This window comes from Pseudomonas sp. AE27, assembly GCF_037113495.1.
Classification (GTDB): domain Bacteria; phylum Pseudomonadota; class Gammaproteobacteria; order Pseudomonadales; family Pseudomonadaceae; genus Aquipseudomonas; species Aquipseudomonas palmensis.
This window is the reverse complement of sequence record NZ_CP146966.1, coordinates 3728161-3782804: the sequence shown is the minus strand read 5'-3', so window position 1 is coordinate 3782804 and position 54644 is coordinate 3728161. Positions and strand designations below refer to the sequence as shown.

The following is a 54644-nucleotide window of genomic DNA, read 5'->3' as shown; positions in this document are numbered from 1 at the left end:
GTCCGACGATGTAGATGCTGTGGTGCCACAGGATCAGGTCGATGGCCAGGAACACGCCGGCCAGGGCGGTGTAGCGTCGAGCCCTGGGGTGGGCCAGGCGAGCAGGTTGCCTTCTCACCCGCAGCAGCAGGTAGAACAGCACCGAGGCGATCAGCATCCGGTAGAAACCCGCGCCCCCGGCGCCGATATGGGCGAAGGCCACCGCCAGCGCCGACAGGCTGAGCATCAGCCCGCCCAGTGTCAGCTCGACGATGGCCCGGTTGCTGGAGAGGGTGACCCCGTTGGATGACTGCATGGTTTTCTCTGGTCTGTTGCGAAGAAGTCGGGCAAATTTATCCACCCGCCCTGCGCGCGTATTGCACAAAACTGGACAGGCCATGGAGCAACAGGACTTCTCGCGCTTCTGGCGCGTCCCCGAAGGGGGCTGTGAATTGCTGGCGGCGCGCTACAGCGCACGGGCCTTCGGCCGCCATTCCCATGAGCGCTACGCGGTGGGGGTGATCGGTGCGGGCGTGGAGAAGCTCTTCTACCGTGGCACCCAGCACCTGGGCACCGCCGGCAGCATCGTCACCCTGACCCCGGGCGAGATGCACGACGGCGTGCCGGGCAGCGCCGAGGGTTGGAGCTACCGCATGCTCTACCTCGACCCGCAGTGGCTCAACCGTGCGGTATTCGAGGGGCGTTTCGGCGACGGGCATATCCACCTGTTCCAGCAGGCGCTGACCCACGACATGGGCTTTGCCCAGGCCTTCCTGCACCAGCATCAGGTGATCGAGCAGTCGTGTTCGAGCCTTGAGCGCGAGAGCGTGCTGCTGCACCTGGTCAGCCAGCTGTTCGAGCGGTGCGGCGGGCCGCAGCCCCGGGCGGTGGCCGACGAACGCGAAGTGGTGCGACGGGTGCGGCAGATGCTCGACGAGCAGTACGCGCAGAACATCGCGCTGAACGACCTGGCGCAGTGGGTGGGGCTCGATCCGCTGTACCTGATACGGGTGTTCAAGAAGAGCGTGGGCGTATCGCCGCACAGCTATCAGATCCAGACGCGGGTGGCGCGGGTGCAGCAGTTGCTGCGCAGTGGCGTGGGCATCGCCGAGGCGTCGCTGCGTTGCGGGTTCTTCGACCAGAGCCACATGACCCGGGCCTTCAAGAAAGTGGTCGGCATCACCCCGGGCTGCTTCCAGCGCGGCTGACTCGTGCAGGAGCCGGCGTGCAGGAGCCGGCCTTGCCGGCGAGGCGCCTGGCCCCGACAATGTGTTCCCGATGGATGCTCCACCAAGGAAGGACTTCACCGTGCACCGTATCGCCACGCTGTTGTGCTTGCTGCTCACCCTGGGCGGCTGTACCGAATACAAATGGGGCCATGACTGGAAGCCCGACCGCCTGGGCGGCTGGCAGGACCACACCGACCCCAAGCTGCGCTACGGCGCGTCGCTGGGCGCCACCTGCAACGCCAGCCCGTTGTGGCTCAAGGTGGTGAATCACGGTCAGTCGACCTACCAGTCGCTGTTGTTCATTCCGTTGTTCCCTGACCGCACAGGCGGCGAGTACCCCCTGTGGATAACCGTCAACCATCCGGCCCTCAAGGCGTGCAGTTCATCGGCACCGAGCCCGCTGCGGGTGAAGATGGGCGATCAGGTGGTACAGGGCCTGCGCTTTCCCGAGCGGGCGCAGGAGGACGGCACCTGCGTGATCGAATTCGATGACGATCGCTACGCGGCCGATGAGATGTCGATCGAGATCGACCCGGCGGTGCTGCCTTGCACGATCGCCCCCGTGACCCTGAAAAAGGACCGCTACTTCTGCATTCGCAACATGCGCTGGGGCGGCTCGCCCAGTTGCCGCGAGTAGGGCACGGCTTGCAAATCCCAGGGCGAGGGATAAGAATGCGAACAATTACCATTAGTGTGTCTCTCGCATGTCCAACCCGCGCCCGTCCGCCCAGCACCCGTTGCACCTGCTGTACGCTGAACACCATCACTGGTTGCGCGGCTGGCTGGCCCGTCGGCTCAATTCCCACGCCGATGCCGCGGACCTCACCCACGACACCTTCCTGCGTACCCTGACTTCGCCGCACCTGGGCCAGCTGGACGAGCCGCGGGCGTTCCTGTGCATGGTCGCCAAGCGGGTGCTGTACACCTTCTGGCGTCGCGGCGAGCTGGAGCGCGCCTACCTTGAAGCGCTGGCCAACCTGCCCGAGCCGGTGGCGCCGTGCGAGGAAACCCTGGCGGTGCTGCGCGAGGCGCTGGAGGCGGTGGATGCCTTGCTGGCCGGGTTGCCGGCCAAGGTGCGCCATGCCTTTCTGCTCAACCGCCTGGAGGGCCTGACCCACCAGCAGATCGCCGACCAGATGCAGGTGTCGCTGAGCAGCGTCGAGCGCTGGGTGCGGCGCGCCGTGACCCATTGCTACCTGGCGCAACTGGGCGCGGGCACGTGAGCGGCCGCAGCCTGGCAGCGCTGACCCCGGCGGTGCGCGAAGCCATCGAATGGAGCGTGCGCCTGGGCTCGGGGGCGGCGACGGCAGCCGACCGCGACGCCTTCGAGCAGTGGCAGGCGCTGGACGCAAGCCATCGCCAGGCCTGGCAGGCGGTTACCCAGGCCACCCATACACCCTTGAACCCCTTGCTGGAAGTGCCCGGCAGCGCCAGTGCGGCCACGCGCGCCCTGCGCAGCAGCGGGTTGTCGCTGCAGCGGCGCCGGTTGCTGCGCGGCGGCAGCGTCTTGCTGCTGATGCTGGGCCTGCCGGCGTTGTTGACGGTACAACGGCGCATGCCGCTGGACGCCGTGTTCAGCGACCACTACAGCGGCACCGGTGAGCGCAGGCGCATTCAACTGGCCGACGGCAGCGTGCTGCTGCTCAATGCGCGCACCACCGTGGAGGTGGCGTTCAGTGCCGAAGCCCGGGTGATCCATCTGCGCCACGGCGAGCTGAACATCCAGGTGGCCCGCGACCCGCACCGCCCTCTCGAGGTGGTCACTGCGCAAGGCCGGGTGCGGGCCCTGGGCACGCGCTTCAGTGTCGCCACGCTGGATCAGCGCAGTGCCGTCAGCGTGCAGCAGCACAGCGTGCAGGTGCGCAATCGCGCCGGGCAGAGCATCGTGGTGGACAGCGGGCAGACCCTGCGCTTTGCCGACGATGCACTCTCGCCCCTGGGCAATGAGCAAGGCCGCCTGGATGCCTGGATGGAAGGTCGCCTGGAGGTGGACGACGCGTCGCTGGGCAGCGTGATCGATGCCTTGCGCCCTTACCGCTACGGCGTGCTGCGGGTTTCCCCGGCGGCGGCGCAACTGCGCGTGTTCGGGGTGTTCCCGCTGGACGACAGCGACCGCGCCCTGCAATCGCTGGCGCAGGTGCTGCCGATCAGTGTCGAGGCGTTCGGGCCGATCACGCTGATCGACCTGCGCTGAAAAAAACGTTCCGCCAGGGTGAAGGCTTTTTTCGGCTCGCTGGACATAGCAGGAAACGCCCATTCACTTCCTGCGAGGAAAGCCCTTCACATGCGTCCCCAACTCCTGAGCCCCGCGCGCCTGGCACTGGCTGTCGCGGTTGCCGTTTCTGCCTGCTCCCTCGACCTGAACCGCGCCTGGGCGGACCCAGCCATGCAGCGCTATGCGTTACCGGCGCAACCGCTGGACCAGGCCCTGCGCCAGATCGCCCGGCAAAGCGCCAGCACCCTGGTGGTGGACCCGGCGCTGCTGCGCGGGCGCCAGAGCGCGGCGGTGAACGGGCAACTGAGCGCCGAGGCAGCGGTGCGCCAGGCAGTGGCGGGCAGCGGCCTGCAACTGCGCGTGACCGACAACGGCACCCTGACCCTGGAGAAGGCCGACAGCAGTGATGCGCTGCAACTGGGTGCCACCAGCATCACCGGCAGTACGCTGGGCGAGGTCACGGAAAACACTGGCTCCTACACCACCGCCAGCATGGCCACGGCCACCAAGTTCAAGGCCTCGGCCCGGGAAACCCCGCAGTCGGTGACCGTGGTCACCCGCCAGCGCATGGACGACCAGAACATGCAGACCCTGGACGACATCGCCAGCTATACGCCGGGGCTGACCCTGCGCAAGACCGGCGGTGAGCGCCCGCAGTTCTACTCGCGCGGTGCGGCCATCGACAACATCATGGTCGACGGCCTGCCCATCGCCTACGACAGCGACACCCTGGGCACCGCGACCCTGGCGATGTTCGACCGGGTGGAGGTGGTACGCGGGGCTTCCGGCCTGATGGTGGGCTCGGGCAACCCGTCGGGTACCCTCAACCTGGTGCGCAAGCGCCCCACGCTGGCGCCGCAGATCACCCTCACGGCGGCAGCCGGCAGCTGGGACAACTACCGTACCGAAATCGACGCCAGCAGCAGCCTCAATGATGCCGGTACCGTACGCGGGCGAGTGGTGGGCATCTACCAGGACAAGAACAGCTTTACCGATGCCTACAGCAACCAGCGTCAGTTGCTGTACGGGATCACCGAATTCGACCTGTCGGACGCCACCACGCTGACCTTGGGCGGCTACTACAACCGCGAGGACAACCCCGGCGCGGACTGGAACGGCAGCCCGACCCACGCCGATGGCAGCTTCCTCGACATTTCCCGCTCGTCGCGCTTCAGCCCCGACTGGACCTACTGGGACAAGACCAACAAGAGCGTGTTCGCCGAGGTGGAACATCGCCTGGACAACGACTGGCGCCTGCGCCTGAGCGCCAGCTGGCTGAAGGCCAACCTGGAGATGCTGGGCAGCAGCTACTACCGGCTGGACCCGACCGCCGACGAGCTGCAACTGAATGTGGGGCGCTACTCCTACGAACATACGCAGAAGAGTATCGATGGTTATGCCAGCGGGCCGTTCAGCCTGTTCGGGCGTACCCATGAACTGGTGGTGGGGGCGAGCTACCGCCGCGACGATACCGACGACGGCCCTGGCGGCGGCCCGGATGCGAGCTTCAACTATGTCGTGGACCCCAACAACTTCCACTACAAGGACGTGCCCCGGCCGGCCATCGACTACAACTGGTCACGCAAGGGCAAGGTGGATCAGTCCAGTGCCTACACCGCCGTGCGTTTCAACCTGCGCGATGACCTGAAGCTGATCCTCGGCTCGCGCCTGGACTGGTATGAGTACCAGCAGCACACCGAGGTCGGGGCCTACGCCTTCGGCGCCGACTACAAGGCCACCCGCGAGGTCACCCCGTATGCGGGGCTGATCTATGACCTGAACGACACCTACTCGGTCTACACCAGCTGGACGCGCATCTTCAAGCCGCAGGAGTACCAGAACAGCAGCGGTGGCCTGCTGGCGCCGGTAACCGGCACCAACTACGAGGCCGGGCTCAAGGCCGAGTACTTCGGTGGTGCGTTGAACGCCAGTTTCGCGCTGTTCCAGCTCGACCAGGAGAACCTGGCCAAGTCGTTGCCGGCAGGTGATTGCCCGACCATGGATGCCTGCTACGAGGCGGCCGGCGAAATTCGTACCCGCGGCCTGGAACTGGAGCTGGGCGGCGAACTGGCGCCGGGTTGGCAGGCGTCGGCCGGCTATACCTATGCGGCGGCCGAGTATGTGAAGGCCACCGGCTCGGCGCAGAAGGGTGACCGCTTCGACAGTGATTCGCCGTACAACCTGTTCAAGCTGGCGACCAGCTACCAGTTGCCGGGCGACCTCGATCAATGGAGCGTGGGCGGGGCCTTTCGCACCCAGAGCCGCACCTATACCAGCTACAGCGTGAAGCAGGGCGGGTACAGCGTGGTCGATCTGATGGCCCAGTACCGCGTGACGCCGGCGGTGACGTTGCAGACCAACCTCAACAACGTGGCGGACAAGCGTTACTACCAGAGCATCAGCAACCCGGCCGGGGCCAACATCTTCGGCGAGCCGCGCAATGTGATGTTCACCGTGAAGTGGTCGTTGTGAAGTCGCTGAAGGCGCGGAACAGGCGGGTGCCCACGTAGCTGCGCAGGTGCGGGTGGCGGCTGCGGTGGTAGCAATCCCAGTAGCTGACCATGCGTGCGCGGGTCAGGCTGAAGTAGGCGGGGTTGTCGTTGAAGAAGCGGCCGTAGGCGCTGGCGTCCAGGGTCGACAGGTTGGCCTCGCACAGCGCCAGCAGCTCGATCACGTATTCGCCGGTGAGCTGGAACACGAACGGGATGACCCACGCTTCTGGTGCCCGAATGATCTGCTGCAGGTAACGCTCGCGCACGTGGCCGTCGGGGTGGCGGGTGAGCAGGCAGGCGTGGATCAGTGACCGGGCTGTATCGGCAGCCGGCAGGTGAAGGCGGTAGGGCAGGGTCAGGGGTTCGCCGTCGAGGGTGACGGCGATGCCCTGGTCACCGTTGGGCAGGTCGAGTTGCCGGGCCAGGTCCTGGACTTCGCGGGCCAGGTGGTGGGGGAAGGCGGCGGTGAGGGTGGTGGGCATGCACTGCTCCGGATTGTTGGGGTATGTGCTGGCGTCATCGCGGGTCAAGCCCGCTCCCACAAGGAACTGCGCCGAACCTGTGGGAGCGGGCTCCACCCGCGATGGGCGGCGCCGCCGCCCGCTTCAGCGCTGCGTCGCCCAATACCCCTGCAACGCCCGCGCCGCGGGCTCGATGGCGGCCACGCGCTGGCGATGCAGCACCACATCCAGGTCGGCCGGCAGTTCGAAGTTGTCCTGTGCGGCACAGGTCTCGATCACATCCAGTGCCACCTGCTGCGCCGCCGGCAAGGCCGGCCAGTTGGCCAGGCCTGCACCGCGCAGGTAGCCAAAGCACCACTCTTCGGCCAGCGTCAGCGGCTGGCCGTTGTGCTCGGTCTCCTCGAAGCGCGGCGAGAAACGCTGGGCCAGGTTGTTCGCGTGCAGGGTCACCAGCTCGACGAAGCGCTGGCAGTCTGCAGCGCTTTCCCATTCCGGCTGGCGACCACCGAAGATCCCCGGGAACCATTCGTCGATAGCCACAGGCGCCGGGCCGGACACCAGCGCGGTGAGGTAGCCGTCCAGTTCCGAGGCGTTGAGCACCGAATGGTCATCGCCATACTGCAGCAGGATGTCTTCGATGAACTCGAAGTCGGTGTCGTTGAGCGTCTGCATGAAAAAGGTCCTTCACATAACGGTGGGCGCAGCCAGGCTGCGCGTCAAAGGCGGGAAGGATGGCGCTTTCGCCGGTTTTTATCCAGCGTGCTGATCAGCGCTCAGAAGCGCTCGTCGAGCAGGGCCGGCAAGGTCAGCTCCTTGACGTAGCTGGCCGACGACAGGCTCAGCGCCATGCGCACCACCTGCACCACGTCGTGCACGGGGATCAGCTGGCCTTCGCCGCGTTGCTCGGCCACGTCGCGGGGCGTGCTGAGCGGGTCTTCGGTGTTGAGGTAACCCAGGTTCAGGCAGGTCACGGCCAGGCGCTGCTCACGGTAGCCTTCGCGCAGCGCATCGGCGATGCCACGCAGGGCGAACTTGGAGGCGCCGAAGGCCACCTCGGGGCGCCCGCTCTGGGGCAGGCCGGAGGTGGAACCGGTGAGGATGATGCGCGGGGTGGCGCTGCGCAGCAGGGTGGGCAGCAGGCGCTTGATCAGCAGCAGGGTGGCGGTGATGTTGCAACTGACGATGGCCTGTACCTGCGCGTCGCTGTCGCCGAGAAAGTCGTAGGCCGGGTCGAAGGCCAGCTCTTCCCAGATGCCGAGGTTGTAGATCAGCGTGTCGAGGCCGTACTCTGCCACAGCCTGGGCGATGGCGTGCGCGGCGCTGGCCGGCTCGGCCAGGTTGGCTTCGACCCAGTTCAACTGCACGCCGGCCTTGGCGGCGATGCCGTCGGGGCGTGTGCGCGACACGCCGACCAGCGTATCGCCCGCCTCGCCGAGGCCTTCGATCAGGGCCTTGCCCAGCCCTTTGCTGGCACCGACTACCAGGGTTTTCATGGGGTGATTTCCTTGTCTGCACGGGGAGAGAGCGCGGATGCAAACAGAGGGCGAGGGGAATGGCAAATGGCCGGATGTATCCAGATGTGAATCTACTTGATCGCTTAGCCTTTAGCAGCCGGCTGCCGGGGATGGGCTGCGCAGCAGCCGCGAAACTCGCCATAATGCGCCCCCCGCCAAGGAGAACGCTGTGAACAACCCCGTACAAGGAAGTCCCGTGACCACCCCTTACATCGCCAGCACCACCGGCAAGCGCATCGGCCTCGCGCTGCTGGGCCTGCTGCTGTACTTCACCGCGCAGTTCGCCGGCGCCTTTCTGTTCGGCAGTGGCCTGGACTTCACCCTGGCTTTGTTCGGCGCCCACCTGGTGGCGTGTGCAGCCATCGGCGGGCTGTACCTGTTGCTGCGGCGCAACCCGCTGGCCGGGCATGCCTTCAGGGGGGCCAACTTCAGCTACAAGGCCCTCTGGCTCGGCCTGACCAGCGTGGTGGTGGTCTACCTGCTGGCCTACAACTACGCCGCCCTGGTCGATCAGCCCGCCGAACCCTTCATGCTGCAGTTCATGACCCTGCTCGGTGCCGGTTCGCTGGCCGATCGCGTGCTGCTGACCAGCATGGTCATCGTGCTCGCCCCCCTGGGCGAAGAGCTGGCGTTCCGGCATTTTCTGCTCAACCTGTTCCCGTTCCGCAAGCCGCTGTGGGCGGTGGTGGCGATCGTGGTCAGCGCCCTGGCGTTTGCCGCCATCCACCTGCAGTACACCTTCAGGTCGACCGTGGTGCTGTTGTTCATCCTCGCCCTGATGCTGGCCTATGCGCGGATCCGAACCGGCGGCCTGCTGGTGCCCATGGCGATGCATGCCTGCGCCTCGACCCTGGCACTGGCGATGTACCCGCTGTTCTATCCGTGAGCCCGCACGGCAGCTGGTGACGGTATACTCGCGGCCTGTTCCGTCTATATCCGAGTATCGTCATGGGTCTTTCTCTCTCCGCGGCGCCTGAGCGCCGTCTCGGCGCGCCACTGGTTGCGCTGTCATTGCTGGTGGTCGGCGCCGTCTTTCTGAATGCCAGCGTGGGCATCAAACAGGTGCTGCTGCTGATCGTCGGCGCCGCCCTGGGCCTCACGCTGTACCACGCCGCGTTCGGCTTCACGTCCGCCTGGCGGGTGTTCATCAACGAGCGCCGTGGCGCCGGCCTGCGCGCGCAGATGGTGATGCTGGCCATCGCCGTGCTGCTGTTCTTTCCGGCCCTGGGCGCCGGCACGCTGTTCGGCCAGCCGGTGACCGGGCTGGTGGCGCCGGCCGGGGTGTCGGTGGTGTTCGGTGCGTTCATCTTCGGCATCGGCATGCAGATGGGCGGCGGCTGTGCGTCGGGCACCCTGTTCACCGTGGGCGGTGGCAACGCGCGCATGCTGGTGACGCTGCTGTTCTTCATCATCGGTTCGGTAACCGCAACCCACCACGCCGACTGGTGGTTCGCGCTGCCGTCGTTCCCGGCCACCTCCGTGGTGCAGACCTTTGGCGTGGCCCCTGCGCTGGTGCTTAACCTGGTGGTATTCGGCCTGATCGCCTGGGGCACGGTGGTGCTGGAGAAGCGTCGCCACGGCGCCCTCGAGGCCTCGGCAGGCAGCCAGCATGAGGGCCTGCGTCGCTTCCTGCGTGGCCCGTGGCCGCTGGTGTGGGGCGCGATCGGCCTGGCGCTGCTGAACTACGCGACCCTGGCACTGGCGGGCCGGCCGTGGGGCATCACCTCGGCGTTCGCCCTGTGGGGCGCCAAGACCCTGAGCGGGCTGGGCGTGGACGTGGGCAGCTGGGCGTTCTGGCAGATGCCGGGCAACGCCAAGGCGCTGGCTGCACCGCTGTGGGAGGACGTGACCACGGTGATGGACATCGGCATCGTGCTGGGTGCGTTGCTGGCAGCAGGCCTGGCCGGGCGCTTCGCGCCGAGCCTGAGGATTCCGATGCGCTCGCTGCTGGCCGCGGTGATCGGCGGCCTGCTGCTGGGCTACGGCTCGCGGCTGGCGTATGGCTGCAACATCGGCGCGTACTTCAGCGGCATCGCCTCGGGCAGCGTGCATGGCTGGCTGTGGCTGGTGGCGGCGTATGCCGGCAACGTGGTGGGGGTGCGGATTCGCCCGCTGTTCTTCGTGGCTGAACGCAAGAGCGTGGCAGCCAGCGGCGGCTGAGGCTGGCGGTACTGCATGGGAACCGGCTCGCAGTAGCCGGTTTTTTCATGCCCGCCCGTTACTGCGAATAGGCGCGCGGTGTACGGGGAGCAACTGACCGCTGTCGTACTGTTGCACTGCGAACAGTTGGCCAACACTTTGTTGCCGTGCATCCAGCCATGTCACTTTCTGTTGTGCGTAACTCATTGATTTATAGGTGAAATTCAAGTGGCATGGGTTGTGCTATCTCACGGGTGACTCTGTGTACTCATCGAGATAGACCATGACTGCCACCCCTGTTTCTGCCCACTACGACATCCGCCAGCCGGATGCCCACGTCATCCGTGACGATGCCGAAGCCATCGCCATTGCCCATCGGGTTGCCGCGCTGCTGCGCGAAGGCGCGTCCGAGCGCGACCGCAGCCGCCAGGTCCCGGCCGACGTGGTGGATGCGTTCTCCAACAGCGGCCTGTGGGGCATCACCGTACCGAAACAGTACGGCGGGGCGCAGGTGTCCTTCGCCACCCTGGCCGAAGTGATCGCGATCATCTCCGCCGCCGACCCTTCGCTGGGGCAGATACCGCAGAACCACTACTGCCTGCTCGAAGACATCCGCCTGCAGGGCAGCGAAGAGCAGAAGCGCTTCTTCTTCGACCTGGTGCTGGCCGGCCACCGCTTTGCCAATGCGCTGTCGGAAACCGGCGGCAAGAACGTCAAGGAGATCCAGACCCGCATCGTGCCCCATGCCGATGGCTACCGCATCGACGGGCGCAAGGGCTATTGCACCGGCTCGTTGTACGCGCACTGGCTGGGGGTGCTGGCGCTGGACGCGCAGGACCGCTCGCAACTGGCCTTCGTGCGCCGCGATACCCCGGGCCTGGTGATCGTCGATGACTGGGACAACATCGGCCAGCGCACCACCTCCAGCGGCACGGTGCTGGCGCAGGAACTGATCGTACCGGCCTTCAACCTGTTTCCCACCTACCGCTCGTACGAAACCCCGACCCTGGCCGGCCCCTTCGCGCAGCTGACCACCGCCGCCATCGACGCCGGCATCGGCCGTGCGGCGCTGGACGACGCCATCACCTTCATCCGCGAGCAGGCCCGCCCGTGGATCGATGCGGGCGTGGAGCAGGCCAGCCAGGACCCGCTGACCATCGTGCAGATCGGCGCGCTGGAGATTCGCCAGGAAGCCGCCGAGGCCCTGCTGGAGCGCGCCGGCAAGGTGCTCGACCGGGCCAGCCTGGCCCCCGACGAGGACTCGGTGGCCCAGGCCTCGGTGGCCGTGGCCAAGGCCAAGGTGCTGACCACCGAAGCGGCGATCGAGGCCAGCAACCGCCTGTTCGAGCTGGGCGGCACGCGCTCCACCCAGGTGCGCCACAACCTCGACCGGCACTGGCGCAACGCCCGCGTGCACACCCTGCACGACCCGGTGCGCTGGAAGTACCACCTGGTGGGCAACTGGGCCTTGAACGGGGCCAAGCCACAGCGTCACGACTGGAACTAGGCCGCCACCATGCCCAAGCAGATACGCCTCAATGCCTTTGCCATGAACACCGTCGGCCACCTGTCGCCGGGCTTGTGGCGCCATCCGCGTGACCAGGCCACGCGCTACACCGACATCCACTACTGGACCGAGCTGGCCAGGACCCTGGAGCGCGGCAAGATCGACGGGTTGTTCATCGCCGATGTGCTGGGCGCCTACGACGTGTACGGCGGCAACGCCGACGAGGCGCTGCGTACGGCTGCGCAGGTGCCGGTCAACGACCCGCTGCAGCTGGTGCCGGCCATGGCCGCCGTCACCGAGCACCTGGGGTTTGGCGTGACCGCCTCGGTGTCGTTCGAGCACCCGTACCCGTTTGCCCGGCGCATGTCCACGCTCGACCACCTGACTCGTGGCCGCGCCGGCTGGAATATCGTCACCTCGTACCTGTCCAGCGGGGCGCGCAACCTTGGCCGGCGCGAACAGCTGTCGCATGACCAGCGCTACGCCCTGGCCGAGGAGTACCTGCAGGTCTGCTACAAGCTGTGGGAGGCCAGCTGGGAAGACGACGCCGTGCGCGCCGACCGCGCCAGCGGGGTGTATGCCGACCCGGCCAAGGTGCACGGCATCGGCCACCAGGGCGAGTTCTTCCAGGTGCCGGGCTTTCACCTGTGCGAGCCCTCGCCCCAGCGCACCCCGGTGCTGTACCAGGCCGGTGCCTCGACGCGCGGCAGGGCGTTTGCGGCGGCCAACGCCGAGTGCGTGTTCGTTGCTGCGCCGAGCAAGACGGTGCTCAAGAACCAGGTGGCGCAGGTGCGCGCTGCGGCGGTGGCGGCCGGCCGCGCACCGGGCGATATCCTGGTGCTGGAGCAGCTTACGGTGATTGTCGCCCCCACCGATGAACAGGCCCTGGCGCGCCTGCGCGAGTACCGCGAGTACGCCAGCGCCAGCGGTGCGCTGACGCTGATGTCGGGCTGGACCGGCATCGACTTCGCCCAGTACCAGAGCGACCAGGTGCTGCGCGAAGTGCAGAGCGATGCGATCCAGTCGGCGGTGGAAGCCTTCACCCGTGCCGACCCCAGCCGCACCTGGACCACCGCCGAAATTGCCGACTATTGCGCCATCGGTGGCGACGGCCCGGTGCTGGTGGGCTCGGCGCAGACGGTGGCCGACCAGTTACAGGAATGGGTGCAAGAGACCGACGTGGACGGCTTCAACCTGGCCAGCGTGGTGGCCCCGGAAACCTTCGAGGCGGTGGTCGACCTGCTGGTGCCCGAGTTGCAGGCCCGTGGCCTGTTCAAGCGCGATTACGCCCAGGGCACGCTGCGCAACAAGCTGTTCGGCGCAGGTGACCGGGTGGGCGCGCCGCACCCGGCCGCCGCGCTGCGCAGGGGCGCTGGGCAATGAGCGAGCTGCTGGCCCATGTCAACTGGCCCGAGGTGGGCCAGGCCTGCCTCGACACCCTGAGCATGCTCGGCGTAGCGCTGGGTTTCACGGTGCTGATGGGGCTGCCGCTGGGGGTGCTGCTGTACCTCACCGGCCAGCGCCAGTTGCTGGCCTCGCCGCTGGTGTACCGCGTGCTGTCGGTGGTGGTGAACGTGCTGCGTTCGATGCCGTTCATCATCCTGCTGATTGTGCTGATCCCGCTCACCCAGGTGGTGGCCGGTACTTCGCTGGGCGTGCCCGGCGCCATACCGCCGCTGGTGATCGGCTGTACGCCGTTCTTTGCGCGGCTGGTGGAAATCGCCCTGCGCGAGGTCGACCGCGGCCTGGTGGAGGCCACCCAGTCGATGGGTGGCAGCACCTGGCAGATCGTGTGGCACACCGTGCTGCCCGAGGCGCGCACCGGCCTGATCGCGGCGGTGACGGTGACCGCCATCGTGCTGGTGGACTACACGGCGATGGCCGGCGTGGTCGGTGGCGGCGGCCTGGGCGACCTGGCGATCCGCTTCGGCTACCAGCGCTTTCAGACCGACGTGATGGTGGTGACCGTGCTGCTGCTGATCGTACTGGTGCAGGTGCTGCAGGTGAGTGGCGACCGCCTGGTGCGGCGCTTCACCCGGCGTTGAATTGTGTTTCCCGTCAGCGGCAGCCGGGTTTCGCTGCCGCCGGCCCACGTATCCCACGGCGGCCAATGTTCTACCTGTTCAGGAGCAAGCCCATGAAGAAGACCCTGGCCGTACTGGCCGCCGTGCTGTCGCTGTCGGCGCACGCCAACGAGAAACTGGTGGTGGGCGCCACCCCGGTGCCGCATGCCGAGATCCTCGAGTTCGTCAAACCGGCGCTGGCGGCCGAAGGCGTGGACCTGGACATCAAGGTGTTCAGCGATTTCATCCAGCCCAACCTGCAACTGGCCGAGAAGAACCTGGACGCCAACTACTACCAGTACCGGCCGTTCCTCGACGAATTCAACGCCACCCGCAAGACCGACCTGGTGCCGGTGGTGGGCGTGCACATCGAGCCTTTCGGTGCTTACTCCACCCGCATCAGGAGCATCGCCGAGCTCAAGGACGGCGCCAGCGTCGCCATCCCCAACGACCCGGTCAACGCCGGGCGTGCCCTGGTGCTGCTGCACGAAGCCGGGCTGCTCACCCTCAAGGACCCGAGCAACACCCTGGCGACCCAGCGCGACATCGCGGCCAACCCAAGGCACCTGAAGATTCGCGAACTCGAAGGCGCGCTGCTGGCCCGTGCGGTGAACCAGGTGGACCTGGCGTTCGTCTTCGCCAACTACGCGCTGGAGGCGGGCATCGATACCAGCAGCGCACTGATCGTGGAGAAGGGCAAGGACCTGTACGTGGAGTACCTGGTCGCACGCCCCGACAACATCGATGACCCGCGCATCCAGAAGCTGGCCAAGGCGCTGAACTCGCCACAGGTGCGCGACTTCATCCTGACCCGCTACAAGGGCCAGATAGTGCCCGGCTTCTGAGCCCCGGTGGCCCGCGCTGGCGACAGCGCGGGCCTTGGTCGAATCGCATCCTTCGCAGGGCAGGCCTTGATCCATGGTCAGTTTCAATCAACAGCCGCTGGCAGGCGCCGTGCATATCCGCCTGGTGGGGCTCGGCAAGCAGTACCCGGGGCGCGAGCGCACTGTGCATGCGCTGCGCGACATCAACCTGGAGATACGCCGGGGCGAGGTGTTCGGCATCATCGGGCGCAGCGGCGCGGGCAAGTCGTCGCTGCTGCGTTCGCTCAACCGCCTGGAGCAACCCAGCAACGGCCAGGTGCTGATCGACGGCGAGGACATCGCCGGCTACGACAGCGCGCAACTGGCCCGCCAGCGCCAGCGTACCGGCATGATCTTCCAGCACTTCAACCTGATGTCGGTGAAAACCGTCGGCGAGAACATCGGCCTGCCGCTCAAGCTGGCCGGCATTGGCCGCGCCGAGCGCGAGCGGCGGGTGAGCGAGATGCTGCAACTGGTGGGCCTGGAGGACAAGCGCGATGCCTTCCCCGCACAGCTGTCCGGTGGCCAGAAGCAGCGCGTCGGCATCGCCCGGGCGCTGGTGCTGCAGCCCGACCTGCTGCTGTGCGACGAGGCGACCTCGGCGCTGGACCCGCAAAGCACCCAGTCGACTCTGGCGCTGCTACGCGATATCAACCGGCGCCTGAACCTGACCATCGTGCTGATTACCCACGAGATGGAAGTGATCCGCGAGCTGTGCGACCGCGTGGTGGTGCTGGAGGCGGGCGAGGTGGTGGAGCAGGGCGAGGTGTGGCGGGTGTTCGGCTGCCCGTGCCACGAGGTGACCCGCACCCTGCTGCGCACCCTGCACCCTGGCGGCGCCCATGACCTGGCCCCAGCCAGCGCCGGCGACTGGCTGCTCGACCTGCATTACACCGGGGCCCGTGGCCAGGCGCCGGAGCTGAGCGCGATCAGCGCGGCACTGGGTTACCCGACCCACCTGGTGCAGGCCAATATCGAGCGTATCCAGGGGCGTATCCTTGGCCGTCTGCGCGTGCGCGTGGAGGCCCCTGAACAGGTGTGTGCGCAGGTGCTGCAGCAGGCCCGTACAGTGGCCGACAGCGTCGAGCGGGTGGCCGCACGGGCCTGAGCCGGCCGGCCTGCACCGGGTAGCCCGGGCCCTGCCCGTTACTGGCTGGCGGCGGGCCTGGCCTGGCCGGCACGCACGTCGAAGGCGCCCCCGGTGAAGGCGCCATCCACCGTCACCTTGCTTTTGCCGGGCAGCAGCGGGAACACCAGTTCGGCGAAGCGGTAGGCTTCCTCCAGGTGCGGGTAGCCCGACAGCACGAAGCGGTCCACGCCCAGGGCGACGTACTCCTGCAGCCGTGCCGCCACCGTGGCCGGGTCGCCGACCAGTGCGGTGCCGGCGCCGCCACGCACCAGGCCGACCCCGGCCCACAGGTTGGGCGAGACTTCCAGTCGGTCGCGGCGCCCGCCGTGCAGCGCGGCCATGCGCCGCTGGCCTTCGGAATCCATGCTGGCGTAGTTGGCCTGTGCGGCGGCGATGGTGGCCTCGTCCAGGTGGCTGATCAGTTCCTCGGCCGCCGCCCAGGCCAGTTCACTGGTTTCACGCACGATCACATGCAGGCGCACGCCAAACTGCACCGTGCGCCCGTGGCGGGCGGCACGGGCGCGCACGTCGGCGATCTTTTCGGCCACCGCGGCGGGTGGCTCGCCCCAGGTCAGGTAGGCGTCCACATGCCTGGCCGCCAGCTCGTGCGCGGCGGCTGACGAGCCACCGAAGTACAGCGGTGGGTAGGGCGTCTGCACCGGCGCGAAGAAGTTCTGCGCGCCCTCCACCCGCAGGTGCTCGCCGTGAAAGTCGACCCGTTCGCCACTGAGCAGTTGACGCCACACGGTGAGGAATTCGTCGGCGGCGTCGTAGCGCTGGTCGTGCGCGAGAAACACGCCATCGGCGGCCAGCTCGGTGGCATCGCCGCCGGGCACCACGTTGAGCAGCAGGCGTCCGCCGCTGGCCTGGTCGAGGGTGGCGGCCTGGCGCGCCGACGCGGTGGGGTTGCCCAGCGAGGTGCGCAGGGCCACCAGCAGCTTGAGGCGGTGGGTCACCGGCACCAGGCTGGCGGCGGTGACCCAGGGGTCGAGGCAGCTACTGCCGGTGGGGATGAGAATGCCGTCATAGCCGAGGTTCTCGGCGGCCACGGCAATCTGGCGCATGTAGGCGTTGGTGGCCGGGCGCCCGCTGGCGGAGTGGCCGAGGTAGCGGGTGTCGCCGGAGGTGGGCAGAAACCAGAAGATATCGAGGCTCATGGTGGGGTGCTCGTTGCAGGAAGAATGGGCCACCGCCCCGGCCGGGACGGCGTGCAACGCAAGGTGGGTGAAGTCGCTGCTTGCTTGGGCAAGTCTGGGTCAGATCGACAGGTTGATGACGCGTGTGGCGTTCGGCTCCGGTGGCGGCTGGCGCTTGTTCACCACCAGTTCGCCGATGCGGATCAGCAGGGCACGGGTGACGTTGCGGCTCAGGCCGAGCAGGCGCGCGGTGTGCACCTGGTTGTAGTGGCAGAAGCGGTAGGCACTGCGCAGCAGCGCCTCCTCGACCTTTTCATGCAGCGCGCCGTGCTCTTCTTCGAACAGCTTCTGAAACGCGCGCTGCAACAGGGCGTTGGCGGATGTGTCCGGGGCGGGTGTGCCCTCGGGCCGCTCGATGCGCAGGTTGGACAGGCGCAGGTCGTCCTGCTGGATCACGCCGTCATGGCAGATCAGCAGGGTGTGGTGGATGACGTTTTCCAGCTCGCGGATGTTGCCCGGCCAGTCGTAGCTGGCCAGCTTGTGCTCGGCCTCGCTGCTCAACTGCACATCGCCATAGCCCAGGCGGGCGCTGTAGCTGGCCATGAAGTGGCGGGTCAGCGGCAGGATATCGCCGGGGCGCTCGCGCAGCGGGTACAGCTGCAGGCTGACCACGTTGAGGCGGTAGAACAGGTCTTCGCGAAAGTGCCCGGCGTTGATCGCCTTTTCCAGCTGCACGTTGGTGGCGGCCAGCACGCGCACGTTGATCGGGATGCTCTTGCGCGACCCCAGGCGCACCACTTCGCGCTCCTGCAGCACGCGCAGCAGCTTGACCTGGATGGCCATCGGCAGGTCGCCGATCTCGTCGAGAAAAAGCGTGCCGCCGTCGGCTTCCTCGAACCAGCCGGCCTTGGACGCCAGGGCGCCGGTGAAGGCGCCCTTTTCGTGGCCGAACAGTTCGGCCTCGACCAGCGACTCGGAGAACGCCCCGCAGTTGACCGCCACGAACGGCCCGTGGTGGCGCCGGCTGAGGTTGTGGATATGTCGCGCCACCAGCTCCTTGCCCGTACCGGTTTCGCCAATGATCAGCACGCTGGCCTCACTCGGCGCGACCTGCTGCAGGTGGGCGAGCAGCGCCTGCGACCTCGGGTCTTCGAACACCTGTGCGGTGGCCCTGATCGAGGTGGCCAGGGTTGGCGATGGCGGGAGCGTCAACAGGTGCATGGGCAGCCCTCAGGAGTAGAAGGACGGGGCGGGCACCGTCCGGTTCAGGGCCCAGTCACCCAGCTCGTGGACCTTGTAGTCCACCGGGTCGTGCAGGGTCTGGGTGCGCAGGTTGCGCCAGTAGCGATCGAAGCGCAGCGAGGCATGCGTGGCGCGCGCGCCGGTCACTTCGAACAGGCGGTTGCACAGGTCCAGGCCGGTGCGGGTGGCCGCCACCTTGGCCGCGGCGATGGACAGCGCCAGCTGCCCGCGCTCGTCGCTGCTCAGCGTGGGGCCCTTGTGCCAGGCTTCGTCGAGCTGGTTGCAGGCGCGTTCGGCCAGCAGCCGAACGCCTTCCAGGCCCACCCAGAAGTCGCCGTAGTGGCGCAGGATGTACGGGTCTTCGCTGACGTGCCGGGCGTTGGACTTGAACCACGGTCGCCCTTCCTTGAGCGTGTACTGGCGCGCCTCTTCCAGCGCCCCTTCGGCGATGCCGAGGAAGATGTGCGCAAAGTGCAGTTGCGCGATCAGCGGGCGCAGGCAGGCGAACGGGGTGCTCAGCGGGCCGGGGTCGAGCAGCAGTTCGGATTCCTCGACGCGCACGCGCTCGAAGGTGGCGCTGCCGCTGTCGGTCTGGCGCTGGCCCATGTTGTTCCAGTCGCCATGCAGGGTGATGCCGGTACGTGCCGTGGGGATGGCGGCGATCAGCAACTTGCCGCCGGCGCTTTCATCCACCGCCGAGGCGATCAGCATTTCCGAGTCGCTGGCGCCGGAGCAGAAGCTCTTCTTGCCCGAGAATTCGCGCCAGCCGTCGTACTTCTTGACCACGGTGCGGGTGTCGAGCGGGTTCAGGGCGTTGCCCCAGAACCAGTTCTTGCGGGCGGTCTGCTCGAACCAGGGCTGCCACTGGTCGGGGCTGGAGAACAGGCGCACGGTGGCCAGCATCAGGTGCTGGAAGCCGAACACGTGGGCGATGGAGCTGTCGACCCGGGCGAACTCGCGCACGATGTTCAGGGTTTCGCCCCAGCTGGCGCCCATGCCGCCGAACTGCGTGGGAATGCTCAGGGCCAAGAGGCCGCTGTGGCGAATGGCGTCACGCTCGGCCTTGGGTGTGCCGCCGCGCTCGTCGCGTTCGGCGGCGGTCAGTGCGAACTCGGCGGCCAGCGCGCGCGCGGTCTGCAGCGGGCGGAGCAGGGTGGGTTCCGGTTGCTTGGCACTCATGCGGTCTGCGCCTTGGGCAGCACATCGTTGGCGATCATTTCGCCGAACGGCCCGGTCAGGTTGGTGACGCCGCGCCCGGCCAGGCTGGCGTAGGGTTCTGGCAGCAGCGGGAACACCAGCTCGGCGAAGCGGTAGGCTTCCTCAAGGTGCGGGTAGCCGGAGAAGATGAAGCTTTCGATGCCCAGGTCGGCGTATTCCTTGATGCGCGCGGCCACCTGTTGCGGGTCGCCCACCAGCGCGGTGCCGGCGCCGCCCCGTACCAGGCCCACACCGGCCCACAGGTTGGGGGCGATCTCCAGCTGGTCGCGGCGACCGCCGTGCAGCGCAGCCATGCGCCGTTGGCCTTCGGAGTCGAAGCGCGCGAAGGACTGTTGCGCCGCGGCGATGGTGTCGTCGCTTATGTGCGCGATCAGGCGGTCGGCGGCCTGCCAGGCCTCTTCGGCGGTTTCGCGCACGATCACGTGCAGGCGGATGCCGAACTTCACCGTGCGCCCGTGCCTTGCGGCGCGGGCGCGCACATCGGCGATCTTCTCGGCGACGGCGGCGGGCGGTTCGCCCCAGGTGAGGTACACGTCCAGCTGTTCGGCGGCCAGGTCATGGGCGGCGTCGGACGAGCCACCGAAGTACAGCGGCGGGTAGGGCTTTTGTACCGGTGGGTAGAGCGCCTTGGCGTTCTCGACCTTGAAGTGCTTGCCCTCGAAATCCACCGACTCGCCTTGCAGTACGCGGCGCCAGATACGCAGGAACTCGTCGGTGACCTCGTAGCGTTCGCTGTGGCTGAGGTGGATGCCGTCGCCGCGGTTCTCGTCGGGGTCGCCGCCGGTGACCACGTTGATCAGCAGGCGCCCGCCGGAGAGGCGGTCCAGGGTGGCGGTCATGCGCGCCGACACGGTGGGCGAGATGATGCCGGGGCGTATCGCCACCAGGTAGCGCAGGCGTTCGGTCAGCGGCGCCAGGGCCGAGGCGACCACCCAGGAGTCCTCGCACGAGCGGCCGGTGGGGATCAGCACGCCGTGGTAGCCCAGGCCATCGGCGGCCTGGGCGATCTGCTTGAGGTAGTTGAGGGTGACCGGGCGCGCGCCGTCGCTGGTGCCGAGGAAATGACCGTCGCCGTGGGTGGGCAGGAACCAGAACACGTTCACCGTTCGGCCCCGCTGGCGAGCTTGCGCTGGCTGTGGGCGTGGGCGGCGAAGAACGGTGCGGCACGCTCGGCGGCCAGGCTGACACGGGCTTGCAGCACCGGGCTGCTGACCTGGTAGTTCTGCAGGTCGCCTTCGCTGCCATACACGCCGATGGGCAGGGTCAGCGCCTGGAAGAAGCTGAACAGCGGGCGCAGCTGGTGGTCGATCACCAGCGCATGCAGCGGGCTGCCACCGGTGGCGGCCAGCAGCACCGGGGTGTCGATCAGGCTGTCCTGGCCCACCAGGTCGAACAGGTGCTTGAGCAGGCCGGGGTAGGAGCCCCGGTAAACCGGCGAGGCAACGATCAGCAGGTCGGCATGCTCGATGGCCTGCAGCTGCTGTTCGACCGTGGCCGGCAGTTCGGCGCGCGACAGGGCGCCGCCTACCGGGCGGGCGATCTCGCTCAGCTCGATGAGCTGGGCGTCGATGTGCAGGTGCTTGCCCAGCTCGGCGACGATCGCCTCGGTCAGTGCCAGGGTGCGTGAGGGGCGATAGGCGCCGCCGGAAACGGCGACGACCTTGAGTGCTGCGGTCATGTGTGCGTCCTGTGGTGTGGCCCTGCGCTCAGAGCGTTACCCAGGCTTGAGCAAGAGCCGTACCACAGTCGCAGGCCCCGTTTTTGCTGGGCCTGGCGCGGTAGTGAGGTGGCAATGGTGTTGGTGCGGGAGGTTTTTGTTGGCTGGCTGTTGCTGGGGCAACAGTTGCTGGGCAGACAGTTGGCTGTGGGTGTAGGCCTGGCGCGCTACTGCTTGGGTTGCAGCGAATCGTGTTGCATCAACTTGCCGCGTTGGCGAAGTACTGGCTGGGCGCCGCGCCCAGCACGCGCCGGAACACACTGGTGAACGCACTGGGGCTGCTGTAGCCAAGGTCCGTCGCCACCCGCGTGATCGCCTCGCCATTGCCCAGGCGCACCACCGCCGCCATCAGGCATGCCTGCTGTCGCCATGCCACGAAGCTGATGCCGGTGTGCTGGCGAAACAGCCGGGTGAAGGTGCGCCGGCTCATGCCCACCTGGCGGGCCATGTCATCGATCCCTGTATCCAGCGAGGGCTGTGCCAGCAAGTGCTGGCAGGCCCGGGCGAGCCTGGGTTCGCTGGGCAGCGGTGCATTCAGCGACAGCGCCGGCATGTCGGCAATCTCGTGCAGCAGCAGGTTCATCAGGTAGCCCTCGCGGCTGCCTTCGGCATACAGCGCCGGCACATCCCGGGCGCCCAGCAGCAGTTGGCGCAGCAGCGTCGACACACCGAACACCTGGCAGTGTTCGGGCAGGCCGAGGCGGGTGGCGGCAGGCTGGCGCACATAGGTGTTCAGCATCGTCACCGGGCCGTTCATGCTCATCTCGTGGGGCACGCCTGCGGGCACCCAGATGGCCCGCTGCGGCGGCACCACCCAGTTGCCCTGGCGGGTGAACACCGTGATCACCCCGCAGGCCGCATAGGCGAACTGCCCACGCTGATGGGTATGCAAGGCAAAGTGCTGCCCGTCGCCATAGTCGTTGGCCGTGACCACGGCGTCGCGGGGGGTGTGTTCATAGGGGTCGATGTCGATTTCGCGCATGGCCCGAATTTAATGATCTATGACCTGATAGTGCAAGCGAGCCAGTGTGCTCATTGCGCATAGTGGCGCCCTGACTTTCGGGATAGGTACGCCATGCAAAAGAAACATCTGGCCTTGGCCGTGCTGGTGACGGCGGTGTGGGGGTTCAACTTTCCCATCACCAAGCTCGGCCTGGCCGCGATTGACCCGCTGCTGTTGACGGCGTTGCGATTCACCCTGGCGGCGTTGCCGTGGGTGTTCTTCATCCGGCGCCCGGCGGTCGGCCTGGGCTGGGTGGCGGCATACGGGTTGATCTTTGGCGTGGCGATGTGGGCGTTGATCAACCTGGGTATCGAGCTGGGCGTGCCGCCGGGCACGGCGGCGTTGCTGGTGCAGTTCAGTGCGTTTTTCACCCTGGGTTGGGGCGTGTTGCTGTTTCGCGAACGCCTTGGCGTGGGGCAGGGCGTCGGGGTGGGGCTGGCAGTGCTGGGGCTGGTGTCCATCATCGATGGCAGGCCCGGCGATGGCTCGGTGGTGGGTTATGGCTTGTTGCTGGTGAGTGCGTTCAGCTGGAGTGTGGGCAATGTCATCATCAAGCGCTCGAAGGTGCGCGAGATGTTTGCCTTTGTGGTGTGGGCGAGCCTGTTCGCACCGCTGCCGCTGGTGCTGCTCACCTGGCTGATGCATGGCAACGCGCCGTTCACCGGGGTGGCTGCGCAGGTGGGGTGGGTGGCGGTGTTTTCGCTGGTGTTCCAGGTGTATGCGGCGACGCACTTCTGTTACTGGGGGTGGAACCTGCTGCTGCGTGAGTATCCGGTGTCAAAGGTGGCGCCGTTGTCGTTGCTGATCCCGGTATTCGGGGTGGCAGGGTCGATGGTGCTGCTGGGTCACCGGGTGGATGCGCACGAGGCGGTTTCGATCGGGTTGATTCTGGCGGCGCTGGGGGCGGGGTTCGTGAAGTGGCCTGGGCGGGCGTATTCGCCAGCAAGGCTGGCGCTTACAGGGGAGCGCGAGACGGTGTAGGCGCCAGCGTTGCTGGCGAAGTGAGGTGACATGCTCTTGCAGCTGCAATAGCTGGAGGTTTTTTAACCTTGGGAAATGTACCGCTTCAAATAAGGAATTGTCTTGTTCCAGAGGCATGCGCAAGCGCCCATCGTATTCCAGTTGCTCGCTCGAAAGGCGAGCGATTCACCGGCAGTCTGGTAAGCATCCAAACGTGATCTTGCTTGCCAGCCTGTATCCGTAGGGATACATTCAGGGCCTGATGTGATCTATTCCATAGAACAGACTTTGGCATTCAGCGGCTGGCTTCTGGCGCTACGCGATGTACGAGCGAGGATCGCCATTGGTCGACGCATCGAACGTGCGCTTGCGGGCAACTTGGGGGATACGAAGGCGGTTGGTGATGGTGTTTCAGAGATGCGCATCGATTCCGGCCCAGGCTATCGGGTGTACTTCACCGTGCGTAGCGGCGTAGCAATCCTGTTGCTGACAGGCGGGGACAAGTCTTCTCAAGCAGCAGATATCCGGATGGCCAAGCGGTTGGCCAAAGAGGTTTGACCATGAGCGTTACATTGATTCCATTCGACATGGCGGCACTGCTTGATAGTGATGAAGCCATCAGCGAGTACTTGTCTCAGGTGCTGGCAGAGGGCGACAGCGACGAGCTTTTACGTGCAATAGGGTACGTGGCCAAAGCGCGCGGAATGTCGCTGGTTGCCAAAGAGACTGGATTGGGAAGAGAGAGCCTTTACAAGGCCTTCGCGCCAGGCGCCAAGCCTCGTTTCGATACGGTGCTGAAGGTGATGCATGCGCTGGGAATCGAACTCTGTGCGCGCTCGCATCGAGGGGCTTCGGTGTAGGTTGATTCTGGAATGCTTCAGCGACTTTTTTGTCTGGAAACAACTTCTGAGCTGCCTGTATGGCAGCCCAGAAAAATCACCGTGTCCTCAGTGAATCGCCTCAGAGTGAACGCTGAAGAATTCAGCGGAACACTGCTGCTCGACCTACCGTTTGGGGGATAGCAATCCCCAAGCCCTGGTGGCGGGTAGCCCGCGCCAACCGGTGAGGGCACTGATCGCTACTGCACCGGATCACTCACCGGCTTGGCAATGATCGCCTTGAGTTCACTGGTCATCGGGAACTCGAGGTTCAAGCCTTTTGGCGGGATCGGCTGCTCAAACCAGCGCTGGTAGATCCCGTTGATCTCCCCCGAGCTGTACAGCTCGCCCAGTGTCGAATTCACCAGTGCGAGGAATTGCGGATCGTCCTTGCGCACCATGCAGCTGTAGATTTCCCGCGACTGCTCCTCCCCAACCACTACCCACTTGTGCGGATCGCGAGCCTTGGCGCGCTCGCCGTAGAGCAACGCATCGTCCATGTAGAACGCCGCTGCCCGACCGGACTGCAACAGCTGGAAGGCTTCGCCGTGGTCCTTGGCGCTGATCACGAACATGTCGATCTTGTTATCGATGTTGTAGCTCTTCAGATAGCGCTCGTTGGTGGTGCCGGCGGTGGTCACCACGTTCTTGCCGCGCAGGTCGGCGAAGCTCTTGATCCCACTGTCGTTGGCGGTCAGCAACTGGCCTTTGACGTAGATGAAGCCGTAGGAAAACGCCACCTGTTTTTGCCGCTCAGCGGTCACGCCGGTCGAGCCACATTCCAGGTCGACCGTGCCGTTCTGCACCAGCGGAATGCGGGTTTGCGAAGTCACCAGGTTGTACTTGACCTTGAGCTGGGGCGCCGCGAGCTTTTGCTGCACGCGCTCGACGATCTTGTTCGCCAGGTCCACCGAGTAACCCATCGGTTGACCCGAGTGATCGCCCACGTAGGAGAAGGGTACCGACGCATCGCGATAACCCAGGGTAATGCTGTTGGTACTGGCAATCTTGCTCAGGGTCGGCCCCAGCGAGGTTTCTTCAGCCTGCACTTGAGTGCCGAGCAATACGCCCAGGGTGCAGCCGAGCAACGTGATTTTTTGCATTGTTATTCTCCGTTGTGGGTGATGGATTGCTTAGCGGCGGGCCGCGATAACGCTGATTTCGACTCGCACCTGCGGGCGGGCCAGCTCGGCCTGCAAGGTCGTGCGACTCGGTGCCTGGCCAGGCGACAACCAGTCCGACCATACGTAGTTCATCGCCGCGAAATCCTCACCAATGTCCTTCAGGTAAATGGTCGCGCTGAGCAGGTGATCCTTGTCGCTGCCCGCCTCGGCCAACAGTGCGTCGATTTTTGCCAGCACCTGGCGAGTCTGGCCAGCGGCGTCGGTGGCATCACCCGGTACTTGGCCGGAGAGAAACACCAGGTCGCCAAAGGTCACGGCAGCGGACAAGCGTGGATTGGTCTGGATGCGGCTGATGGTCATCGGATAGTCCTTCTCTTGGGTAATTTCAGGCCACACGGGGCGCAAAGCCCTGCAGATCAATGGAGGGGCGGCGCTGGCCGATCAGCTCGCCGAGCAACTGCGCACTGCCGCAGGCCAGGGTGAAGCCCAGGGCACCATGGCCGAGGTTGAGCCACAGGTTGCGATACGCCGTTGCGCCCAGCAGCGGCACGCCGCTAGGGGTCGCCGGGCGCATACCGGCCCACTCGATGGCCTGCTCGTAGTCGCCGGCATTGGCGAAGGTGTCACGCGCCTGACGCTTGATCAGGGCCAGCCGCTTGGGGTCCAGCGCCGGTTCAAAGCCGACGATGTCGACCATGGCCGCTACCCGCAGTTGCTCGCCGATGCGGGCGTAGACGATCTTGCGGTCATAGTCAGTGATGCTCAGGTCCGGGGCCCGGTGGTGGGCGCCGATCGGCACGGTGAGGCTATAGCCCTTGAGCGGGTACAGGGGCAGGTGCACCCCTGGCAACGTCAGCAGTGGGCTGCGATGGCCGGCGGCAATCACCAGATGCTCCACTGGCAGCACTTCATCCCCCAGTTCGATTGCGCTCACCATGCCATTGGCCTGGCGAATACCGGTCACGGCCTGGCCCAGGCGGAACTCGCAACGGCCCGAGGCCCGCAAACGCGCCGCCAGTTGCTGGCAGAAGCCGTGGCAGTCACCGACCTCTTCATCGGGGGTGTAGATCGCGCCAACAAAGGGGGCATCGGCCAGCGCCGGGTCCAGGCGGGCGCAGTCGGCAGACGACAGCACCTGCTGTTGCTGGGGGGCGGCCAGCCTGTGGCGGGCGTGCTCGAAGCTCGCGGTGTTGCGAAAGGTCACCAGCTTGCCATTGCGCCGCCAGTGGAAACCGTCCAGGGCATCGTCCTCGCGCCAGGCCTGCAGGGTGGCCTGGCTGAACAACGCCAGGCGCAGCAGGTGGGCTGCATTGGTGCGGTTGACGGAGGAGCGGCAGGCCCCCAGAAAGGACGCCATCCAGCGCCACTGCGCCGGGTCCAGGCGGGGGCGCAGCTTCAACGGTGAGTCACCGCGCAGCATCCAGCCGATGGCCTGCAATGGCACGCCGGCATCGGCCAGGGGCGCCACGTAGCGATAGGACAACTGGCCGCCATTGGCAAAACTGGTTTCACTGCCCAGCGAATCCCGCGCCTCGACCAGGGTCACCTCAATGCCATCGCGCACCAGTGCGTAAGCCGTTGCCAGGCCAATGACGCCGCCGCCGATGATGCATACACGCTGAGCCATGTCAGTCCTTAGCCGTGGTTGAGACGAGACCGAGGTTAGAGCCAGGTGACAGGCGCCGAACAATGAATAAAGATGGTCATCCCATAAACAAAGGTTATGGACTCGCCATGCGCCTTCGCCACATCGAGATCTTCCAGGCCATCCGCCAGACCGGGTCGGTCAGCGCTGCCGCGCAGTTACTGCACGTCTCCCAACCCGCCGTGACCAAAGTGCTGCAACACGCTGAGCAGCATCTGGGTTTCCCGTTGTTTCTACGGGTGCGCGGCAAACTCCAGGCCACCCCGGAAGCGCTGGAGCTGGAGCGTGAGGTCGACAAGGTCACCGAAAGCCTGCAAGGGGTGCGACGCCTGGCCCAGAGCCTGCGCCGCGAGCCGGGCCACAGCCTGCGGATCGGCGCGACCCCGGCACTGGCCCTGTCGTTGTTGCCGCCGGCCATTCATGAATGGACGCAACGTTATCCGGAGATCGCCTGCGAGCTGTCCAGTGCCCATAGCCGCGAGCTGGTGCAGAACCTGCTGATGCGCGAAATCGATGTCGCCCTGACCCTGCAACTACCCGATCACCCGGGGCTCAAGGCCCAGGCGCTGGCCTGTGGGGTGTTGGTGGCGTTGGCGCCGGCCGGTTACTGGCCCCAGGAGGAAGAAGGCCAGCCGCTGCCGCTGCAGGCCCTGGCCGACGCGCCGCTGATCGGGCTGTCCAGTGCCGACCCGCTGTCGGCCCGCCTCGACAGCTATCTCGAGGCGGTAGAGCCGCCGCCACGGGTGAGCATCGCGGTGCAAACCTATTCATTGGCCAGGGCGATGGTCGAATCCGGTGCAGGGCTGGCGGTGATCGATCCCTTCACCGCCCTCAGCGCGTCGCCTGGGGCCACCGCCATTCGCCCCCTGGCTCCAGCGTTGCCGATCACCCTGTACGCGGTGACCCGCGCTGCCGAACCGCCGCCGCATACACTGGGCGAGCTGCTGCCGAACCGCCGCCGCATACACTGGGCGAGCTGCTGACGATCTTCAGCACTCGTGCGCAGGGGCAATTGGATTGTTGGCGCTGAAGCGTTGACTTGCCAGGGAAGGGGATGAAACCCCAGAGACTAAAAAGCCCGCAGTCAGCGGGCTTTATGGGTGTTGCGTAGTCGTCGTTGGACGGCTATGTACATCGAAATAATAATGGGTTTGGAAGCCATTCGGTAAGCACATCCAAAACAGAGTTGGGCCGTGATAAGCGATGTGTTTTCCACCGCATACGAAAAACCGTAATTGCTACATTAGAGCGTGCAGATGTAAAAAACCTTGTCATCATTTCATGGGTAGGTCATAAAGCAGAGGGTTTGTTGCGGATGACTGTTGACAGGTATTCCGAAGGAAAGCACTTGAAGAACTCGCATACAAGTTCCAGTCTTAAATATATTGCATCCCCGCGATGTTGGAATGCTGGCGTTTAACTATTGCTCAAATGGTGATAGCATTTTGCCTTACCAGCAAGACTTGGCTCTCGCGATTCAACTGAATGGATAAGGAAAAAATGGAAAAAATTAAAAGCTTTGTGCTGGCATCGTTGGTTGCCGCTTTTGCGTGCACAGCATCAGCAGAAACCTTTGAACACGTCGAGCTTGATAAAGACAGAAGAAGCGTTGAGTATTCTGGACCTATCAATAAGACAATCAGTGCGATTAAAGAACGTAAATGGCTAGGACAAACCAAGGCTATGGATGGTGGGGTCGTGTTCACCCCTTATGTGAATCCCCAATTCGGTAAGAACAATACTGAATCCGGGGGTGCCATTATGGTGACTGCTACATTCTATCTCTATGACAAGCCAGTCAAAGAAGCGTTGATGGTTGCACGTCAAAGTCAAATTCCCGGTTTTGTTGAGTTTTATGGCTATGATTCAAGGGAGCTTCAAATGCATATAAGAATGGTTGACGATGACACCTTTCAATCGTTCGCAAGTGATACGCAATATCGCTCTCCTGAAAAGCTGAATACTTACAAGAAAGTCGACAGTTTTAATAAGAGTAATTACAAGAGCGAGTTGAAGTCTGCCTTGGATGATGGCACTGTTTTTTGAAATGTGTAAACGACAATAAAGCACATCAGTGTTTTTGTTGATTTGAGGTCGATGAAGAGAAGATAGACCGCGTTCGTATAATGGTCGATAACTATCAGGCTGCCTTTCAAGGTGGCCTTTTCAATGCCTGCTATACAGTTGCCAAGCATTGTTGAATGCTTGATTTGTTCGGTCTTTTAATTTCGATGACAGTCAAATAATGGCTTAATGCAACGAAATATTGTGTCAATGGTAGATTGAAAATATATGTAGGGTTGGATGGTAGTTGTCAAAAATTAAAAGTTAGGGGTAGACCTTAATCGGCGCTGCTATATAAGATTTTATGTGTGCTCAATTTTCATGCTTGAACACGTTCAACCACAAAAAACGACCTTGCCGGAGACGCGAAGGTTTTTGAATACCCATAAAATCTATTGATTTTTGTGGGTTTGTATGATCTTGACTTCGCGTGATATGACGCTTTGGGGCCGCATTTTCCGAGGGAAATGGGTTTGAGAAGAACAGATTTTCTGGATAGAAAAAGGGGTAGAAATTTCTTTCTACCCCTTCTCTAAGTCCTTGATTTACAAGGATTTGTATGGTGCCCCGAGGGAGACTCGAACTCCCACTCCTTTCGAAAACGGATTTTGAATCCGCCGCGTCTACCAATTCCGCCATCAGGGCTTGTGGCGGCGAAGTATAGTGAGGCGCCTACCGTTGGTCAATCAGCTTTCATGGTCAATTTTGCCGCTTTCCGCTAAACTTTGCGGCCCTGTCAAACCGATCACCATCATGCGCGTCGCCGATTTCTCCTTTGAGCTTCCAGATTCCCTGATCGCCCGCCATCCATTGGCTGAACGGCGCAGCAGCCGGCTGTTGACCCTCGACGGGCCCACCGGCGCGCTCGCGCATCGCCAGTTCACCGACCTGCTCGAGCATCTGCGCCCGGGCGATCTGATGGTGTTCAACAACACCCGGGTGATCCCGGCCCGACTGTTCGGCCAGAAGGCCTCCGGCGGCAAGCTGGAGATCCTCATCGAGCGCGTGCTCGACAGCCATCGCGTGCTCGCCCACGTGCGCTCGAGCAAGTCGCCCAAGCCAGGCACCCAGCTGCTGATCGACGGCGGCGGCGAAGCCGAGATGGTCGCGCGCCACGACGCGCTGTTCGAGCTGCGCTTCACCGAAGAGGTGCTGCCACTGCTCGACCGCGTCGGCCACATGCCGTTGCCTCCTTATATAGACCGCCCCGACGAAGGCGCCGACCGCGAGCGCTATCAGACGGTCTATGCGCAGCGCTCCGGCGCCGTGGCCGCGCCCACCGCCGGCCTGCACTTCGATGAAGAGCTGATGGGCAAGATCGCCGAAAAGGGCGTGAGCACCGCCTTCGTCACCCTGCACGTGGGCGCCGGCACCTTCCAGCCGGTGCGCGTGGAGCGCATCGAAGATCACCACATGCATAAAGAGTGGCTCGAAGTGGGCCAGGACGTGGTGGACGCCGTGGCCGAATGCCGGGCGCGCGGCGGGCGGGTGATCGCGGTCGGCACCACCAGCGTGCGCTCGCTGGAAAGCGCGGCGCGCGACGGTACGCTCAAGCCGTTCAGCGGCGATACCGACATCTTTATTTTCCCGGGCCGCCCGTTCCACGTGGTCGACGCCCTGGTGACCAACTTCCATTTGCCCGAATCCACGCTGCTGATGCTGGTTTCGGCCTTCGCCGGTTACCCCGAGACCATGGCTGCCTACGCCGCAGCGGTGGAAAACGGCTACCGCTTCTTCAGTTACGGTGATGCCATGTTCATCACCCGCAATCCGGCGCCACGCGGGCCCGAGGATCAAGCATGAGTCGCACCTGTCGTATGTCCTTCGAGTTGCTGGCCACCGACGGCAAGGCCCGTCGCGGCCGCCTGACATTCCCCCGGGGCGTGGTCGAAACCCCGGCCTTCATGCCGGTGGGCACCTATGGCACGGTCAAGGGCATGCTGCCGCGCGACATCGAGGCCATCGGCGCGCAGATGATCCTGGGCAACACCTTCCACCTGTGGCTGCGCCCGGGCACCGAGGTGATCAAGGCCCACGGCGACCTGCACGACTTCATGAAGTGGCAGGGCCCGATCCTCACCGACTCCGGCGGCTTCCAGGTGTTCAGCCTGGGCGCGATGCGCAAGATCAAGGAGGAGGGCGTGACCTTCGCCTCCCCGGTGGACGGCTCCAAGGTGTTCATGGGCCCGGAAGAGTCGATGCAGGTGCAGCGCGACCTGGGCTCGGACGTGGTGATGATTTTCGACGAGTGCACCCCGTACCCGGCCGATGAAGATGTGGCGCGCATCTCCATGGAGCTGTCGCTGCGCTGGGCCCAGCGCTCGAAGAACGCCCACGGCGACAGCACCGCGGCGCTGTTCGGCATCGTGCAGGGCGGCATGCACCGCAACCTGCGCGAGCGTTCGCTCGAGGGCCTGGACAAGATCGGCTTCGACGGCCTGGCCATTGGCGGGCTGTCGGTGGGCGAGCCCAAGCACGAGATGATCAAGGTGCTGGACTACCTGCCGGGCATGATGCCGGCTGACAAACCTCGTTACCTTATGGGGGTAGGCAAGCCGGAAGATCTCGTTGAGGGTGTGCGCCGCGGCGTCGACATGTTCGATTGCGTGATGCCCACGCGCAATGCGCGCAACGGTCATCTGTTTGTCGATACCGGCGTGCTTAAAATCCGTAACGCGTTCCATCGCCATGATGATTCGCCACTGGATCCGACCTGTGACTGCTACACCTGCCAGAACTTCTCCCGCGCTTATCTGCATCACCTGGACAAATGCGGCGAAATGTTGGGCAGCATGTTGAATACCATCCACAACTTGCGTCATTACCAGCGCCTGATGGCTGGTTTGCGCGAGGCTATTCAACAGGGTACATTGGCCGCCTTTGTCGATGCCTTTTACGCCAAGCGCGGGCTGCCTGTGCCGCCCTTGGATTGATGTTCTGTCGAACCTGACACACGTACAACAACTTGCAACTTGGAGTGCTAAATGAGCTTTCTGATTCCTGCCGCTTACGCGGACGCAGCAGCCCCGGCAGCTGCCGCCGGCCCAGCCGGTACCGGCTTCGAGTGGATTTTCCTGGTCGGCTTCCTGGTCATCTTCTACCTGATGATCTGGCGTCCACAGGCCAAGCGCGCCAAAGAGCAGAAGAACCTGCTGAGCAACCTGCAGAAAGGTGACGAAGTTGTCACCAACGGCGGTATTGCCGGCAAGATCGTCAAAGTGGCCGATGACTTCGTGGTGCTGGAAGTGTCCGACACCGTGGAACTGAAGTTCCAGAAGGGTGCTATTGCCGCGACCCTGCCCAAGGGCACGCTCAAAGCGATCTAAGTTTCAGATTTTCTACAATCGACGGGGCGCGCAAGGCGCCCCGCGTCTTGAACGGGCGGCGTGATGCTGAACAAATATCCTCTATGGAAATACGCACTGATCCTGGCGGTACTGGCGATCGGTTTTATTTATTCCGCTCCCAACCTCTACCCTGACGACGCGGCTATTCAGGTCAGTGGTGCCAGCACGGCGCTGCAGGTCAGTCAGGCCGACCTGGACCGTGCCACCAAGGCACTGGCCGACGCCGGTATCGCGGTCAAGGGTGCAAGCCTGGGCGAGAAGGGCAAGGGCGCACTGGTGCGTCTGGCCAAACAGGACGACCAACTGCCGGCCAAGGACGTTGTGCGCAAGGCGCTGGGTGACGACTACGTCGTTGCACTGAACCTGGCCCCGACCACTCCGCAATGGCTGCGCAACCTGGGTGCAAGCCCGATGAAGCTGGGCCTGGACCTGTCCGGTGGTGTGCACTTCCTGCTTGAAGTGGACATGGACAAGGCCATGGCGGCACGTCTGAAGGTGTACGAAGGCGAAGTCAAAAGCCTGCTGCGCAAGGAGCGTGTGCGCTACCGCAGCCTGCCGCAGCAAGATGGCGGCATTCAACTGGGCTTCTCCGATGACCAGTCCCGCGAACAGGCTCGCAGCCTGATCCGCAAGAATTTCAACGATTTCGAGCTGACCACCACCGAGCGTAACGGCCTGTCGGTGCTGCGTCTGGCGATTACCCCGGCCAAGGTCGCGGAAATCCGTGAATACTCGATCAAGCAGAACCTGACCACGGTACGTAACCGCGTCAACGAACTGGGTGTGGCCGAGCCACTGGTTCAGCGCCAGGGTGCCAACCGCATCGTGGTCGAGCTGCCAGGCGTGCAGGACACCGCCGAAGCCAAGCGTATCCTGGGCAAGACCGCGAACCTGGAGTTCCGTCTGGGTGCAGAACCGGGTGCGTCCAAGGCCACCACCGAGACCTTCGAGTTCCGTGAGGGCGGTCGCCCACCGGCAGCGGTCGAGCGTGGCCTGATCATCACCGGTGACCAGGTCACCGACGCCCAGGCCAGCTTCGACGAGCAGGGTCGCCCGCAGGTGAACATCCGCCTGGATGGCCACGGCGGCGAACTGATGAGCCGCGCCACGCGCAGCAACGTCGGGCGCAGCATGGCGGTGATCTTCATCGAACAGCGTCCGGTTACCCGCTACGTCAAGCAGATGGTCGACGGTGTCGAGAAAGACGTGCCGGTGCAGTCGTTCGTGGAAGAGAAGCGCATCATCAGCCTGGCGACCATCCAGTCGCCGCTGGGCAGCCAGTTCCGCATCACCGGCCTGAACGGCCAGGGTGAGTCGTCCGAACTGGCCCTGCTGCTGCGTGCCGGTGGTCTGGCGGCGCCGATGTACTTCGCCGAAGAACGTACCATTGGCCCGAGCCTGGGTGCCGACAACATCACCAAGGGTATCGATGCATCGCTGTGGGGCATGCTGTTCGTGTCGCTGTTCATCATGGCCATCTACCGTGCCTTCGGCCTGATCGCCACCATCGCCCTGGCGGGCAACATGGTGCTGCTGCTGGCGCTGATGTCGCTGCTGGGGGCTACGCTGACCCTGCCGGGCATTGCCGGTATCGTGCTGACCATGGGTATGGCGGTCGACGCCAACGTGCTGATCTTCTCGCGCATACGTGAAGAGCTGGCCAATGGCATGTCGGTGCAGCGCGCCATCCACGAAGGCTTCAACCGTGCCTACACCGCGATCGTCGATGCCAACCTGACCACCCTGCTGGTGGGCGGCATCCTGTTCGCCATGGGTACCGGTCCGGTCAAGGGCTTCGCGGTTACCATGTCCCTCGGGATTTTCACCTCGATGTTCACGGCCGTCATGGTCACCCGCGCAATGGTCAACCTGACCTGCGGTGGGCGGGATATCAAGAAGTTGTGGGTATAAGGGGCTGCCATGTTACGTACCATTAACTTCATGGGTGTGCGGAACGTCGCGTTCGGCGTCACCCTGCTGCTGACTGTGCTGGCACTGTTCAGCTGGTTCTACAAAGGGCTCAACTTCGGCCTGGACTTCACCGGCGGTACGCTCATCGAGCTGACCTACGAGCGCCCGGCCAACCTTGGCGAGGTTCGTGAAGAGCTGGTCAGGTCCGGCTTCCACGATGCCGTGGTGCAGAGCTTCGGTGCTACCACCGACCTGCTGGTGCGCATGCCGGGCGACGACCCGATGCTGGGCAACAAGGTGGCCGAGGCGCTGCAGAAGATCAGCACCGACAACCCGGCCACGGTCAAGCGAGTCGAGTTCGTCGGCCCGCAGGTGGGCGAGGAACTGCGTGACCAGGGCGGCCTGGGCATGCTGCTGGCGCTGGGCGGCATCCTGGTCTACCTGGCCTTCCGCTTCCAGTGGAAGTTTGCGGTGGGCGCCATCCTGTCGCTGGTGCACGACGTGATCGTGACCATGGGCATCCTGTCGTTCTTCCAGATCACCTTCGACCTGACGGTGCTGGCGGCGGTGCTGGCGATCATCGGCTACTCGCTCAACGACACCATCGTGGTGTTCGACCGGGTACGGGAAAACTTCCGCGTGATGCGCAAGGCTTCGCTGATCGAGAACATCAACGTCTCGACCACCCAGACCCTGCTGCGTACCGTGGCCACCTCCGTGTCCACTTTGCTGGCGATCGCGGCGCTGCTGTTCTTCGGTGGTGACAACCTGTGGGGCTTCTCGCTGGCATTGTTCATCGGTGTATTGGCCGGTACCTACTCGTCGATCTACATCGCCAACGTGGTGCTGATCTGGCTGAACCTGAACAGTGAAGACCTGATTCCGCCGGTGAAAACCGAGGGTGTGGACGAGCGTCCATAAGGCTTTTTGCCACTGTCCTGAGCGGTACAAGAAGGCGCGAGTATTGAACTCGCGCCTTTTTTTATGCTCCAAGGCTGGGAGAAGCGCGGGCGTGTTCCCGCAGGTAAATCAGGAGGTTCACGTGAACAAGTCAATGCTGGTGGGTGCGGTGCTGGGTGCTGTCGGTGTCACTGCCGGAGGTGCCGTGGCTACCTACAGCTTGGTCAAGGGCGGGCCGCAATACGCGCAGGTGACGTCGGTGCAGCCGGTCAAGCAGACCGTCAAGACGCCACGGGAAGTCTGCAAGGATGTCACGGTGACCCGTCAGGCGCCGGTGAAGGATCAGCACCAGATCGCCGGTACCGTGCTGGGCGCCGTGGCAGGTGGGTTGCTGGGTAACCAGATCGGCGGCGGCAATGGCAAGAAGATCGCGACCGTGGCCGGTGCCGTCGGTGGTGGCTATGCCGGCAACAAGGTGCAGGAAGGCATGCAGAACCGCGATACCTACACCACCACGCAAACCCGCTGCAACACGGTCAATGACCTGAGCGAGAAGGTGGTAGGGTACGACGTGAAGTATTCGATTGGCGACAAGGCCGGGCAGGTGCGCATGGAGCGCGACCCGGGTTCGCAGATCCCGCTGGACGAGAATGGCAAGCTGGTACTGACGCAGGCGCAGCCTGGGCAGTGATGACCCTTTCGCCGGCCTTGCCGGCGAAGAGGCCCGAAAGCCAGCCACAAAAAAGCACCCCGAAGGGTGCTTTTTTATTGCCCGGCTGAAACTCAGCGCTTCAGCGAGGCCGGCAGGTGCGGCTGGATCGCCGTCAACACCGCCTTGAAGCACTTGATGTTGCCGGCAACGATGTGGCCCTTCTCGAGGAAGTCATGACCACCGGTGAAGTCGCTCACCAGGCCGCCCGCTTCCTGGATCAGCAGTGCGCCTGCCGCCATGTCCCACTCGCTCAGGCCCGACTCCCAGAACGCATCGAAGCGGCCGGCGGCCACATAGGCCAGGTCCAGGCTCGCGGCGCCGGCGCGGCGGATGCCGGCGGTCTGGCCGACCAGGGCACGGAACATGCCCAGGTAGTTGTCCAGGCCATCCATCTGGTTGTCACGGAACGGGAAGCCGGTACCCAGCAGGGCGCCGTCCAGGCTGGTGCGACCGCTGACGCGCAGGCGGCGACCATTGAGCTGGGCGCCACGGCCACGGCTGGCGGTGAATTCTTCCTGGCGTACCGGGTCGAGGACCACGGCGTGTTCCAGGCGGCCGCGGTACTTGCACGCGATGCTCACGGCAAAGTGAGGGACGCCACGCAGGAAGTTGGTGGTACCGTCGAGCGGGTCGATGACCCACAGGTAGTCCTTGCCTTCTTCGCCGTTGCCAGCATGCAGGCCGGTTTCTTCACCGTAGATGGAGTGGTTCGGGTACGCCTTGCGCAGGGCGTCGACGATGACTTTTTCCGCCGCGCGGTCGACTTCGGAGACGTAATCCTTGGCGTCTTTCTCATCTACCTTGATGGTATCCAGGCGCTCGATGGAGCGGAAAATCAATTCACTGGCGCTGCGGGCGGCGCGCAGCGCGATATTCAGCATGGGCTGCATGGACGTTTCACCTGGGTCGTTAAAGAAAGCCGAACATTCTAGCAGAAAACTTTGAACGAAGAAGGGCGACATTTGCTTTCATAGCGTAATGCCGGTCGCTTCTGTAAGATTTGCTCCCTTCCTTCCGCGTCTGTGAGCCGTGCCCGTGCTGCCAAGAATTCGTGTCGTCCTGGTCAATACCAGTCACCCCGGCAATATCGGCGGGGCTGCGCGCGCCATGAAAAACATGGGCCTGTCGCGCCTGGTGCTGGTCGAGCCGAACGACTTTCCTTCCCACGAGGCCAGTGCCCGTGCCTCCGGCGCCGATGACGTGCTGGCGGGTGCCGAGGTGGTGGCCACGCTCGAGGATGCGCTGGTGGGCTGCACCCTGGTGGTGGGCACCAGTGCCCGCGACCGGCGCATCCCGTGGCCCCTGCTCGATCCGCGCGAATGCGGCGCCAAGGTCGTCGAGCAGGCAGGCGAGGGTGCCGAGGTGGCGCTGGTGTTCGGCCGTGAACATGCCGGCCTGACCAACGACGAGCTGCAGCGATGTCATTATCACGTGCATATCCCGTCCAACCCGGATTTCAGTTCGCTGAATCTGGCGGCTGCGGTCCAGGTCCTGGCCTATGAAGTGCGCATGGCCTGGCTGGCAGCCGACGGGCAGGCGTCGAAAGTCGAGAAGGTCGAAGTGGCCTCGGTGCGCAGCGCAGAGCTGGCGACCATGGACGAAATGGAGCTGTTCTACCAGCACCTGGAGTCCGCGCTGGTGGACATCGGCTTTCTCGACCCGACCAAGCCCAAGCACCTGATGCCGCGTTTGCGTCGCCTGTACGGGCGCAGCGCGGTGAGTCGATCGGAAATAAGCATTTTGCGCGGCATCCTCACCGAAACCCAGAAAGCGGCCCGGGGCGATGCGCACAAGCGGAAGGATCAGTAAATGTTCGAGCGTCTGCGTGAAGATATCCAAAGCGTTTTCCACCGTGACCCGGCGGCGCGCAATGCCTTTGAAGTGCTGACCTGCTACCCGGGCATGCATGCGATCTGGCTGCACCGCGCGGCGCATGCCCTGTGGGTACGGGACTGGAAGTGGCTGGCGCGGCTGGTGTCCAACTTCGGTCGCTGGATGACCGGCATCGAGATTCACCCCGGTGCAAAGGTAGGCCGGCGCTTCTTCATCGACCACGGCATGGGCATCGTGATCGGCGAAACCGCCGAGATCGGCGATGACGTGACTCTGTACCAGGGCGTGACCCTGGGCGGCACCAGCTGGAACAAGGGCAAGCGCCACCCGACCCTGGAGGACGGCGTGGTGGTGGGGGCTGGCGCCAAGGTGCTGGGCCCGTTCACCGTGGGCGCGGGGGCCAAGATCGGCTCCAATGCGGTGGTCACCAAGGCGGTGCCGGCCGGCGCCACGGCGGTAGGTATCCCGGGGCGTATCATCGTCAAGTCCGATGCCGAGCAGGAGGCCCGGCGCAAGGCCATGGCCGAGAAGATCGGCTTCGACGCCTACGGCGTGAGCGAAGACATGCCCGACCCGGTGGCCCGCGCCATCGGCCAGTTGCTCGACCACCTGCAAGCGGTGGACGGGCGCCTGGAAGACATGTGCGGGGCGCTCAAGAACCTGGGCAGCGACTACTGCGCCAAGGAACTGCCGGCCCTGCGTGACGAAGACTTCGCGGATGTGAAGGTCGACGCCCGCAGCGACGCGTCGACGCATTGACAGAAGGGCGTGCGCTGGCGCGCCCGACTTTGCTACACTCTGCGCCGCCTCTCAGGCGCAATCCCGACTAAAGCAGTAGGTCTTATAGTTGACTTAAATGCTCGGGAATCGCATACTCGCACACATCCCGTAACTCCCGTGGTACCAAATAGCCATGCGACTGACTACAAAAGGCCGATACGCCGTGACTGCCATGCTTGACCTGGCGTTGCACGCGCAAAACGGGCCGGTGTCCCTGGCCGACATTTCCGAGCGCCAAGGCATCTCCCTTTCCTATCTGGAGCAGCTGTTTGCCAAGCTGCGTCGCAGCAGTCTGGTTTCCAGTGTGCGCGGTCCAGGCGGCGGCTACCAGCTGTCGCGCGTGATGGAAAGCATCCAGGTAGCCCAGGTGATCGATGCGGTCAACGAATCGGTCGACGCTACACGCTGCCAGGGCCTGGGTGATTGCCACGCTGGCGATACCTGCCTGACCCACCACTTGTGGTGTGATCTCAGCCAGCAGATTCACGAATTTCTGAGCGGTATCAGCCTGGCTGACCTTGTTACTCGCCGTGAGGTGCAAGAAGTCGCCCAGCGTCAGGACCTGCGCCGCATGGCGGGCCGGACACCGCATCTGGACAAGATTGAGACATCCGCCGTCGAATGACCGTTTCGACTGCGCGATGAGCCCGCCTGATAGGAGATATTCAATGAAGTTGCCGATCTACCTCGATTACTCCGCGACCACCCCGGTCGACCCACGTGTCGCCCAGAAGATGAGCGATTGCCTGCTGGTCGACGGGAACTTCGGTAACCCGGCCTCGCGTTCCCACGTCTTTGGCTGGAAAGCCGAAGAAGCGGTCGAGAACGCTCGCCGCCAGGTCGCCGACCTGGTCAACGCCGACCCGCGGGAAATTGTCTGGACCAGTGGCGCCACCGAGTCCGACAACCTGGCAATCAAGGGCGTCGCGCACTTCTACGGCACCAAGGGCAAGCACCTGATCACCTCCAAGATCGAGCACAAGGCCGTTCTGGACAGCACCCGTCAGCTGGAGCGTGAAGGCTTCGAAGTCACCTACATCGAGCCGGGCGCCGATGGCCTGATCACCCCGGCCATGGTCGAGGCAGCCCTGCGTGAAGACACCATCCTGGTGTCGATCATGCACGTGAACAATGAAATCGGCACCATCAACGACATCGCCGCCATTGGCGAACTGACCCGCTCGCGTGGCGTCATGTTCCACGTCGATGCCGCGCAGTCCACCGGCAAGGTCGAGATCGACCTGCAGAAGCTGAAGGTCGACCTGATGTCGTTCTCGGCGCACAAGACCTACGGCCCCAAAGGCATCGGCGCGCTGTACGTCAGCCGCAAGCCGCGCGTGCGTCTTGAAGCCACCATGCACGGCGGCGGTCACGAGCGCGGCATGCGTTCGGGCACCCTGGCTACCCACCAGATCGTCGGCATGGGCGAAGCCTTCGCCATCGCCAAGGAGCTGATGGCCAGCGAGAACCTGCGCATCAAGGCCCTGAGCGACCGCTTCTACAAGCAGGTCGAGAACCTTGAAGAGCTGTACATCAACGGCAGCATGACCGCGCGTATTCCGCACAACCTGAACCTGAGCTTCAACTACGTCGAAGGCGAGTCGCTGATCATGGCCCTCAAGGACCTGGCAGTGTCTTCGGGTTCGGCGTGCACCTCGGCATCGCTCGAGCCGTCCTACGTGCTGCGCGCCCTGGGCCGCAACGACGAACTGGCGCACAGCTCGATCCGCTTCACCTTCGGTCGCTTCACCACCGAAGAAGAAATCGACTACGCCGCGCAGAAGGTCTGCGAGGCCGTGACCAAGCTGCGCGAATTGTCGCCGCTGTGGGATATGTACAAAGACGGCGTCGACATCTCCAAGATCGAGTGGGCTGCGCACTAAGTAGTCGCCAGCAAGAGCGGCTCTCTGATGAGGAAGGAATAGCACCATGGCTTACAGTGAAAAGGTCATCGACCACTACGAAAACCCACGCAACGTCGGCAAGATGAATGCCGAGGACCCGGATGTCGGTACCGGCATGGTCGGCGCGCCTGCGTGCGGCGACGTGATGCGCCTGCAGATCAAGGTCAACGAGCAGGGCGTCATCGAAGATGCCAAGTTCAAGACCTACGGCTGTGGTTCGGCCATCGCTTCCAGCTCCCTCGCTACCGAGTGGATGAAGGGCAAGACCCTGGACGAAGCCGAAACCATCAAGAACACCCAGCTGGCCGAAGAACTGGCGTTGCCGCCGGTGAAGATCCACTGCTCGGTACTCGCCGAGGACGCCATCAAGGCGGCCGTGCGCGATTACAAGCAGAAGAAAGGTTTGCTCTAAGTTCGCCTGTTGCAGGTAAGGAGTCTCGATGGCTATCAGCATGACAGAAGCCGCCGCCAACCACGTGCGGCGCTCCCTCGAAGGACGCGGCAAGGGTGACGGCATTCGCCTGGGCGTTCGCACCACCGGCTGCTCGGGCCTGGCCTACGTGCTGGAGTTCGTCGACGCGCCGGACAGCGAGGACCAGGTGTTCGAAAGTCACGGCGTCAAGGTGATCATCGACCCGAAAAGCCTGGTGTACCTGGACGGAACCGAACTGGATTTCGTCAAGGAAGGGTTGAACGAAGGCTTCAAGTTCAACAATCCCAACGTGCGCGGTGAGTGTGGCTGCGGCGAAAGCTTCAACGTCTGAGGCTGCGCGTGGGTACTCCTTGTCATTTCGCCCTGTTTGACCTGCAGCCGGGCTTTCGCCTGGACCTCGACAAGCTGGCCGCGCGCTATCGCGAGCTGGCCCGCGAGGTTCACCCGGACCGCTTCGCCGATGCCCCCGAGCGTGAACAGCGCCTGGCGCTGGAGCGCTCGGCCGGCCTCAACGACGCCTACCAGACCCTCAGGAGTGCGCCCAAGCGGGCGCGCTACCTGTTGGCGATGGGGGGCCACGAAGTGCCGCAGGAAGTCACTGTCCACGACCCCGAGTTCCTCTTCCAGCAGATGCAATGGCGAGAAGAGCTCGAAGACCTGCAGGACAGTGCCGACCTCGATGGCGTGGCCGCGTTCAAGCGCCGCCTGAAGGTCGCCCAGGAAGCACTCAACGAGGACTTCGCCGCCTGCTGGGAGGATGCTGCGCAGCGTGAACAGGCCGAGCGCCTGATGCGCCGCATGCAGTTCCTCGACAAGCTCGCCTATGAAGTGCGCCAGCTGGAAGAGCGCCTCGACGATTAACCCGGTGGCGCCGTTGGCGACACCCCTGGTATCAGATAAGCATGGCCCTACTGCAGATCGCCGAACCCGGTCAGACGCCACAGCCCCATCAGCGCCGCCTGGCCGTGGGCATTGACCTTGGCACCACCAATTCGCTGGTCGCTGCATTGCGCAGCGGCATTTCCGAACCGCTGCCAGACGCCGAGGGCCGGGTCATCCTGCCGTCGGCGGTGCGCTATCGCGCCAACCATGTCGACGTGGGCTACAGTGCCCGTGACGCGGCCTCCAGCGACCCGCTGAACACCGTGCTGTCGGTCAAGCGCCTGATGGGGCGCGGCCTGGCCGACGTCAAGCAACTGGGCGAGCAACTGCCCTACCGCTTTGTCGGCGGCGAGTCGCACATGCCGTTCATCGACACGGTGCAGGGCCCGAAAAGCCCGGTGGAAGTCTCGGCCGACATTCTCAAGGTGCTGCGCCAGCGCGCCGAAGCCACCCTGGGTGGCGAGCTGGTCGGCGCGGTGATCACCGTGCCGGCGTACTTCGACGACGCTCAGCGCCAGGCCACCAAGGACGCTGCGCGCCTGGCCGGGCTGAACGTGCTGCGCCTGCTCAACGAACCGACCGCTGCGGCTGTGGCCTATGGCCTGGACCAGAACGCCGAAGGCGTGGTGGCCATCTATGACCTGGGCGGCGGCACCTTCGACATTTCCATCCTGCGCCTGACCGGCGGTGTGTTCGAGGTGATGGCCACCGGCGGCGACAGCGCCCTGGGCGGCGATGACTTCGACCATGCGGTGGCCGGCTGGATCATCGAGCAGGCGGGCCTGTCTGCCGACCTCGACCCCGGCACTCAGCGTCAACTGCTGCAAGCTGCCTGTGCGGCCAAGGAAGCGTTGACCAGCAGCGATGTCGTGTCCGTGAGCCATGGCGCCTGGCAGGGCGAGCTGACCCGTGCCGGCTTCGACGCGCTGATCGAACCGATGGTGGCGCGCAGCCTCAAGGCCTGTCGCCGCGCCGTGCGCGACAGTGGCATCGAGCTGGATGAAGTCGAAGCCGTGGTCATGGTCGGTGGTTCCACTCGCGTGCCGCGTGTGCGCGAGGCGGTGGGCGCGCTGTTCGGGCGTACCCCGCTGACCGAGATCGACCCCGATCAGGTGGTGGCCATCGGCGCCGCGATCCAGGCCGATACCCTGGCCGGCAACAAGCGCGACGGCGGCGAACTGCTGCTGCTCGACGTGATTCCGCTGTCCCTGGGGCTGGAAACCATGGGCGGGTTGATGGAGAAGGTGATCCCGCGCAACACCACCATCCCGGTTGCCCGTGCCCAGGAATTCACCACGTACAAGGACGGCCAGTCGGCCATGATGATCCACGTGCTGCAGGGTGAGCGTGAGCTGATCAGCGACTGCCGCTCCCTGGCGCGCTTCGAACTGCGCGGCATCCCGGCCATGGTGGCCGGTGCGGCGAAGATTCGCGTCACCTTCCAGGTCGACGCCGACGGCCTGCTCAGCGTTTCGGCGCGCGAGCTGGGCTCGGGTGTGGAATCGAGCATTCAGGTCAAGCCGTCCTACGGCCTGACCGACGGCGAGATCACTCGCATGCTCAAGGACTCCTTCGAACATGCCGGCTACGACAAGGTGGCGCGCCAGCTGCGCGAGCACCAGGTCGACGCCGAGCGTCTGCTCGAAGCGGTGCAGGGCGCGCTGGACGCCGATGGCGAGCGCCTGCTGGACGCCGAAGAGCGCCTGGCGATCGAACAACAGATGCAAGACTTGCGTGATTTGATGAACGGTACCGATGGCGCCGCCATCGAGCAGCAGACCAAGCGTCTGTCGCAAGTGACCGATGCCTTTGCCGCCCGTCGCCTTGATTCGACGGTAAAAGCCGCTTTGGCCGGGCGCAACCTGAATGAGATCGAGGAATAACTGATGCCGCAGGTGATTTTTCTGCCCCACGAGAAGTTCTGTCCGGACGGAATGGTGGTGGAGGCCGAAACCGGTAAGTCCATCCTTGAAGTGGCCCATGACAACCACATCGAGATCGAAAGCGCCTGCGGCGGCGTCTGCGCCTGCACCACGTGCCACTGCGTGATCCGCGAGGGTTTCAACTCGCTGAACGAGGCCGACGAGCTGGAAGAGGACTACCTCGACCGCGCCTGGGGCCTGGAGCCCACGTCGCGCCTGACCTGCCAGGCCAAGGTCGGCACCGAGGACGTGACCGTCGAGATCCCGAAATACTCGCTCAACCACGCCGCCGAAGCGCCGCACTGACCGTTGGAGTCATCATGAGCCTGAAATGGGTTGATGTACTTGAAATTGCAATTCAGCTTGCCGAAAGCAAGCCGCAAGTCGATCCTCGCTACGTGAATTTCGTCGAACTGAGCCGCTGGGTGCAGGCCCTGCCCGACTTCAGCGACGATCCGAACCGTGGCGGAGAGAAGGTGCTTGAAGCCATTCAGGCCGCCTGGATCGAAGAAGCCGACTGAGCGCACTCGGCAGGTTAGGCAATCCCCCGGAACCCGCGTATAATTCGCGGGTTTAATTTTTCGCTTCACTTACTGTTTCTGGAGTTACACCATGGCTGTTCAACGTACTTTCTCCATCATCAAGCCTGACGCCGTTGCCAAGAACGTGATCGGCGAGATCACCACCCGTTTCGAAAAAGCCGGCCTGCGCGTCGTTGCCTCGAAACTCAAGCAACTGTCCAAAGCCGAAGCCGAAGGCTTCTACGCCGAGCACAAAGAGCGCGGCTTCTTCGGTGACCTGGTTGCCTTCATGATCTCCGGCCCGGTCGTTGTACAGGTTCTGGAAGGCGAAAACGCCATCGCTCTGAACCGTGAGCTGATGGGCGCCACCAACCCTAAAGAAGCTGCTGCCGGTACCATCCGTGCCGACTTCGCCGAGTCGATCGACGCCAACGCCGTTCACGGTTCGGACTCCGAAGCCGCTGCTGCTCGCGAAATCTCGTACTTCTTCGCAGCTACCGAGGTAACCGCTCGCTAAGCGACAGCTTACGAGTGAGGGTGAATCCATGACGACATCGACTGGTAAAACTAACCTGTTGGGCCTGACCCAGCCGGAAATGGAAAAATTCTTCGAGTCCATCGGGGAGAAGCGTTTCCGTGCCGGCCAGGTAATGAAATGGATTCACCACTTTGGCGTCGATGATTTCGACGCCATGACGAATGTCGGCAAGGCCCTGCGCGAGAAGCTCAAGGCCGTTGCCGAGATTCGCGGCCCCGAAGTGGTCAGCGAGGACATCTCCAGCGACGGCACCCGCAAGTGGGTGGTGCGCGTGGCGTCCGGCAGCTGCGTCGAGACCGTGTACATCCCCCAGGGCAAGCGTGGCACCCTGTGTGTCTCGTCCCAGGCCGGTTGCGCCCTGGACTGCAGTTTCTGCTCCACCGGCAAGCAAGGATTCAACAGCAACCTCACCGCCGCCGAAGTGATCGGCCAGGTGTGGATTGCCAACAAGTCGTTCGGCAGCATTCCCGCCACCATCGACCGCGCCATCACCAACGTGGTGATGATGGGCATGGGTGAGCCGCTGCTCAACTTCGACAACGTGGTCGCCGCCATGCACCTGATGATGGACGACCTGGGCTACGGCATTTCCAAGCGCCGCGTGACCCTGTCCACCTCCGGCGTGGTGCCGATGATCGACCAGCTGGCCAAGCACATCGACGTGTCCCTGGCGCTGTCGCTGCACGCACCCAACGACGCCCTGCGCAACGAGCTGGTACCGATCAACAAGAAGTACCCGCTCAAGATGCTGCTCGAGTCGTGCATGCGCTACATGGCCGAACTCGGCGAGAAGCGTGTGCTGACCATCGAGTACACCCTGCTCAAGGACGTCAACGACAAGCTCGAGCACGCGGTCGAGATGGTCGAGCTGCTCAAGAACATCCCGTGCAAGATCAACCTGATTCCGTTCAACCCGTTCCCGCACTCCGGCTACGAGCGTCCGAGCAACAACGCGATCCGCCGCTTCCAGGACCACCTGCACCAGGCCGGCTACAACGTTACCGTGCGCACCACCCGTGGCGAGGACATCGACGCGGCCTGTGGTCAGCTGGTGGGACAGGTGATGGACCGCACGCGCCGCAGTGAGCGCTATATCGCGGTACGGCAGCTCAATGCCGACGCCGATATGCCGCAAACCGGCGCGGCGGGCAACTGAGGCCGACATGGGCCTGCGCGCCGCGCTGCCAACCCTGTTGCTGACGCTGCTTGCCGGCTGCGTCGGCAGCGGCAGTTCCGACCCGCTGCAAAGCGGCAAGGGGCGCGAAGAGGCACGCCAGGCCTATGTGCAACTGGGCCTGGGTTATTTGCAACAAGGTTTGACCGAACGCGCCAAGGTGCCGCTGAAAAAGGCCCTTGAACTGGACGCTCGCGACCCGGCAGCCAATGCCGCGCTGGCCCTGGTGTTCCAGCGCGAGGACGAACCGGCGCTGGCCGAGGGGTATTACCGCAAGGCCCTGGCTGCCAACCCCGACGACCCCCGTATTCGCAACAATTTCGGCAGTTTCCTGTATGCACAGGGGCGCTATGCCCAGGCGCAGCAGATGTTTCGCCAAGCGGCGGCCGATACCCTGTATCCTGAACGCTCCCGGGTTTTCGAGAACCTTGGCCTGACCGCCATCAAGCTGGGTCAGCGCGAGCAGGCGCGTGAACACCTGCAAAAGGCTTTACGGCTCAACCAGCAGCAACCGCGCGCGTTGCTCGAAATGGCTGAGTTGTCTTACGAAGACAGGCATTATGTGCCGGCGCGCGACTACTACGATCGTTTCAGCCAGCTGAGCGATCACGGCCCCCGCAGCCTGCTGCTGGGTTCGCGCCTGGCAACTGTATTCGAAGAACCTGACAAGGCCGCCGAACTGGGCGTGCAATTACAACGACTTTATCCCGGTACGCCGGAATATCAGCAATACCTGTCGGAGCAATGATGAAAGCGGCGCATCCCGAAGTAGCAGCAGCGACTCGCCAGAATCCCGGTGAGACCTTGCGTCAGGCCCGTGAAAGCAAGGGCTTGTCGCAGGCCGAAGTGGCCCGCAAGCTCAACCTGACCGTGAGTTCCCTGAACAACCTTGAAACCGGCGCGTTCGACAAGCTGCCAGGGCATACCTTCGCCCGCGGCTATATCCGTGCCTACGCCAAGCTGTTCGAGATGGACCAGGCCGAACTGGTGCTGGCCTTCGACCAGGCCACCGGCAGCAATTCCCAGGGCAGCGACGTGCATGCGCTGGGGCGTATCGAAGAGCCGGTACGCCTGTCGCACAACATCCTGCGCATCGTCAGCCTGTTGCTGCTGATCCTGGTGATCGGCGGTGGCTTCTTCTGGTGGCAGGACCAGACCAGCCTGCGCGGCAAGGACCTGGCCAGCCTGGCCATGGAACACGTCGAGGTCGAGAGCGCCGACGGTACCACCCAGATCCACCCGCTGGACGAGCCTGAAGACCAGGCCGTGGCCCAAAGCCAGGAAGCGCCGGCTGCCAGCGCACCGGCCGAGCAGGCCCAGCCTGCCACCGACGAGGCTGCCGCACAGGCCCCGGCCGCCAGCAACCCGGCGCCAGCTGCGCCTGCCGCACCCGTAGCCCCGGCTCCCGTAGCGCCGGCCCCTGCGGCCAGCGCCCCGGCTGTGGCTGCCGCCCCTGCGCCTGCCACCCCCGCTGCGCCAGCGGCTGCACCGGCTGCCGGCAGCGCCTCGTTGCACATGCAGTTCGTTGCCGATTGCTGGACTTCGGTCACCGACGGCAACGGCAAGGTGCTGGTCAATGCCACCAAGCGCAAGGGCGAGACCCTCGAGCTCACCGGCAAGCCGCCGTTCGCGGTACGCCTGGGCTTTGCCCGTGGCGCACAGATCAGTTTCAACGGCCAGCCCGTCGACGTGGCGCCGTTCACCAGTGGCGAGACTGCTCGCCTGAAGTTGGGACAATAAGTCATGCACGGCGAATCTCCGATCAAACGTCGCGAATCGCGCAAAATCTGGGTAGGTAATGTGCCTGTCGGCGGCGATGCACCCATCGCCGTCCAGAGCATGACCAACACCGACACCAACGACGTCGATGCCACCGTCGCACAGATCACCCGCCTGGTGGATGCCGGCGTCGACATCGTGCGCGTCTCGGTACCGGACATGGACGCGGCCGAAGCCTTCGGCCGCATCAAGCAGCGGGTCAGCGTGCCGCTGGTGGCCGATATCCACTTCGACTACCGCATCGCCTTGCGCGTGGCCGAGCTGGGTGTGGACTGCCTGCGCATCAACCCCGGCAACATCGGCCGTGAAGACCGCGTGCGCGCGGTGGTGGATGCCGCGCGTGATCGCGGCATCCCTATCCGTATCGGCGTCAACGCCGGCTCCCTGGAAAAGGACCTGCAGAAGAAGTACGGCGAGCCCACCCCGGCGGCCCTGGTCGAGTCGGCCATGCGTCACGTGGAGCACCTCGATCGCCTGGACTTCCAGGACTTCAAGGTCAGCGTGAAGGCCTCCGACGTGTTCATGGCCGTCGAGGCCTATCGCCTGCTGGCCAAGCAGATCGTGCAGCCGCTGCACCTGGGCATCACCGAAGCCGGCGGCCTGCGCTCGGGCACGGTGAAATCGGCCGTGGGCCTCGGTATGCTGCTTGCCGAAGGGATTGGCGATACTATCCGCATCTCGCTTGCCGCCGACCCGGTCGAGGAAGTGAAGGTCGGCTACGACATCCTCAAGTCGCTGCACCTGCGTTCGCGTGGCATCAACTTCATCGCCTGCCCGAGCTGCTCGCGGCAGAACTTCGATGTGGTCAAGACCATGAACGAGCTAGAAGGGCGCCTCGAAGACCTGCTGGTACCGCTGGACGTGGCGGTGATCGGCTGTGTGGTCAACGGCCCCGGCGAAGCCAAGGAAGCCCACGTGGGGCTCACCGGCGGCACGCCGAACCTGATCTACATCGATGGCAAGCCGGCGCAGAAGCTGACCAATGACAACCTGGTGGATGAGCTGGAAAAACTCATCCGCCAGAAAGCGGCCGAGAAGGCCGAGGCCGACGCGGCAGTGATTGCCCGCGGTTGACCGACACCGATTTCGTTAAGGATTTACCGTGAGCAAATCGCTGCAAGCCATTCGTGGCATGAACGACATCCTGCCCGAGCAGACCCCGCTGTGGCGCTATTTCGAGAGCACCGTGGCCGGCCTGCTGGACACCTACGGCTATCGCCAGATCCGCACCCCGATCGTCGAGCCGACCGAGCTGTTCAAGCGCTCCATCGGTGAAGTGACCGACATCGTCGAAAAAGAGATGTACACCTTCGCCGATCGCAACGGCGACTCCCTGACCCTGCGCCCCGAAGGCACCGCCGCCTGCGTGCGCGCCGTGCTCGAGCACGGCATCAGCGGTGGTGGCCAGGTGCAGAAGCTCTGGTACATCGGCCAGATGTTCCGCCACGAGCGCCCGCAGAAGGGCCGCTATCGCCAGTTCCACCAGATCGGCCTGGAGGTGTTCAACCTCGACGGCCCGGACATCGACGCCGAGCTGATCGTGCTCACCTGGCGCCTGTGGGGCCTGCTGGGCATCCGCGATGCGGTCAAGCTCGAACTCAACAGCCTGGGTACCAGCGAAGCCCGCGGCCGTTACCGTGACGCGCTGGTCGAGTTCCTCTCGGCGCGCCTGGAGCAACTGGACGAAGACAGCCAACGTCGCCTCAAGACCAACCCGCTGCGCATTCTCGACAGCAAGGACGCCAACACCCAGGCGGCGCTGGTGGGTGCACCGAAGCTCGAAGACTACCTGGACGAAGAATCGCGCGTGCACTTCGAGGGGCTCAAGGCTCGTCTGGACGCCGCCGGCATTCCGTTCGTGATCAACACCAAGCTGGTGCGCGGCCTGGACTACTACAGCAAGACCGTGTTCGAGTGGGTCACCGACAAGCTCGGTTCCCAAGGCACCGTATGTGCCGGTGGCCGCTACGACGGCCTGGTCGAGCAGATGGGCGGCAAGCCGACCCCGGGCGTGGGTTTTGCCATGGGCATCGAGCGTCTGCTGCTGCTGATCGAGACCCTGGGCCAGGTGCCCGAGTCGATTTCGCGTCAGATCGACGTCTACCTGTGCGCCTTTGGCGAACAGGCCGAACTCGCCGGGCTGGCCCTGAGCGAGCGTCTGCGTGACCGCCTGCCGGGCTTGCGCCTGCAGGTCAATGCCGGTGGCGGCAGCTTCAAGAGCCAGTTCAAGAAGGCCGACAAGAGCAACGCTCTGTATGCCTTGATCCTGGGGGACGACGAACTGGCGCAACAAGTGGTAGGTTTCAAACCCCTGCGTGGTCAGGGCGAACAACAAAACATTGCCTGGGATGCTCTGGCCGAGCACCTGGAAGCTTCCCTCGCGCAGGCGTGAAGCGGGTCAACAGCCGATTTGGTGAAAAGGAGTATTGGGGTGTCGAGTAGCGATGATGAACAACTGGCCGCATTCAAGGATTGGTGGCAGCGCAACGGCAAACCACTGCTGACCGGTGGCCTGTTGGCGCTGGTGGTAGTGTTGGGCTGGCAGACCTGGCAGAAGTACCAGGGCAACCAGTCCCAAGGTGCTTCGAACCTTTATCAGGCCCTGCTTGAAACCACCCTGACGCCGACCGGCCAGCCGGACATGGCCCAGGTCGCGGACCTGTCGGGCAAGCTCAAGAGCGAGTTCGGCGGCACGGCCTACGCGCAGTACGCCAGCCTGTTCGTGGCCAAGGTCGCGGTCGAGAGCGGCAAGCTCGACGACGCCGCCAGCGAACTGAAAAGCGTGCTCGACAAGCCGGCCGACGCCACCCTGGGCGAAATTGCCCGTCAGCGCCTGGCCCGTGTACTGGCCGCGCAGAACAAGGTCGATGACGCCCTGAAGCTGCTCGATGGCGATGCCGACAAGGCCTTCCTGGCCAGCCGTGAAGAACTCAAGGGCGACCTGCTGGTACAGCTGGGTCGCGCCGATGATGCTCACGCCGCGTATCAGAAGGCCAAGGCCGCGCTGTCGGATGACGCCGCGATCGGTGGCCTGCAACTCAAGCTCGACGACCTTGCCAAAGGGGATGCGTGACGTGATCGGTTGGAAACATGCAGCAGTGCTGGCCGTGGCCCTTCTGGCCGTTGGTTGCAGCAGCAACAGCAAAAAGGAACTGCCGCCGGCCGAGCTGACCAAGTTCACCGAAGAGGTGGTACTGAAGAAGCAGTGGAGCCGTTCGATCGGTGACGGCCAGGGCGAGAGCTTCAACATGCTCGTCCCGGCCATCGAGAACGACCGCATCTACGCCGCCGATGTGACCGGCGTGGTGATGGCGCTGGACCGCATGAACGGCGACGTGATCTGGAAGAAAGACCTCGACCTGCCGGTATCCGGTGCGGTGGGTGTCGGCTACGGCCTGGTCATGCTCGGCACCCTCAAGGGTGAAGTGATCGCCATGGATGCCAGCACCGGCGAAGAAAAGTGGCGTGCACGGGTCACCAGTGAAGTACTGGCGCCCCCGGCGACCAACGGTGACGTGGTGGTGGTGCAGACCCAGGACGATCGCGTGATCGGCCTGGATGCCAGCACCGGCGACCGCCGCTGGATCTACGAAAGCACCCCGGCCGTACTGACCCTGCGCGGTACCGGTGCGCCGATCGTGACCAACCGCCTGGCCGTGGCCGGCCTCTCGACCGGCAAGGTCGTGGCGCTGGATACCCAGAATGGTGTGCCGGTCTGGGAGCAACGCGTTGCCGTTCCGCAAGGGCGTTCCGAGCTGGACCGCGTGGTGGATATCGACGGCGGCCTGCTGCTGTCGGGCGGTGTGCTGTACGTGGCCAGCTACCAGGGGCGCGTCGCCGGCCTCGATCTGGAAAGCGGTCGCGTGCTGTGGCAGCGCGATGCCTCCAGCTACGCCGGTGTGGCCCAGGGCTTTGGCAACGTCTACGTGAGCCTGGCGTCCGGTACGGTCGAAGGCATCGACGAGCGTTCTTCGTCGGCGCTGTGGAGCAACGACTCGCTGGCCCGTCGCCAGCTGTCGGCACCGGAAGTGTTCTCCAGCTACGTGGCCGTGGGTGACCTGGAAGGTTACCTGCACCTGCTGAGCCAGGTGGACGGCCGCTTCGTGGGTCGCGAGCGCATCGACAGCGATGGCCTGCGTGCACGCCCGCTGGTGGTAGGTGACATGATTTATGTGTTTGGCAACAGCGGCAAACTCGAGGCGCTGACCATTCGCTGAGTCTATGCTTGAGGCCTGCGGGCCTCGGGCTGCGGCGCCTTCGGGGCGCCGCCCGAACTCCGGCCGCTGCACTGCAGCGGCCTTTGTATTTTTTGAATTCAAGCAGTGGAGAGCCGCATGGTTCCCGTAATCGCCCTGGTGGGCCGACCGAACGTCGGCAAATCTACAATGTTCAACCGCCTGACCAGGACCCGCGATGCCATCGTTGGCGACCTGTCTGGCCTGACCCGTGACCGTCAATATGGCGAGGCGCGCTGGCAAGGGCGCTCCTACATCCTGGTCGACACCGGTGGTATCTCCGGTGACGAACATGGCATGGACGAAAAAATGGCCGAGCAGTCGCTGCTGGCCATCGAAGAAGCCGATGTGGTGCTGTTCCTGGTCGATGCCCGTGCCGGTCTGACCGCTGCCGACCAGATGATTTCCGAGCACCTGCGCAAGCGCAACAAGCGCTCGTTCCTGGTGGCCAACAAGATCGACAACATCGACCCGAACACCGCCATTGCCGAGTTCGCACCGTTGGGTATGGGCAACGCCATCGGCGTGGCCGGCGCCCAGGGCCGTGGCGTGAACAACTTGCTCGAGGCTGTGCTCAGCGACTTCCCGCGGGACAAGGAAGAAGAAGAGATCGACATGAACGTCGCCGAGGGCGAGGAAGCCGTGCGCATTCCTGGCCCCAGCGAGAAGGATGGCATCAAGATCGCCATCATCGGTCGCCCCAACGTCGGCAAGTCGACCCTGGTCAACCGCATGCTCGGTGAAGACCGTGTGATCGTGTACGACCAGCCCGGCACCACCCGCGACAGCATCTACATTCCCTTCGAGCGCAACGACGAGAAGTACACGCTGATCGACACCGCCGGTGTGCGCAAGCGCGGCAAGATCCACGAGGAAGTCGAAAAGTTCTCGGTGGTCAAGACCCTGCAGGCGATCAAGGACGCCAACGTGGTGATCTTCGTCATGGATGCCCGCGAAGGCGTGGTGGACCACGACCTGAACCTGCTGGGTTTCGCACTGGAAGCCGGTCGCGCCATCGTGATCGCGCTCAACAAGTGGGACGGCATGCAGCCGGGCGAGCGTGACTACGTGAAGACTGAGCTGGAACGCCGGCTGTTCTTCGTCGACTTTGCCGACATTCACTTCATTTCGGCACTGCACGGCACTGGCGTGGGCAACCTGTACCAGTCGGTGCAGAACTCGTTCAAGTCGGCGGTCACCCGCTGGCCGACCAGCCGCCTGACCCAGATCCTCGAAGACGCGGTCAGCGAGCACCAGCCGCCGATGGTCAACAGCCGTCGCATCAAGCTGCGCTATGCCCACCTGGGGGGTGCCAACCCGCCGATCATCGTGATCCACGGCAACCAGGTGGAGAAGGTGCCCAAGTCCTACTCGCGCTACCTGGAAAACACCTACCGCCGTGTGCTCAAGCTGGTCGGTACGCCGATTCGCATCGAGTACAAGGGTGGCGAGAACCCGTACGAAGGCAACAAGAACACCCTGACCGACCGCCAGGTCAACAAGAAGCGCCGCCTGATGTCGCACCACAAGAAGTCGGCCAAGAAGCGCAAGGACAAGCGCTGATGGTGCGGGAGCCGGCCTTGCCGGCGAAATGGGCAGCGCGGATCAACTGAACCGCGCTTACCCTTTCGCCAGCAACGCTGGCTCCTACAACCTGGCGGTCCAATCCGCTATGCTCGGAGCCTGACCGCGCAGGAAAGAGGGCTCCATGATCAGCAGCAAGTTGCCGAACGTCGGCACCACCATCTTTACCACCATGTCCCAGCTCGCCGTGCAAACCGGCGCCCTGAATCTGTCCCAGGGCTTTCCCGATTTCAACGGCCCGCAAGCGCTGCTGGACGCGGTAGGGCGGCACATCGGTGCCGGCCACAACCAGTATTCCCCCATGACCGGCCTGCCGGCCCTGCGTCAGCAGGTAGCGGCCAAGGTCGCTCGCCAGTATGGCGTGACGGTCGATGCCGACCACGAGGTGACCATCACACCCGGCGCCACGGCCGCGATCTTCTGCGCCATCCACGCGGTGATCCGCCCCGGCGACGAAGTCATCGTCTTCGACCCCTGCTACGACAGCTACGAACCCGCCGTGGAACTGGCCGGTGGCCGTTGCGTGCACGTGCAACTGGGCGCCGACAGCTTTGCCATCGACTGGCAGAAACTCAGCGATGCGCTGAGCCCGCGTACCCGCATGATCGTCATCAACTCGCCGCACAACCCCAGCGGCGCGCTGATTACCCGTGCCGAGCTGGACCAGCTGGCGGCGCTGATCGCCGACCGTGACATCTATGTGCTCAGCGACGAGGTGTACGAGCACCTGGTGTACGACGGCGCGCGCCACGCCAGCGTGCTGGCCCACGAGGCCCTGTACGCGCGGGCCTTCGTGGTCAGTTCGTTCGGCAAGACCTACCACGTGACCGGCTGGAAGACCGGCTATGTGATCGCGCCGCCAGCCCTGAGTGCCGAGTTGCGCAAGGTGCATCAGTACGTCAACTTCTGCGGCGTGACGCCGCTGCAGTGGGCGCTGGCCGATTTCATGGCCGAGCACCCGGAACATGTCGAAGAGCTGCCGGCGTTCTACCAGGCCAAGCGCGACCTGTTCTGTGGCCTGCTGCAAGGCTCTCGCTTCCAGTTCAAGCCGGTGGCCGGTACGTATTTCCAGCTGGTGGACTATTCGGCGATTCGCCCGGACCTCGACGACGTGCAGATGTCGGTATGGCTGACCCGCGAACACGGCGTGGCGACCATTCCGGTGTCGGTGTTCTACCAGCAACCCCTTCCCGAGCAGCGCCTGGTGCGCCTGTGTTTCGCCAAACGCGAGGAGACGCTGCGTCAGGCAGCGGAAAAACTATGCGCGATCTGAGTACATTGCCCAACCTGACCGTGGCGCTGGTGCAGACCAGCCTGGCCTGGCAGGACCGCATGGCCAACTACGAGCATTTCGAGGTGCTGCTGGAGCAGGCCCGCAGCGCGGACCTGATCATCCTGCCGGAGATGTTCACCACCGGTTTTTCGATGGACTCCGAAAGCCTGGCCGAGCCGGAAAACGGCCCCACCTACAAATGGCTCAAGAGCCAGGCCAGGAAGCTCGATGCCGTGGTGACCGGCAGCGTGATCATCCAGGCCGAGGACGGCAGCCACCGCAACCGCCTGCTGTGGGCGCGCCCGGACGGCGAGATCCTGTTCTACGACAAGCGCCAC

58 protein-coding genes and 1 tRNA gene (2 of these 59 only partly in view) are annotated in these 54644 nt (G+C 64.4%); 44 read left to right on the top strand and 15 right to left on the bottom strand.

The genetic code is table 11. The features are described from left to right. A protein-coding gene (locus tag V9K84_RS17480; protein WP_054916306.1) for a DMT family transporter crosses the window boundary here: on the bottom strand, window positions 1-295 show its beginning. 629 nt of this gene lie to the left of the window's left edge; only the first 295 of its 924 coding nucleotides appear in the window; it begins with the start codon at window positions 293-295; its stop codon lies beyond the left edge, outside the window. A gap of 82 nt (window positions 296-377) precedes the next feature. Between V9K84_RS17480 and V9K84_RS17475 the strand changes: the two genes are divergently transcribed. The 5 genes from V9K84_RS17475 (at window position 378) to V9K84_RS17455 (ending at window position 5895) form a co-directional block, all read left to right on the top strand. Beyond that, complete coding sequence (locus tag V9K84_RS17475; RefSeq protein WP_058541391.1) at window positions 378-1187, top strand: AraC family transcriptional regulator; 810 nt, start codon at window positions 378-380, stop codon at window positions 1185-1187. A gap of 70 nt (window positions 1188-1257) precedes the next feature. Beyond that, a complete protein-coding gene (locus tag V9K84_RS17470) occupies window positions 1258-1845 on the top strand; it encodes a hypothetical protein (protein ID WP_043864427.1) in 588 nt (195 codons plus the stop codon). Window positions 1846-1912: 67 nt separating this feature from the next. Beyond that, window positions 1913-2431 (top strand): sigma-70 family RNA polymerase sigma factor, encoded by a 519-nt coding sequence (locus tag V9K84_RS17465; RefSeq protein WP_043864428.1) that lies wholly within the window; start codon window positions 1913-1915, stop codon window positions 2429-2431. Continuing rightward, window positions 2428-3402 carry a FecR domain-containing protein gene (locus V9K84_RS17460; protein ID WP_158255602.1) on the top strand — a complete coding sequence of 325 codons (975 nt, stop codon included), beginning with the start codon at window positions 2428-2430 and terminating at the stop codon, window positions 3400-3402. The genes V9K84_RS17465 and V9K84_RS17460 overlap by 4 nt, the downstream gene beginning before the upstream one ends. A 90-nt stretch (window positions 3403-3492) precedes the next feature. Further along, window positions 3493-5895: a TonB-dependent receptor gene (locus V9K84_RS17455; RefSeq protein ID WP_088515297.1), complete on the top strand. Its 2403-nt coding sequence runs from the start codon at window positions 3493-3495 to the stop codon at window positions 5893-5895. Here the strand turns inward: V9K84_RS17455 and V9K84_RS17450 are convergent. The 3 genes from V9K84_RS17450 to V9K84_RS17440 all read right to left on the bottom strand — a co-directional run bounded on the left by V9K84_RS17450 (window position 5873) and on the right by V9K84_RS17440 (window position 7869). Continuing rightward, window positions 5873-6397 carry a hypothetical protein gene (locus tag V9K84_RS17450; RefSeq protein WP_088515298.1) on the bottom strand — a complete coding sequence of 175 codons (525 nt, stop codon included), beginning with the start codon at window positions 6395-6397 and terminating at the stop codon, window positions 5873-5875. The genes V9K84_RS17455 and V9K84_RS17450 overlap by 23 nt on opposite strands. 123 nt (window positions 6398-6520) lie before the next feature. Next, window positions 6521-7048, bottom strand: coding sequence for a UPF0149 family protein (locus tag V9K84_RS17445; protein ID WP_088515299.1), 528 nt, complete (start codon window positions 7046-7048; stop codon window positions 6521-6523). 101 nt (window positions 7049-7149) lie between these two features. Next, the gene (locus tag V9K84_RS17440) at window positions 7150-7869 is read right to left on the bottom strand and encodes an SDR family oxidoreductase (RefSeq protein WP_088515300.1); all 720 of its coding nucleotides are present in this window, start codon (window positions 7867-7869) and stop codon (window positions 7150-7152) included. Between the two features lie 217 nt (window positions 7870-8086). On the opposite strand from V9K84_RS17440, the gene V9K84_RS17435 reads away from it, so the two are divergent. The 7 genes from V9K84_RS17435 (at window position 8087) to V9K84_RS17405 (ending at window position 15570) form a co-directional block, all read left to right on the top strand. Further along, window positions 8087-8776 (top strand): type II CAAX endopeptidase family protein, encoded by a 690-nt coding sequence (locus V9K84_RS17435; protein WP_088515301.1) that lies wholly within the window; start codon window positions 8087-8089, stop codon window positions 8774-8776. Window positions 8777-8838: 62 nt separating this feature from the next. Beyond that, window positions 8839-10050: a YeeE/YedE family protein gene (locus V9K84_RS17430; RefSeq protein ID WP_088515302.1), complete on the top strand. Its 1212-nt coding sequence runs from the start codon at window positions 8839-8841 to the stop codon at window positions 10048-10050. 262 nt (window positions 10051-10312) lie between these two features. Then, entirely contained in the window at window positions 10313-11536 is a 1224-nt protein-coding gene (locus V9K84_RS17425; protein ID WP_043864434.1) for an SfnB family sulfur acquisition oxidoreductase, read from the top strand. Window positions 11537-11545: 9 nt separating this feature from the next. Further along, entirely contained in the window at window positions 11546-12919 is a 1374-nt protein-coding gene (locus tag V9K84_RS17420; RefSeq protein ID WP_088515303.1) for an LLM class flavin-dependent oxidoreductase, read from the top strand. Beyond that, window positions 12916-13581: a methionine ABC transporter permease gene (locus tag V9K84_RS17415; protein WP_054916316.1), complete on the top strand. Its 666-nt coding sequence runs from the start codon at window positions 12916-12918 to the stop codon at window positions 13579-13581. Before V9K84_RS17420 ends, V9K84_RS17415 begins: the two co-directional genes overlap by 4 nt. A gap of 92 nt (window positions 13582-13673) precedes the next feature. Further along, on the top strand, window positions 13674-14444 hold the full coding sequence (locus V9K84_RS17410) for a MetQ/NlpA family ABC transporter substrate-binding protein (RefSeq protein WP_043864437.1): 771 nt from the start codon (window positions 13674-13676) through the stop codon (window positions 14442-14444). A gap of 73 nt (window positions 14445-14517) precedes the next feature. Next, entirely contained in the window at window positions 14518-15570 is a 1053-nt protein-coding gene (locus V9K84_RS17405; protein WP_338791636.1) for a methionine ABC transporter ATP-binding protein, read from the top strand. A 38-nt stretch (window positions 15571-15608) separates the two neighbouring features. Here the strand turns inward: V9K84_RS17405 and ssuD (V9K84_RS17400) are convergent, their stop codons facing one another. The 6 genes from ssuD (V9K84_RS17400) to V9K84_RS17375 all read right to left on the bottom strand — a co-directional run bounded on the left by ssuD (V9K84_RS17400) (window position 15609) and on the right by V9K84_RS17375 (window position 21886). Continuing rightward, window positions 15609-16748: an FMNH2-dependent alkanesulfonate monooxygenase gene (gene ssuD / locus V9K84_RS17400; RefSeq protein WP_088515305.1), complete on the bottom strand. Its 1140-nt coding sequence runs from the start codon at window positions 16746-16748 to the stop codon at window positions 15609-15611. A 99-nt stretch (window positions 16749-16847) separates the two neighbouring features. After that, the gene (locus V9K84_RS17395) at window positions 16848-17948 is read right to left on the bottom strand and encodes a sigma-54 dependent transcriptional regulator (RefSeq protein ID WP_043864440.1); all 1101 of its coding nucleotides are present in this window, start codon (window positions 17946-17948) and stop codon (window positions 16848-16850) included. Window positions 17949-17957: 9 nt separating this feature from the next. Continuing rightward, window positions 17958-19148 (bottom strand): acyl-CoA dehydrogenase family protein, encoded by a 1191-nt coding sequence (locus V9K84_RS17390; RefSeq protein WP_088515306.1) that lies wholly within the window; start codon window positions 19146-19148, stop codon window positions 17958-17960. After that, complete coding sequence (gene ssuD, locus V9K84_RS17385) at window positions 19145-20290, bottom strand: FMNH2-dependent alkanesulfonate monooxygenase (protein WP_043864442.1); 1146 nt, start codon at window positions 20288-20290, stop codon at window positions 19145-19147. Before ssuD (V9K84_RS17385) ends, V9K84_RS17390 begins: the two co-directional genes overlap by 4 nt. Continuing rightward, a complete protein-coding gene (gene msuE, locus V9K84_RS17380) occupies window positions 20287-20865 on the bottom strand; it encodes an FMN reductase (protein ID WP_043864443.1) in 579 nt (192 codons plus the stop codon). The genes ssuD (V9K84_RS17385) and msuE overlap by 4 nt, the downstream gene beginning before the upstream one ends. 238 nt (window positions 20866-21103) lie before the next feature. Further along, complete coding sequence (locus V9K84_RS17375) at window positions 21104-21886, bottom strand: helix-turn-helix transcriptional regulator (RefSeq protein WP_058541403.1); 783 nt, start codon at window positions 21884-21886, stop codon at window positions 21104-21106. A 93-nt stretch (window positions 21887-21979) separates the two neighbouring features. Between V9K84_RS17375 and V9K84_RS17370 the strand changes: the two genes are divergently transcribed. From V9K84_RS17370 to V9K84_RS17360, 3 genes are all read left to right on the top strand, one after another. After that, the gene (locus V9K84_RS17370) at window positions 21980-22888 is read left to right on the top strand and encodes an EamA family transporter (RefSeq protein WP_088515307.1); all 909 of its coding nucleotides are present in this window, start codon (window positions 21980-21982) and stop codon (window positions 22886-22888) included. A gap of 243 nt (window positions 22889-23131) precedes the next feature. After that, window positions 23132-23425: a type II toxin-antitoxin system RelE/ParE family toxin gene (locus V9K84_RS17365; protein WP_043864446.1), complete on the top strand. Its 294-nt coding sequence runs from the start codon at window positions 23132-23134 to the stop codon at window positions 23423-23425. Window positions 23426-23427: 2 nt separating this feature from the next. Beyond that, window positions 23428-23727 carry an addiction module antidote protein gene (locus tag V9K84_RS17360; protein WP_043864447.1) on the top strand — a complete coding sequence of 100 codons (300 nt, stop codon included), beginning with the start codon at window positions 23428-23430 and terminating at the stop codon, window positions 23725-23727. Between the two features lie 218 nt (window positions 23728-23945). Here V9K84_RS17360 and V9K84_RS17355 read toward each other — a convergent pair whose 3' ends face one another. The 3 genes from V9K84_RS17355 to V9K84_RS17345 are packed head-to-tail and all read right to left on the bottom strand — an operon-like array spanning window position 23946 to window position 26496. After that, the gene (locus V9K84_RS17355) at window positions 23946-24848 is read right to left on the bottom strand and encodes a transporter substrate-binding domain-containing protein (protein WP_043864448.1); all 903 of its coding nucleotides are present in this window, start codon (window positions 24846-24848) and stop codon (window positions 23946-23948) included. 30 nt (window positions 24849-24878) lie between these two features. Continuing rightward, complete coding sequence (locus V9K84_RS17350) at window positions 24879-25229, bottom strand: RidA family protein (protein ID WP_043864449.1); 351 nt, start codon at window positions 25227-25229, stop codon at window positions 24879-24881. Window positions 25230-25254: 25 nt separating this feature from the next. Further along, a complete protein-coding gene (locus tag V9K84_RS17345) occupies window positions 25255-26496 on the bottom strand; it encodes a D-amino acid dehydrogenase (protein WP_043864450.1) in 1242 nt (413 codons plus the stop codon). A gap of 107 nt (window positions 26497-26603) precedes the next feature. Here V9K84_RS17345 and V9K84_RS17340 point away from each other — a divergent pair, with 107 nt between their 5' ends. Together V9K84_RS17340 and V9K84_RS17335 are read left to right on the top strand one after the other, a co-directional pair. Next, on the top strand, window positions 26604-27497 hold the full coding sequence (locus V9K84_RS17340; protein WP_338791620.1) for a LysR substrate-binding domain-containing protein: 894 nt from the start codon (window positions 26604-26606) through the stop codon (window positions 27495-27497). A 502-nt stretch (window positions 27498-27999) separates the two neighbouring features. Next, window positions 28000-28560, top strand: coding sequence for a hypothetical protein (locus V9K84_RS17335; protein ID WP_143516664.1), 561 nt, complete (start codon window positions 28000-28002; stop codon window positions 28558-28560). Window positions 28561-29138: 578 nt separating this feature from the next. Here V9K84_RS17335 and V9K84_RS17330 read toward each other — a convergent pair. Then, window positions 29139-29223: transfer RNA gene (locus tag V9K84_RS17330), tRNA-Leu, on the bottom strand. 108 nt (window positions 29224-29331) lie between these two features. On the opposite strand from V9K84_RS17330, the gene queA reads away from it, so the two are divergent. The 6 genes from queA to V9K84_RS17300 all read left to right on the top strand — a co-directional run bounded on the left by queA (window position 29332) and on the right by V9K84_RS17300 (window position 35427). Further along, window positions 29332-30381, top strand: a complete 1050-nt coding sequence (gene queA, locus V9K84_RS17325; protein ID WP_043864453.1) for a tRNA preQ1(34) S-adenosylmethionine ribosyltransferase-isomerase QueA — start codon at window positions 29332-29334, stop codon at window positions 30379-30381. A gap of 14 nt (window positions 30382-30395) precedes the next feature. Then, a complete protein-coding gene (gene tgt / locus V9K84_RS17320) occupies window positions 30396-31511 on the top strand; it encodes a tRNA guanosine(34) transglycosylase Tgt (protein ID WP_162484886.1) in 1116 nt (371 codons plus the stop codon). 51 nt (window positions 31512-31562) lie between these two features. Further along, the gene (gene yajC, locus V9K84_RS17315) at window positions 31563-31904 is read left to right on the top strand and encodes a preprotein translocase subunit YajC (RefSeq protein ID WP_043864455.1); all 342 of its coding nucleotides are present in this window, start codon (window positions 31563-31565) and stop codon (window positions 31902-31904) included. A gap of 63 nt (window positions 31905-31967) precedes the next feature. Beyond that, window positions 31968-33836: a protein translocase subunit SecD gene (secD, locus tag V9K84_RS17310; RefSeq protein WP_054916607.1), complete on the top strand. Its 1869-nt coding sequence runs from the start codon at window positions 31968-31970 to the stop codon at window positions 33834-33836. 9 nt (window positions 33837-33845) lie between these two features. Next, window positions 33846-34757: a protein translocase subunit SecF gene (gene secF / locus V9K84_RS17305; protein ID WP_088515309.1), complete on the top strand. Its 912-nt coding sequence runs from the start codon at window positions 33846-33848 to the stop codon at window positions 34755-34757. A 121-nt stretch (window positions 34758-34878) separates the two neighbouring features. Next, window positions 34879-35427: a glycine zipper 2TM domain-containing protein gene (locus V9K84_RS17300; protein WP_043864458.1), complete on the top strand. Its 549-nt coding sequence runs from the start codon at window positions 34879-34881 to the stop codon at window positions 35425-35427. A gap of 92 nt (window positions 35428-35519) precedes the next feature. On the opposite strand, the gene suhB is transcribed toward V9K84_RS17300, so the two are convergent. Then, window positions 35520-36338, bottom strand: a complete 819-nt coding sequence (suhB, locus tag V9K84_RS17295; protein WP_043864459.1) for an inositol-phosphate phosphatase — start codon at window positions 36336-36338, stop codon at window positions 35520-35522. A 145-nt stretch (window positions 36339-36483) separates the two neighbouring features. Between suhB and trmJ the strand changes: the two genes are divergently transcribed. The 21 genes from trmJ to V9K84_RS17190 all read left to right on the top strand — a co-directional run. After that, the gene (trmJ, locus tag V9K84_RS17290) at window positions 36484-37257 is read left to right on the top strand and encodes a tRNA (cytosine(32)/uridine(32)-2'-O)-methyltransferase TrmJ (RefSeq protein ID WP_043864460.1); all 774 of its coding nucleotides are present in this window, start codon (window positions 36484-36486) and stop codon (window positions 37255-37257) included. Beyond that, window positions 37258-38040: a serine O-acetyltransferase gene (cysE, locus tag V9K84_RS17285; protein ID WP_043864461.1), complete on the top strand. Its 783-nt coding sequence runs from the start codon at window positions 37258-37260 to the stop codon at window positions 38038-38040. Between the two features lie 154 nt (window positions 38041-38194). Next, window positions 38195-38686 carry a Fe-S cluster assembly transcriptional regulator IscR gene (iscR, locus tag V9K84_RS17280; protein WP_043864462.1) on the top strand — a complete coding sequence of 164 codons (492 nt, stop codon included), beginning with the start codon at window positions 38195-38197 and terminating at the stop codon, window positions 38684-38686. A 43-nt stretch (window positions 38687-38729) separates the two neighbouring features. Then, window positions 38730-39944 carry an IscS subfamily cysteine desulfurase gene (locus V9K84_RS17275; protein WP_043864463.1) on the top strand — a complete coding sequence of 405 codons (1215 nt, stop codon included), beginning with the start codon at window positions 38730-38732 and terminating at the stop codon, window positions 39942-39944. Window positions 39945-39990: 46 nt separating this feature from the next. Next, window positions 39991-40377 (top strand): Fe-S cluster assembly scaffold IscU, encoded by a 387-nt coding sequence (gene iscU, locus V9K84_RS17270; protein WP_002552476.1) that lies wholly within the window; start codon window positions 39991-39993, stop codon window positions 40375-40377. Window positions 40378-40405: 28 nt separating this feature from the next. Then, a complete protein-coding gene (iscA, locus tag V9K84_RS17265) occupies window positions 40406-40729 on the top strand; it encodes an iron-sulfur cluster assembly protein IscA (RefSeq protein ID WP_043864464.1) in 324 nt (107 codons plus the stop codon). Window positions 40730-40737: 8 nt separating this feature from the next. Further along, window positions 40738-41259: a co-chaperone HscB gene (gene hscB / locus V9K84_RS17260; protein WP_043864465.1), complete on the top strand. Its 522-nt coding sequence runs from the start codon at window positions 40738-40740 to the stop codon at window positions 41257-41259. Window positions 41260-41300: 41 nt separating this feature from the next. Beyond that, window positions 41301-43163: a Fe-S protein assembly chaperone HscA gene (gene hscA / locus V9K84_RS17255; RefSeq protein ID WP_088515311.1), complete on the top strand. Its 1863-nt coding sequence runs from the start codon at window positions 41301-41303 to the stop codon at window positions 43161-43163. Between the two features lie 3 nt (window positions 43164-43166). Then, window positions 43167-43508 (top strand): ISC system 2Fe-2S type ferredoxin, encoded by a 342-nt coding sequence (gene fdx, locus V9K84_RS17250; RefSeq protein WP_043864467.1) that lies wholly within the window; start codon window positions 43167-43169, stop codon window positions 43506-43508. A gap of 14 nt (window positions 43509-43522) precedes the next feature. Continuing rightward, window positions 43523-43723, top strand: coding sequence for a Fe-S cluster assembly protein IscX (gene iscX, locus V9K84_RS17245; RefSeq protein WP_054916604.1), 201 nt, complete (start codon window positions 43523-43525; stop codon window positions 43721-43723). A gap of 91 nt (window positions 43724-43814) precedes the next feature. Next, window positions 43815-44240 (top strand): nucleoside-diphosphate kinase, encoded by a 426-nt coding sequence (gene ndk / locus V9K84_RS17240; protein WP_043864469.1) that lies wholly within the window; start codon window positions 43815-43817, stop codon window positions 44238-44240. 28 nt (window positions 44241-44268) lie between these two features. Further along, complete coding sequence (rlmN, locus tag V9K84_RS17235; protein ID WP_054916603.1) at window positions 44269-45417, top strand: 23S rRNA (adenine(2503)-C(2))-methyltransferase RlmN; 1149 nt, start codon at window positions 44269-44271, stop codon at window positions 45415-45417. A gap of 7 nt (window positions 45418-45424) precedes the next feature. Then, entirely contained in the window at window positions 45425-46183 is a 759-nt protein-coding gene (gene pilW, locus V9K84_RS17230) for a type IV pilus biogenesis/stability protein PilW (protein ID WP_043864471.1), read from the top strand. After that, entirely contained in the window at window positions 46183-47175 is a 993-nt protein-coding gene (locus tag V9K84_RS17225) for a RodZ domain-containing protein (protein ID WP_088515312.1), read from the top strand. Before pilW ends, V9K84_RS17225 begins: the two co-directional genes overlap by 1 nt. 3 nt (window positions 47176-47178) lie before the next feature. Further along, a complete protein-coding gene (ispG, locus tag V9K84_RS17220; RefSeq protein ID WP_043862521.1) occupies window positions 47179-48288 on the top strand; it encodes a flavodoxin-dependent (E)-4-hydroxy-3-methylbut-2-enyl-diphosphate synthase in 1110 nt (369 codons plus the stop codon). A gap of 28 nt (window positions 48289-48316) precedes the next feature. After that, window positions 48317-49606 (top strand): histidine--tRNA ligase, encoded by a 1290-nt coding sequence (hisS, locus tag V9K84_RS17215; protein WP_054916601.1) that lies wholly within the window; start codon window positions 48317-48319, stop codon window positions 49604-49606. Between the two features lie 39 nt (window positions 49607-49645). After that, window positions 49646-50287 carry a tetratricopeptide repeat protein gene (locus V9K84_RS17210; protein ID WP_043862519.1) on the top strand — a complete coding sequence of 214 codons (642 nt, stop codon included), beginning with the start codon at window positions 49646-49648 and terminating at the stop codon, window positions 50285-50287. Beyond that, the gene (gene bamB / locus V9K84_RS17205; protein ID WP_088515313.1) at window positions 50280-51431 is read left to right on the top strand and encodes an outer membrane protein assembly factor BamB; all 1152 of its coding nucleotides are present in this window, start codon (window positions 50280-50282) and stop codon (window positions 51429-51431) included. Before V9K84_RS17210 ends, bamB begins: the two co-directional genes overlap by 8 nt. 117 nt (window positions 51432-51548) lie before the next feature. Then, window positions 51549-53012 carry a ribosome biogenesis GTPase Der gene (der, locus tag V9K84_RS17200; protein WP_043862517.1) on the top strand — a complete coding sequence of 488 codons (1464 nt, stop codon included), beginning with the start codon at window positions 51549-51551 and terminating at the stop codon, window positions 53010-53012. A gap of 145 nt (window positions 53013-53157) precedes the next feature. Beyond that, entirely contained in the window at window positions 53158-54306 is a 1149-nt protein-coding gene (locus V9K84_RS17195; RefSeq protein ID WP_088515314.1) for a pyridoxal phosphate-dependent aminotransferase, read from the top strand. Beyond that, window positions 54294-54644 carry the start of an amidohydrolase gene (locus V9K84_RS17190; protein WP_088515315.1) on the top strand. 441 nt of this gene lie beyond the right edge of the window, so only the first 351 of its 792 coding nucleotides appear in the window; the start codon lies at window positions 54294-54296; its stop codon lies beyond the right edge, outside the window. The genes V9K84_RS17195 and V9K84_RS17190 overlap by 13 nt, the downstream gene beginning before the upstream one ends.

What these genes read in the sequence shown, in the direction of transcription:
- yajC (WP_043864455.1), top strand. Translation starts at nt 31,563, where the DNA reads ATGAGCTTTCTGATTCCTGCCGCTTACGCGGACGCAGCAGCCCCGGCA.
- ispG (WP_043862521.1), top strand. Translation starts at nt 47,179, where the DNA reads ATGCACGGCGAATCTCCGATCAAACGTCGCGAATCGCGCAAAATCTGG.
- V9K84_RS17375 (WP_058541403.1), bottom strand. Translation starts at nt 21,886, where the DNA reads ATGCGCGAAATCGACATCGACCCCTATGAACACACCCCCCGCGACGCC.
- V9K84_RS17475 (WP_058541391.1), top strand. Translation starts at nt 378, where the DNA reads ATGGAGCAACAGGACTTCTCGCGCTTCTGGCGCGTCCCCGAAGGGGGC.
- V9K84_RS17405 (WP_338791636.1), top strand. Translation starts at nt 14,518, where the DNA reads ATGGTCAGTTTCAATCAACAGCCGCTGGCAGGCGCCGTGCATATCCGC.
- V9K84_RS17340 (WP_338791620.1), top strand. Translation starts at nt 26,604, where the DNA reads ATGCGCCTTCGCCACATCGAGATCTTCCAGGCCATCCGCCAGACCGGG.
- V9K84_RS17345 (WP_043864450.1), bottom strand. Translation starts at nt 26,496, where the DNA reads ATGGCTCAGCGTGTATGCATCATCGGCGGCGGCGTCATTGGCCTGGCA.
- secD (WP_054916607.1), top strand. Translation starts at nt 31,968, where the DNA reads ATGCTGAACAAATATCCTCTATGGAAATACGCACTGATCCTGGCGGTA.
- V9K84_RS17440 (WP_088515300.1), bottom strand. Translation starts at nt 7,869, where the DNA reads ATGAAAACCCTGGTAGTCGGTGCCAGCAAAGGGCTGGGCAAGGCCCTG.
- V9K84_RS17420 (WP_088515303.1), top strand. Translation starts at nt 11,546, where the DNA reads ATGCCCAAGCAGATACGCCTCAATGCCTTTGCCATGAACACCGTCGGC.
- V9K84_RS17370 (WP_088515307.1), top strand. Translation starts at nt 21,980, where the DNA reads ATGCAAAAGAAACATCTGGCCTTGGCCGTGCTGGTGACGGCGGTGTGG.
- V9K84_RS17470 (WP_043864427.1), top strand. Translation starts at nt 1,258, where the DNA reads ATGGATGCTCCACCAAGGAAGGACTTCACCGTGCACCGTATCGCCACG.
- rlmN (WP_054916603.1), top strand. Translation starts at nt 44,269, where the DNA reads ATGACGACATCGACTGGTAAAACTAACCTGTTGGGCCTGACCCAGCCG.
- tgt (WP_162484886.1), top strand. Translation starts at nt 30,396, where the DNA reads ATGTCCTTCGAGTTGCTGGCCACCGACGGCAAGGCCCGTCGCGGCCGC.
- V9K84_RS17335 (WP_143516664.1), top strand. Translation starts at nt 28,000, where the DNA reads ATGGATAAGGAAAAAATGGAAAAAATTAAAAGCTTTGTGCTGGCATCG.
- iscR (WP_043864462.1), top strand. Translation starts at nt 38,195, where the DNA reads ATGCGACTGACTACAAAAGGCCGATACGCCGTGACTGCCATGCTTGAC.
- pilW (WP_043864471.1), top strand. Translation starts at nt 45,425, where the DNA reads ATGGGCCTGCGCGCCGCGCTGCCAACCCTGTTGCTGACGCTGCTTGCC.
- V9K84_RS17430 (WP_088515302.1), top strand. Translation starts at nt 8,839, where the DNA reads ATGGGTCTTTCTCTCTCCGCGGCGCCTGAGCGCCGTCTCGGCGCGCCA.
- cysE (WP_043864461.1), top strand. Translation starts at nt 37,258, where the DNA reads ATGTTCGAGCGTCTGCGTGAAGATATCCAAAGCGTTTTCCACCGTGAC.
- V9K84_RS17275 (WP_043864463.1), top strand. Translation starts at nt 38,730, where the DNA reads ATGAAGTTGCCGATCTACCTCGATTACTCCGCGACCACCCCGGTCGAC.
- V9K84_RS17350 (WP_043864449.1), bottom strand. Translation starts at nt 25,229, where the DNA reads ATGACCATCAGCCGCATCCAGACCAATCCACGCTTGTCCGCTGCCGTG.
- V9K84_RS17445 (WP_088515299.1), bottom strand. Translation starts at nt 7,048, where the DNA reads ATGCAGACGCTCAACGACACCGACTTCGAGTTCATCGAAGACATCCTG.
- V9K84_RS17355 (WP_043864448.1), bottom strand. Translation starts at nt 24,848, where the DNA reads ATGCAAAAAATCACGTTGCTCGGCTGCACCCTGGGCGTATTGCTCGGC.
- secF (WP_088515309.1), top strand. Translation starts at nt 33,846, where the DNA reads ATGTTACGTACCATTAACTTCATGGGTGTGCGGAACGTCGCGTTCGGC.
- V9K84_RS17415 (WP_054916316.1), top strand. Translation starts at nt 12,916, where the DNA reads ATGAGCGAGCTGCTGGCCCATGTCAACTGGCCCGAGGTGGGCCAGGCC.
- ssuD (WP_088515305.1), bottom strand. Translation starts at nt 16,748, where the DNA reads ATGAGCCTCGATATCTTCTGGTTTCTGCCCACCTCCGGCGACACCCGC.
- ndk (WP_043864469.1), top strand. Translation starts at nt 43,815, where the DNA reads ATGGCTGTTCAACGTACTTTCTCCATCATCAAGCCTGACGCCGTTGCC.
- V9K84_RS17195 (WP_088515314.1), top strand. Translation starts at nt 53,158, where the DNA reads ATGATCAGCAGCAAGTTGCCGAACGTCGGCACCACCATCTTTACCACC.
- V9K84_RS17455 (WP_088515297.1), top strand. Translation starts at nt 3,493, where the DNA reads ATGCGTCCCCAACTCCTGAGCCCCGCGCGCCTGGCACTGGCTGTCGCG.
- V9K84_RS17465 (WP_043864428.1), top strand. Translation starts at nt 1,913, where the DNA reads ATGTCCAACCCGCGCCCGTCCGCCCAGCACCCGTTGCACCTGCTGTAC.
- iscU (WP_002552476.1), top strand. Translation starts at nt 39,991, where the DNA reads ATGGCTTACAGTGAAAAGGTCATCGACCACTACGAAAACCCACGCAAC.
- V9K84_RS17450 (WP_088515298.1), bottom strand. Translation starts at nt 6,397, where the DNA reads ATGCCCACCACCCTCACCGCCGCCTTCCCCCACCACCTGGCCCGCGAA.
- hscA (WP_088515311.1), top strand. Translation starts at nt 41,301, where the DNA reads ATGGCCCTACTGCAGATCGCCGAACCCGGTCAGACGCCACAGCCCCAT.
- iscX (WP_054916604.1), top strand. Translation starts at nt 43,523, where the DNA reads ATGAGCCTGAAATGGGTTGATGTACTTGAAATTGCAATTCAGCTTGCC.
- V9K84_RS17225 (WP_088515312.1), top strand. Translation starts at nt 46,183, where the DNA reads ATGAAAGCGGCGCATCCCGAAGTAGCAGCAGCGACTCGCCAGAATCCC.
- V9K84_RS17410 (WP_043864437.1), top strand. Translation starts at nt 13,674, where the DNA reads ATGAAGAAGACCCTGGCCGTACTGGCCGCCGTGCTGTCGCTGTCGGCG.
- V9K84_RS17425 (WP_043864434.1), top strand. Translation starts at nt 10,313, where the DNA reads ATGACTGCCACCCCTGTTTCTGCCCACTACGACATCCGCCAGCCGGAT.
- iscA (WP_043864464.1), top strand. Translation starts at nt 40,406, where the DNA reads ATGGCTATCAGCATGACAGAAGCCGCCGCCAACCACGTGCGGCGCTCC.
- fdx (WP_043864467.1), top strand. Translation starts at nt 43,167, where the DNA reads ATGCCGCAGGTGATTTTTCTGCCCCACGAGAAGTTCTGTCCGGACGGA.
- queA (WP_043864453.1), top strand. Translation starts at nt 29,332, where the DNA reads ATGCGCGTCGCCGATTTCTCCTTTGAGCTTCCAGATTCCCTGATCGCC.
- msuE (WP_043864443.1), bottom strand. Translation starts at nt 20,865, where the DNA reads ATGACCGCAGCACTCAAGGTCGTCGCCGTTTCCGGCGGCGCCTATCGC.
- V9K84_RS17395 (WP_043864440.1), bottom strand. Translation starts at nt 17,948, where the DNA reads ATGCACCTGTTGACGCTCCCGCCATCGCCAACCCTGGCCACCTCGATC.
- V9K84_RS17360 (WP_043864447.1), top strand. Translation starts at nt 23,428, where the DNA reads ATGAGCGTTACATTGATTCCATTCGACATGGCGGCACTGCTTGATAGT.
- bamB (WP_088515313.1), top strand. Translation starts at nt 50,280, where the DNA reads ATGCGTGACGTGATCGGTTGGAAACATGCAGCAGTGCTGGCCGTGGCC.
- V9K84_RS17390 (WP_088515306.1), bottom strand. Translation starts at nt 19,148, where the DNA reads ATGAGTGCCAAGCAACCGGAACCCACCCTGCTCCGCCCGCTGCAGACC.
- der (WP_043862517.1), top strand. Translation starts at nt 51,549, where the DNA reads ATGGTTCCCGTAATCGCCCTGGTGGGCCGACCGAACGTCGGCAAATCT.
- suhB (WP_043864459.1), bottom strand. Translation starts at nt 36,338, where the DNA reads ATGCAGCCCATGCTGAATATCGCGCTGCGCGCCGCCCGCAGCGCCAGT.